Source organism: Gilliamella sp. M0364, from assembly GCF_016100565.1.
In the GTDB taxonomy this organism is placed as follows: domain Bacteria; phylum Pseudomonadota; class Gammaproteobacteria; order Enterobacterales; family Orbaceae; genus Gilliamella; species Gilliamella apis.
The window spans coordinates 1-57,671 of sequence record NZ_JACFSF010000009.1 but is presented as its reverse complement, the minus strand read 5'-3'; the positions used below and the strand labels follow the sequence as shown (position 1 = coordinate 57,671).

Below are 57,671 nucleotides of genomic sequence, written 5' to 3'. Positions count from 1 at the left end.
GTTATCAATGGTTATTATTTTTTACAGTGTGTTATCGGTTAATATAATTAATTGAATTAATTAAGTATTTTAAAGATATAAAATATGTCTGGCAATAGGATTTTGTGATTATTAATTGATTTTATTTAAGTTATATTGAATTTGTCTACAAATACATGTCTAACTTAGGAGAAAATTATGAGTAAGCAAACCTATAATCCCACAACCAAATATCATCATGACAAGTTTCCTAAACAAAAACAAACTCCTCCTGGCTTACAATATGAAATGGATCCAGTGCCTGATTGTGGTGAAAAAAGTTATCAAGGTCATCAACGGTTAGAAGGTCGAAAAATGTTGGTTACTGGTGGTGATTCAGGGATTGGTCGTGCAGCAGCTATTGCTTATGCAAAAGAAGGTGCTGATGTAGCAATTAACTATTTGCCGGCGGAACAAAAAGATGCTGAAGATGTAGCGAAAGTTATCGAATCTGTAGGGCGTAAAGCAGTGTTGATTCCAGGCGATTTAAGTGATGAGGTATTTTGCAAAAAATTAGTTGATGAAGCGCATAAAAAATTAGGTGGGCTTGATAATCTAACCTTAGTGGCTGGTAAACAAACAGCTGTAGAAGATATTATGCAATTGACTACGGAACAAATCATTAAAACCTTTGAAATCAATGTGTTTTCACTATTTTGGGTAACCAAAGCCGCATTGGGTTATTTAAAACCGGGTTCGACGATTATTACCACTTCTTCGGTGCAAGCTTACCAACCAAGTGGTAACTTATTGGATTATGCTTCAACCAAAACGGCGATTATCGCGTTCACTCGTGGCTTAGCTGCGCAATTAGGTAGTAAAGGTATTCGTGTTAATTGTGTAGCACCAGGTCCAGTATGGACACCATTACAAATTTGTGGTGGTCAACCAAGTGAAGTGATTCCAGAGTTCGGTAAACAAACACCATTAAAACGTGCGGGGCAACCGGTAGAACTAGCTGGCGTGTATGTGCATTTAGCATCAGAAGAATCAAGCTATACCACCGCCGAAGTATATGGTGTAACTGGTGGTATGCATATTAATTAATTTATAATAATTACAATATGTTAAAGGGCTATTGTAGCCCTTTTTATATATTGTATAAAAATCATTTTTTCTTTCTTCTTTACTATTAAAGTTGTGTATTTTTTTATAGTTATAATTTACAATTTAATAGTCTTCTTCATCTAATTAAGTGATTAATTAATTTTATAATAAGGAATTTATATGAAAGGTTTAAAATATTCAGCATTGATCTTTATAGCTGCTGCTCTATTTGGTTGTGATGATTCAAAATCTAAACCAGCTGATAATAGTACTAATAGTGAGCCAGCAAAAACTGCACCAGTTTCAAATGATACCCAGGCAACTAAGCCAGATCTAAGTAAAGCTCAGGATAAATATATTAGTGAAGCTAAACGTTTACTACCAGTAAAAGTGAATGAATATTCTAACCTAGTTGATCTTTATAAAGAGAATAATTCAATTAACTATAAATATGTAATGGATGTATCTAAAGATGATTTGGATATTGATCAAAGTAAAAAAGTTACTGCTGATGCATTAAAAACTCTTTATTGTTCAGATAATAGCGAAATGAAAGACTTTAAAAATGCTTTTCCCGAGGGTGCGATTCACAATTATTATATTAAAGATGAAATGGTATTTAGTATACACTTAAAACCAGCTGATTGTGATGCAAAATAGTTAAAAATAATTAGTATTTTTATTAGCAAAACAGGGCTTTAAGCCCTGTTTTTTATGTAATTACTCTAATGCTTTGCCTTTGGTTTCTGGAATTAAGAAGATAAAGGCTATTGCTGATAACAAGTAAGCTCCAGAAAGTAGTGCTAATGCATAACTGATGGAGTAAACAGTCGCTAGATAGGCAATGAGTACTTGCGATACACCCGCAATACCACGACCAACGTTAAATATAATGTTTTCAGCACTTGAACGGGCATCCGTTGTATAATGTTCAGCCAACAAAGCCCCATATCCACCCATCATACCATTAACAAAAAAGCCGATAACTGAACCAAATAGTATTAAAACTAACATATCAGTTTGGTGAAAATAGAACCATATTGAAATAGCTGATATAAGTAAAAATATTATATAAGATGGGCGACGACCAAATTTATCACATAACCAACCGAAAATTAAGATTCCTAATGACATACCAATCGTGGTTGATATGGTCCAAAACATCGTATTTTTGAATGGTAGTTTTAATTCAGTCGCAATCATATTAGGCATCCAAACCATTAATCCATAAAACCCAAAGTTTTGTACTGCACAAGCAATAGTTAAACCAATAGTGGTAGCTGTGATTCTAGGGGTTTTAAATAGTTTTCCGATGGCTATTTTATTTTTATTTTGATCTTTTAAGTTTTGCCAAATTTCAGGCTCTTTTAAACCTTTACGCGTCCATGCAACAAATAGTGCAGGTAATACACCCATGGCAAATGCCCAGCGCCAACCATGCACTTCACCAATAAAATTAACGGTTAGGGCGGCAAGAATTATTCCCACTTGAAAGCCTAATGCCACAATTGAAGTTGCTCTGGAACGTTTGTGTTTAGGCCAACTTTCTGATACTAATGTCATGCCTATACCAAATTCACCTCCCAAACCAAGGCCACTAAGAAAGCGAAAAATTAAAAAGCTTTCATAATTTGGTGAAATAGCACAAAGGCCTGTAAATAATGAGAAGATTAAAATTGTCCATGAAAATACTCTAACACGGCCAAATTTATCAGCAAGTACGCCGAAAAGAATTCCACCTAATACAGCCCCTAATAATGTCGCCGAAGTTAATGTACCTAGATCGGATTTGGTTAGGTTAAAAGTAGTTGCAATTAGGCTAAAACAAACACCTAAAATCATCATATCTAAACCGTCTAATGCATATCCTACTGTTGATGCAAATAAAGTACGTTTTTGATAAGGAGTTGTTTGTGCGCTTTCACTCTCAGCTTGGTTGGTCATGCTTGCATTAATATTCATGTTTACCTCAAGTCAATAAAAAGATAGTGGTTCAATCTAAGCGTTATTTTGTTTAACTCATCATTAAACGAAGGGGCTCAAAAAGCGGGGGCAAGTATATACTTAAAAATGGTAAAAAGCTAAATGAAAATCCAAAAATATCAGCTTTTATTTTATTTATTGTTGTTTTGGCAAAATTATCTGTTTAATATTGAAAAATATCTAATTTTTTAGACAAATTAGTCGATAATTTTGCCATTTTACGGATGTTAGCCGATAGCTTAGTAACCGATATTGTTAAGATGAAAATTTTACTCTTCGGCAAAATACCAATAACCAAGATTAACAAATTTTAACATGACATCTAAGGTTACATCGTCTTGTATTTGCTCATAGCAAAGTACTTCAGTTTCACATAACAAATTAATTGTTGTCATTGGTAGAGGTATTTTTTTTCCGTTGATATAGGCGGTATCACCGATTTTTAGGATACGGATACTAGGAACTCGGTAGAGTTCAGCTCCAGCTTTGAGAATAGCTTCGAATTCATCTAAATCATAAGCTGGTTGAACAGGAATGATATTTAGTTCATGCATAGGCATTGTGATATGTTTACCAAACCAATCATTAAATAAAGCTGGATTATTTATTAAATCAATCATTTGATTTTTAAGCTTTTCAATTTCATATGGTTGGATTAGATACGGATCGCTAGGTAACTTTAAGTCAGGGTCTTGATAGAAGATGCCATTAGGTAAGTTATCAATTACATAATCAGCAAATCCACTTAATAAGTCTTGTGATGTTTGGGTTCTAAATCCTACCGAATAACTAAGTGATTCGCCAATCGATATCCCATTATGTGGAAAACCAATTGGAATATATAAAATATCTCCAGCAGTAATTTCCTCATCAATAATAGGTTGATAATCTTCAACATGTAATAAAGCTTTATGAGCACTAAATTGTTTATAATTAGGATTACGATCACCAACTTGCCAACGACGGCGGCCTTTACCTTGAATGATAAATACATCATAATTATCAATATGAGGGCCAACGCCAGCACCTTGGGTTGCATAAGATATCATTAGGTCTTCAAATTGCCATTGTGGAATGCATTTAAACGGTTCAACTAAAGTAGCTGCTTGCTCATGCCAATGATCGACAGCTTGGACAAGTAGGCTCCAATGATCTTCACCTAAGTCACTAAAGTCAATAAATGGCCCATATTTTGCGTCCCATTTTCCATTTTTGTTAGTAACAATTCGACTTTCAATTTCTTCTTCCATGGCAAGACCAGCTAGTTCTTCAGGGGAGATAGGATCGATAAAATTACTAAAAGCATTACGTAAAATAACTGGTTTTTTTTGCCAATAATTAGTTAAAAAGTCATCCCAATTGATTGTTAATTTGTTACTCATTAATTACTCCTTTTAAATTGAATAATTGACAAAAGTTTGTTGTAGTTTGTTGTGCAATAGTATCAAGAGTTACACCTTTTAGTGCAGCTAAATAATTAGCTACCTCTTTAACATAAGCGGGCTGATTTTCTTTTCCCCGATAGGGAACAGGCGCTAAATAGGGAGAATCAGTCTCAATCAAAATGCGATCTAAAGGCACAAATTTTGCTACTTCTCGCAGAGATTCGGCATTTTTAAAGGTGATAATCCCTGAAAATGAAATATAAAAACCAATATCTAATAAAGCTTTAGCTGTATCAATATCTTCAGTAAAACAATGTAAGACACCCGCGTAAGCTTGCTCTTCTTTTAATATTTTTAGGGTATCTTGTTTAGCGTTACGGGTGTGGACAATTATTGGTTTTTTTAATTGTTTACCTAAGTGAATGTGTTGTATAAAATTGTATTGCTGTAATTCAAGATTATCTTGTTGATAGTAATAATCAAGACCTGTTTCGCCAAGAGCGATAACATTATCTTCTTGTGCAAGACGAGCAAAACGCTCGGTGTCGTAAGGTTCATCATCTAAATTGAGTGGGTGAATACCACATGAAAACGAGCATTGTTTTTTATATGGCATTAGCATTGCTTTCATCGCTTCATAACCCGACAATGTTGTTGCAACACTTAGACAATGTTTGACATCATTATTTAATGCCTCTTGCAAAACGCTATCAAGCGTTTTATTTGTATAGTCCAAACTGTCTAAATGACAGTGCGAATCAATTAGAAACATATTAAACTCTTTTAATTATTTGAATGATGTTCGAAATCTCGAACTGGCTTTATGGTTGACCATGAACGGCAGCTTGGGCACAACCAGTAGAGGGTATTAACGGTAAATCCACATTTTTTGCACCGGTAATTGGGAACTGTTTTTATCTGTTCACCTACCATATTTCGAAGAAGTAATAGACTTTGTTTGGCTTTTCCTTGTTCAGCATCAGCTACATGGTAATCCATTAATCGGTAAAAACCTTTAAGATTTGGGTGTTTTAATAATTCACGATAAAGGTAATATTGAGCCGCATCTAGCCCATTATTTTTTTCAACAATATCGGCAAGCATCAGTTCTGCTACATTACCAGTGTCTTGTTTGACACAAATTTCTAAAAACTGTTTGAATAGTTGTGGCTGATTTATTTGTGTATAACATTCTTTTAATAGTGGTAAGGCTTCGCCAATAAAAGCTTTGTCTTGGTTTATTATTTGTTGAAAAGATTCAATTGCTTGTTCGATTTTGTCTTGAACCATTAATACTCGTCCAAGCATTAATGAAGTACGAGCACAATTAGCATCGGCAGTAGCCGACTTTTTTAATAGGTTGTATGCTTGTTCTAAATCATCATCAGCGATAGCGAGTGCAGCTAGTTCACAGTAAAATTGGGCGATTTCGATCTTATATTTTTCATTGCCAAGTTTTACCAGTCTGGTTGCGATATTAATCGCATTGTTCCATTCGCTTGTAGATTGATAAATGATAAGTAACTGTTGTAGAGCATGTTGCTGGAAGTCTTCTTCATCAATCAATTGTAAAAACATCTCTTCGGCACGGTCATAAAGCCCCGCAACCATATAGTCTCGTCCAAGTTGCTGAATTGCTAATAATCGTTGATCAAATGTTAATGATGAACTTTCCATTAATGCTTGGTGAATACGTATTGCGCGATCAACTTCGCCACGTGAACGGAATAGGTTTCCTAGTGTTAGATGCGCTTCGAGGGTACCATCATCTTCTTTAAGTAGATCAAGGAAAATGTCAACAGCTTTATCTTTTTGATTAGACAAAAGAAAATTTAGACCATCCACGTATTCTCGAGATAATCGATTCGATTGATTTAAATATTTTTGTTTGGCATTTCTGTCACCCATATACCAGCCATAAGCAGCGGCTATTGGCAGTAACAGAAATAACAATTCAAACATAATTACCTTTTTTAATTGGTATTGGTTAAATTCATTTTCTGATGATTAGATATGTCTTCATCATATCTTTTTTGTAATTTATTCAATTTACGTTTCGTCGATGAATGTTGGAATTTAGATTTTAAGAAATATATTCCAGTTAATATCCAGCCAACTAAAAAACCTGAACCAAATAATATTGCCAGTAATACAGATAATCTGACTTCAGTTTTAGCAATTAAATAGTTAAAAGTTACTATTTGATTATTAGCTGAACCTATAGTTATCGAAATGGCGAAAATAAGAATTATCAATAAAATTGATATTACTAATTTCATAATGCTAACCTTATTATTTTTATTAAAAAATTGATATTACCTAATTCTTTTCTTTAAAACTATTCTTTTCTTTTGCTTTATTCCATTACTATATGCCATTTTTTAACATAAAAACAGCAGATAAGTGAAATTAACCAGGCTAGCAATATCCCTAATATTAAATCATAAGCAGAATGCATGCCTAATAATAGTCGACTCGTTTCAATGAGCAATGACCAAATAGTAATGATTGATACAATAAAAAAATGTCGTTTAAAACTTAGCAGCATTATGGCTAATAAAGCCCAAGTGGCTGCAAATAAAGTGTGCCCAGAAGGAAAAGCATAACCTGTTTCACTTTGCCAATGATTAGATAACCATGTAGGAATAATGGTTGAATTGGCTAATAATTTTTCAATATTAGCTTTACGTTCTGCTCTTGTTTGTGAATAAAATTGCTTTTCATCAAGATTAAACTCTTTATCTAACCATATAACATAAGGTCTGGATTCAGCAGTTTGTTGTTTGATGATACTCTTAACAACTTGCCCACCTAACATTGCACTGACTAAAACTAACCATAATAGTAATAATGTTTTTTTATTTTTATTAACAAGTTTTAGGTAAAAGAGTAAAAAAAACAGCCCAGATGTTATTATTGCCCACGGAAAACTAGCTGTTTCAGTTACCCAAAATAAATATTTAGATATATTATTTATTGACATTGGTTGCCACTGCCAATTTACGGTTATAACAGATAACGGTATAATCAGAAATAAGATCAATGGCACTATTGTTTTTTTTATTACTAACCCCATTTAAAACTCAATTAAGCATAAAATTTTATTTATTTTAACATGGAAACACGATTTTCTTTTAAAAAATCTTAATCATGTTGTGATGAAACTTGGAGATAATAATGCAATTAAAACATGTTGCACAAGCTAAACTACCAACCCCGTGGGGATGTTTTACTATTGTTGGTTTTGAAGAAATTGCAACAGGTAAGGATCATGTCGCATTAGTGTTTGGTGACATTAATGATCATTCATCCATATTAACACGTGTTCATTCTGAATGTTTGACGGGCGATGCATTATTTAGTTTACGATGTGATTGTGGTTTTCAATTAGAAGCTGCATTGAAGCAGATAGCTAAAGAGGGTAAAGGTGTCTTGATTTATCATCGTCAAGAAGGGCGTAATATTGGTTTGCTAAATAAAATTAGGGCTTATGCCCTACAAGATCAGGGTTTAGATACTGTTGAGGCCAATGAACAATTAGGCTTTGCTGCTGATGAACGTGATTTCACCTTATGTGCAGATATGCTTAGGTTACTAAATGTGTCTCAAGTTCGATTATTAACTAACAATCCGGAAAAGATAAAAGTTCTTGAACAAGCGGGAATTAACGTTACTGAACGAGTGCCTTTAGAAGTGGGAGAAAATCCAAGCAATGAACATTATTTAGCGACTAAAGCTAATAAATTAGGACATATACTACATTTACACCACTGTAATCATTAACTCTTTAAAAAGAGAATTTTACGAAGTTGCTATATTTTTAATTTAGTTGTTGTAATTATTTAATCGTTTAACCTCAAAATCTATTATCGATTTTGAGGTTAATTTTTATTTAGAAATAAATTAATTTATTAATCTTTGTCGCATCTTAGTACGCCACCATTAGCAATTTGGTCCTTTGATACTTCATGCATAATAATTTGCACCGCCTCTGGTTTACAGTTGAGTGTTTCAACAATTGCATCAGTTACTCGTTTAGCCATTTCACGTTTTTGTTCAATGGTGCGTCCTTCTAAAAAATCAATAACTACATTTGGCATAAATATTTCCTAATTATTAATGGTGGCAAGTTGCGCATCAGTTAATGCAATGTCTTGATTATGACATATTTCAATTCCAGTTTGGATAATTTTTTCAGCAATCACTTTGGCTTCATCTAAAGAGTGCATGGTATAAGTCCCGCATTGATATTCATTCAGCTCCGGGATTTGCGATTGAGATTTTACATTCATAACATCATGCATAGCCTTTAACCATGCATTAACAACTAAAGATTCTTCAGGTTTACCAATTAAACTCATATAAAAACCGGTTCGGCAGCCCATTGGTGAGATGTCAATAATTTCAACTTTATCACTATTTAAATGATCACGCATAAAGCCTGCAAATAAGTGCTCTAAAGTATGAATACCTTTTTCAGGTAGTAGTGCTTTATTAGGTATAGTAAAGCGAAGATCAAATACTGTAATATCGTCACCTTTTGGGGTTGCCATGGTTTTAGCGATTCGCACAAAAGGCGCTTTCATTTTAGTATGATCAACTTTAAAACTGTCTAATAAAGGCATAATTTTCTCCTTGAGTTTGGGATTAAGCCATTTTGCTTGATTAGCTTAATATATTCCACTATTTTATATTCATTGATTTAATAAATTTATCAATTCTTGTTCATCAATCACTTTTATTCCCAGTTCTTGCGCTTTGGCTAATTTTGAACCGGCTGACTCTCCAGCAATTACTAAGTCGGTTTTTTTTGAAACACTACCCGTTACTTTAGCACCAAGTTGTTTTAATTTGGTTTTTGCTTCATCGCGCGTTAATAATGATAGAGTTCCTGTTAACACAATGGTTTTGTTAGAAAACGGAGAATCTGTTGTTAACAGTTCTACTTCTACATCTGGCCAGTGTATACCAATTTCCTCACTAATTAATTGATCAATTACCGTGCGGTTATGAGGTTCTTGAAAGAAGTCGATAATACTTTCTGCAATTACAGCACCAATATCATTTACCGATTGTAATTGTTCCAAAGATGCGTTTTCAATTACTGTTAAATTTCCTAATTGATTAACTAAATTTTCTGCAGTTACTTCACCAACATTAGGAATACCAAGTGCAAAAATAAATCGATTTAAACTCGTATTTTTTGATTTATCTAATGCGTTCATTAAATTATTAGCTAATTTTTCACCAACTTTGTCTAATGAACATAAAATTGGTACTGTGAGTTTATAAAGATCTGCAGGTGTTTTCACATATTCTTTGTCAACCAATTGTTCAATTATTTTATCGCCAAAACCTTCGACATTCATTGCTCGGCGAGAAACAAAATGTTTTAAGGCCTCTTTACGTTGTGCCTGACAAATTAATCCTCCGGCGCAACGAGATATCGCTTCTCCTTCATCACGGACAATGATTGAACCACAAATCGGGCAGTGAGTTGGAAAAATAATTTCTTTAGTATCAACAGGTCTTCGATCTTTAATTACTGCGACAATTTGAGGAATAACATCGCCAGCTCGACGAACGGTGACATAATCACCCTCACGAATACCTAAGCGGATGATTTCATCGCTGTTATGCAGTGTGGCATTACTTACAATTACACCTGCAACTGAAACTGGCTCTAATCTGGCCACAGGCGTTATCGCACCAGTACGCCCAACTTGAAAGTCGACTTTATTTAGCTTTGTTACTTCTTCTTGTGCTGGAAATTTGAATGCGGTAGCCCAACGAGGTGCACGAGCAACGAAACCAAGTTGTTCTTGTTCAGCAATGCTATTTACTTTAATTACAACACCATCAATATCAAAATCTAATGACATTCTTTGCTCGCCAATTTGCTTAAAATAATCTAGTGCTTCTTCTGCACCATGGCGAATTTGAACTTTGTCACTTACTGGTAGACCCCAAGCTTTAAATTGCATTAGTCTTGCATAATGAGTATTCGGTAAGTCAGCTCCTTCATAAATACCAACGCCATAACAGAAAAAAGTAAGCGGTCTTTTGGCTGTGATTTTTGGATCTAACTGTCTTAATGAACCTGCCGCAGCATTCCTTGGATTCGCAAATATTTTTTCGTTGCGTTTTTCCGCCTCTGCATTCAATTTAGTAAAGCCTTTATGTGTCATAAACACTTCACCACGAACTTCTAAACGAGGTGGTACATTTTCACCTTGCAATACGAGAGGAATAGTTTTTATGGTTCGTACATTGGCGGTAATATCTTCGCCAGTTGTGCCATCACCTCGTGTAGCAGCTTGAATAAATTGGCCATTTTCATATATCAGACTTACAGCTAATCCATCAAGTTTTAGCTCGCAACAGTATTCAACGGCTTGATCTTCATCTAGCTCTAAGCGATCTTTTATTCTTTTATTAAAAGCGATAAAACTTGATTCATCAAAAACATTATCCAGAGATAACATAGGCAGTTGATGTTTGATCGAAGAAAATTGTGATAATGGGGCTCCCCCAACACGTTGAGTTGGTGAGTCAGGGGTAATGAGTTCGGGATGAGTGAGCTCTAGATTTTGTAGCTGTTTGATTAATTTATCATATTCCACATCTGGTATTTCAGGTGTATCCAGCACATAATAACAGTATTCATGATGTCTTATCAGGTTACGTAAAGTCGAGATCTGTTTTATTACATTTTGGTGAGATCCAGATTGCGATACTGAATGTTCAGTTATATTTGATTGTGGCATGATTTTAAACTCTTAAATTAACATGAAGGTTTTTAAATTTATTAATAAAATAGTATTTATAGGTATTTTAGAACAATAGATTTTAATAAAAATTGTCAATTAACTAATATAAGCCAGACTATTCCGCTAATTTTTTAGCGGAATAGTAGCAAAAATGAGGAATTTTAAACTGCTAGCTTAAATTTCATTACAAGCTTTCTTTATGCGTTCTTTATAACTATCGATTTTTTGTGGTGTCATCATGTGATGTTCATCATCTAAAACTACACCATTAACATCATCAGCGATACGTTGCGCAGTTTGTAGCATTAATTTGAAATTTTGTTGATTGTTTCCATGAGTTGGCGCAACCATAAAAATCGATACGCCAGGTGTTGTAAATTCGTGCATAGTTTCAGGATCTAGATGTCCTGGACTGATCATATTCGCCAAACTAAATAATATTGGTCCATTACCGGCAGGGTCAACATGGCGATGAAAAATACGCATATCACCAAATTGGAATCCTGATTGCATGATGCTAGCTAATAGCATATCACCTTGTAGTTCCTTGCCATTTAAGCCAGTGACATTTAATACAATAATTTCAGTTTTAGCTTCTTCACTATCGTCTATCGTAATTTTTTCTTGTTTTTCAAGTTTTTCATCCGATTGAGAATGCTCGGTTATGATATCCTCACCAACTTTTTTAGTTGGTTTTTCATTTTCAGTATTTTCTTTAACTGGTTGAGCAGTAAAGCTATTCGATTGAAAATCGCTAGTCGATTCATTAGAAACCTTAATATCGATTTTCGGTTGTTGGTCGTCATCATCTGAAAACAGGTCGACTTGACGAGGCAGTTGTTCTTCTTCTTTTACTAATCCTTCATTAACATGGACATTAGTATCATCCTGTTTTGTTTTGCTTTTTGGCGTTAGTAAAATCACATCATCTTCATCATCATTATAGATGTCTTCATATTGCTGAGTATGTGTTGTGAATTTATCTTTTTTGCCTAACTTAAATAAAGAAGAACGTTCTTTTTTATTGATCCAAAGCCCATGAATTAATAATGCAATAATGACCAAGGATGCAACCACAATTAGAACAGTACGTAAATTATCCATAATACCCACTCAGAATTAAATTAAATATAGATTCAAATTATTCAATAATATAATTGAAAAAAAAGGATTAAAAAATACCATAATGAAATTTTTTTACTTTTAAGTTAAATCCATACTTACTTATTACAGCGCGAAAAACTATTTGTATATATTACTTTATTTCTACAAATAATCATAATTATCAATAGAAATTTTTTATAAATTCGCTTTTAAATCCAATAAGTCAGTTAATTTTTAGAACTCTGTGCTATTAAGGTGTTAAGACTCTTACAATCTATGCATATTTTTTGTAAAATCTCCGATCACTTTTGAATAATATTCATTGTTTTTATTAAAAAAATAATTATTAAGTTACCGAGGTCTTTTTTATATGAGATTTAATAAGCTATTACTTACTCTGCCAGTGGCATTAACTAGTCTATTATTAGCCAGTTGTGATAATAATCAATCACAAGATGGTGCTGGCCAATTACCAAAGGTAACTGTTTTTAAAGTTGAACCTTTAAACTATACCCTAAAAATAAACTTACCTGGACGGGTTGTTGCTTCCCAAATCGCTGAAATCCGACCACAGGTTAGTGGGATTGTACTAAATCGAGAATTTGAAGAAAGTTCAAATGTTAAAGCGGGTCAATCACTTTATCAAATTGATCCTGCTATTTATCAAGCTAATTATGATAGTGCAGTGGCCAGTGTAGCTAGCGCTAAAGCTAACGCTAATATAGCTCAACTAACCTTAAAACGTTACGCAGGACTTTTGAATACCAAATCAATCAGTCAACAAGAATATGATAAAGCTGCTGCTGATGCCAAACAAGCTGAGGCAAGTGTTTTAGTTGCTCAAGCAGCAGAGCACGCTGCCAAAGTTAATTTAGACTACACTAAAGTATACTCACCAATTGATGGTTATATTGGTAAATCAAGTGTGACAGAAGGGGCATTAGTGTCAGCAGGACAAGCTGCTCCATTAGCTTTAGTACAACAACTTGATCCTATCTATGTTGATATGACTGAAGCTGCAACTCGTTATAATAAATATCTTCAAGATGAAAATATTATTTATGAGCCAGCTCAAGGTGACAATGTTGAGTTATTTTTTAATGATGGTTCAAAATACGCTCTATCAGGAAATATTAAATTTTCAGATATGACGGTTAATGAAACGACCGGAACAGTTACCCTGCGATCGCAATTTTCTAATGCTGAAGGAAAAATCTTACCGGGGATGTTTGTAAAACCACAATTGACATTAGGTACAATTAAAAATGCGGTATTGGTTCCGCAACAAGGCATTACTAGTAACCAAAAAGGTCAATATACTGCTAAGATTTTAAAACCAGATAATACTGTTGAATATCGTCAAGACATTAAAATTTATACAGGTATAAGTGGTTATTGGGTTGTTACCAGTGGTATTGATGTTGGTGAACAAGTGATTACTACAGGTTTACTTAATTTAAACGCAGTAGAAAGGGGGCAACCAATGAAGGCTCAAGCGGTAGATAAACCAGCTACGCTTTCTCAAGAGCAATTAGACAATATCATCAAAAGCAGCGTGAAATAAAACAGGGGTAGAGTTAATTATGGCTAAGTTTTTTATTGATAGACCTGTTTTTGCATGGGTAATTGCTATCATGATGATGCTGGGCGGTGCTTTATGTATTAAGCTACTCGCTGTTGAACAGTATCCTGATATCGCACCACCAGCTGTTACGGTTTCTGCTGTTTATCCAGGGGCTGATGCTCAAACTATTGAGAATACAGTTACCCAATTGATTGAGCAAAACTTGACTGGTTTGGATAATTTGATCTATATGAAATCAACCAGTAGTGCCCAAGGGGTTGTACAAACAACTTTGACCTTTGCACCGGGTACTAGCCCTGATTTTGCGCAAGTGCAAGTTTTGAATAAAGTAGAGAGTATAAAATCACGTCTGCCAGAAAGTGTGCAAAAAAATGGGGTGTCGGTTGCTAAAAATAATACCAACTTCCTAAAAGTTATTGGTTTCTATTCTACCAATCCTCAAAAAACGCAAGCAGATATTGCTGACTTTATTTATTCAACGGTACAAGATCAGATACGCCGTGTACAAGGGGTAGGTGATACTCAGTTATTTGGTTCTGAATATGCAATGCGTATTTGGTTAGATCCAAACAAACTTAATTATTTTAATCTATCTATTGAGGAAATTATTGCTGCCATTCAGGCGCAGAATGCGCAGGTTACTGCTGGGCAACTTGGTGCTTTACCAGCAACTGAAGGACAAGAGCTTAATGCAACCATTACAGCTCAATCACGGTTAAAAACACCCGAGCAATTTCAAAATATTTTAGTTCGAGTTAACACAGATGGTTCAAACATCTTATTAAAAGATGTCGCCAAAGTTGAAATTGGCGCGGCTGATTATAACTTTCTTTCACGCTATGACGGTAAACCATCAGCTGGTTTAGGTATTTATTTGGCGACAGGTGCAAACCAACTCGATACATCAGCAAAAGTTGACCAAAAAATACAAGAGTTATCACAGATTTTTCCTGAGGATATCAAATTTGCCTATCCTTATGATACAACTCCATTCGTTAAGTTATCGATTAATAACGTAGTTCATACATTAATTGAAGCAATCATATTGGTTGTTATCGTTATGTATGTCTTTTTACAAAACCTGCGTTCTACACTTATTCCAACTATCACCGTACCAGTTGTGTTGTTAGGTACGTTTGCAGTTTTATATATATGTGGATTTACTATTAATACATTATCCATGTTTGCTATGGTGCTTGCCATTGGTCTTCTGGTCGATGATGCCATCGTGGTAATTGAGAACGTTGAACGTATTATGCATGACGAAGGACTTTCGCCTTATGATGCTACTGTCAAATCGATGGAACAAATTACTTCGGCATTAGTGGGTATCGCCGTGGTACTATCAGCGGTATTTGTACCAATGGCATTTTATGGTGGTGCAGCAGGGGGGATCTATCGTCAATTTTCAATCACAATTGTAACATCGATGGCTTTATCAGTATTGATGGCAATTGTATTAACACCAGCTCTTTGTGCGCAAATTTTAAAAGCGCCATCGAAAAATAAAGTTAAGATAACTACGTTAGGCGAAAAATTAGAAAGCATACCTCCGTTTAGCTGGCTTTCAATCGGAACTAAATGGTTTTTTAATAAGTTTAATAATTTATATAACAAGAGTTTACATGCCTATGAAAAAGGTGTGATTAAATTTATTCGTTATCCGCTAATTTCATTTGTTTGCTATGTCTTGATAGTTGTTGGCTTAGTGTTTGGCTTTAACCGTTTACCAACAGGTTTCTTACCAAATGAAGATCAGGGGGTGTTGATTGTAATGGTTGAGTTACCACCTGGTGCGACATTAGAACAAACCATGGGTGTATTGAACAAAACCTCTCAATTTTATATGAATGAAAAAGCTGATTCAGTTAAGGAAATCTTTACCGTTGCTGGTTTTAGTATGGTTGGTCGTGGACAAAACATGGGACTAGGTTTTATTCGCTTAAAAGATTGGGATGAACGGAAACGCCCGGATCAAAAAGTGGATGCATTAGTTGGTAGTGGTTGGGGATTTGCTTCTACTGTTACTGAAGGTCGTGTCATTATTACTAATGTACCGGCTGTGCCATCACTTGGTATGGCAAATGGTTTTTCTTACATGTTAAAAGATACCGCTGGACTTGGCCATGAGGCACTGATGGGGGCATTTTTCCAATTATTGGGTCAAGCTGCACAGAATCCTAATCTACAACAAGTTCGTCCAGGTAGTATGCTAGATGTTCCACAATATAAGATTAATGTTGATTTTGAAACTGCTCAAGCACTTGGTGTTGCAGTAAGTAGCGTAAATACCGTACTTTCAACAGCATTGGGTTCTGCTTATATTGATGATTTTGTTTATAACAATCGGGTTAAAAAAGTCTATTTACAATCTGATTCAGCTTATCGAATGTTACCTGATGATTTCAGCTTTTGGCATGTTAAAAATCAAAAAGGTGAAATGGTTCCTTATGATGCATTTGCTACTACAAGTAAGAGTTATGGTTCGCCATCTTTAGTTCGTTATGATGGAGTTGCAGCGATGGGCATCAGTGGATCAGCTGCACCAGGTATGAGTTCTGGGCAAGCTATGGCAATAATGGAAAAATTATCTAAAAACTTACCGAAAGGTTTCTCGTATGATTGGACAGATATTTCTTACCAAGAACGTCAAACAGGTTCACAAACGACAATGCTTTATTTTATCTCAATTATTGTAGTGTTCTTATCATTAGCTGCATTATATGAAAGTTGGACTGTACCTATTTCTATCTTATTCGTTATCCCATTAGGTATTATTGGTACTGTATATGCAACTATGTTTAGAGGCCTTGATAATGATATCTACTTTATCGTTGGTCTATTAACAACGATGGGGCTATCGGCTAAGAATGCTATTTTGATCGTAGAATTTGCTAAAGATGCACTAGAAAAAGAAGGTAAGTCATTAATTGATGCAACGTTAGAAGCTTGTCGCTTACGCTTACGCCCAATTTTAATGACTTCATTTGCCTTTATCCTCGGTGTTTATCCACTGGCTACCAGTAGCGGTGCCGGTTCTGTAAGTCAGAATGCGGTAGGTACAGGGGTTATTGGTGGTATGTTAACGGCAACATTCTTAGCGATATTCTATGTTCCGTTATTCTTCTTATTTATAACGAAATTATTCACTAAACATAAGAATAAAGTGGTGTTGCCAGCTAACTATACTGGTAAAACAGAGAAATAGTTAATGAATAATTAATATGAACTTAAAGCACCAATAATATTGGTGCTTTTTTTTATCTAACTTTTAATTGATTGTTTATTTGATATTTTAATTTAACGTTTTTATTCGGTTGAAATAAAAGTTGAGGAAAGGGGTTTTTAGGCTATAAAAGCAGGACATTAATAAATAATAGTTTCAGGTTATCTATGTGATTTGATTAATTGTTGACTCATATGGGCATGGGTAATTGCTATGGCTAGTGCATCTGCCGCATCCGCCTGAGGACTTGCTGGTAATTTCAATAGTAGTTTAACCATATGTTGAACTTGTTTTTTGTCGGCAGCCCCAGTGCCAACCACACTTTGCTTAACCAAGCGAGCAGCATATTCAAAAACAGGTAAATCATGATTGACTGCAGCAACAATTGCAGATCCTCGTGCTTGGCCTAATTTTAAAGCAGAATCGGCATTACGTGCCATAAAGACTTGTTCTATAACAAACATGTCCGGTTGAAATTGAAGAATAATTTCACTTACACCTGCATAGACACGTTTTAATCGTGTGGGTAAATCATCGACAGCAGTGCGAATACAGCCACTGCCAAGATAGGTAAGTTGTCGTCCCGTCTGACGAATTACGCCATAACCCGTCAAACGAGAGCCTGGGTCAATACCCAGAATGATAGTCATTAGAGTGTTGCAGCAACTTCGTCTGACACTTCTCCGTTATGATAAACCTCTTGAACATCATCACAATCTTCAAGCATGTCGATAAGACGTAGTAGTTTTGGTGCAGACTCAATATCAAGATCAACTTTGGTTGCTGGAATCATTGAAACTTCAGCAGATTCAGCTACTAAACCGGCTGCATCAAGTGCATCTTTAACTTCACCGAATGATTCTGGTGTAGTAAATACATCAATTGCACCATCATCATAAGTAACCACATCATCCGCACCAGCTTCAAGCGCAGCATCCATTACTTGATCTTCATCAGTTCCAGCAGGATAAGAGATTACACCTTTTTTAGTAAATAAATAAGACACTGAACCATCAGTACCTAAGTTACCACCAGTTTTAGTAAAAGCGTGACGAACTTCAGATACAGTTCGGTTTCGGTTGTCACTTAAGCATTCAACCATTACTGCAGTACCTGCAGGTCCATAACCTTCATAGATGATAGTTTCCATATTTGTATCATCTTCACCACCGACACCACGAGCAATTGCTCTGTTCATGGTATCTCGAGTCATATTGTTAGATAATGCTTTGTCCATAGCAGCACGTAGACGAGGGTTAGACGCTGGATCGCCACCACCAAGTTTTGCTGCGGTTACAAGTTCGCGAATAATTTTGGTAAATATTTTACCGCGCTTAGCATCTTGAGCTGCTTTGCGATGTTTGGTATTGGCCCATTTACTATGACCTGCCATAAAATTCTCCAGATTAAATAATTTAAAAATCGTGCTATTTTAACAAACTTTTAACTAAAGTTCATTATCAATCTATTTATTGATTTTATACTTGAATATAATCAGAATTTTTCTTATTTACACTTAAAGTATGAAAATGAAATGAACTGATTTTCATCAAAAGGTAAATTTAATTTTTATTTCTTATCAACAAAGAGAAATATAGCATAGGAAAAAAATAACAAACAAAAAGCGCCTTATTGATTAGGCGCTTTTAAATTATCTAACAATATATGTTTAAGTATCGACTAACTCATTCCATATTGTTTTAATTTTTTGCGTAAAGTACCACGATTGATACCAAGCATATTTGCTGCTCGAGTTTGATTGCCACGAGTATATTGCATAACCATATCAAGGAATGGGTGTTCAACTTCAGCTAACACTAATTCGTATAGATCAGTAGGATCTTCACCATTTAATTGTGATAAATAGTTTTTTAAAGCTTGTTTTACCGAATCCCGCAAAGGTTTTTGTGTTATTTGGTCTTGTGAGTTTACAGTTGTAAATTTAAGTGCTGCAGCTGTAACGCGTTGTTCTGACATAGTATATTTAACTCTTTTATTTGTTTCTAATTTGACTAAAAAATGCTTTTAGTGTTTTTACTTGCTCACTTGTATTGCTAAGTACACTAAATAAGCGCCTGAATTGATCACTGCCAGCATAGTTCTTGGTATACCAATTTACATGCTTTCTGGCAATCCGTAATCCTTTGTATTCTCCATAGAATTGATAAAGTTCTTCAAGGTGTGTTAACACTATTTGCTCAACTTCATCAATTGACTTATTTTTCTTTAACTGTCCGTGTGCTAAATAGAATGCAATTTCTTCAAATATCCAAGGTCGCCCTTGTGCCGCTCGGCCGATCATTATACCATCAGCTTGCGTATATTTAAAAACATCTTTTGCTTGTTCTGGGGTACAAATATCACCATTGGCAATTACCGGAATAGTTACCTTTTCTTTAACTGCTTTAATGGATTCATATTCGGCCTTTCCATTGAATAAGCATGCACGACTTCGCCCATGAATAGTAATGGCCTTTATGCCACAATCTTGCGCAATTTGTGCGATTTCAATGCAATTTCTATTATTTTTATCCCATCCAGTCCGAGTTTTTAATGTTACTGGTACATCAACAGCACCAACAACTTTCTGCAAAATAGTTTTTATCAGTTCTGGATACTGCATTAAAGCAGAACCAGCTAATTTTTTATTCACTTTTTTAGCCGGACATCCCATATTGATGTCAATTAACTGAGCGCCATGCTTGACGTTAAATTCAGCAGCTCTTGCCATTTCATCCGGCTCTGAGCCAACGATTTGAACTGCACGTATACCGACATCATCACTTGAAATCATTCTTAATGCTGATTTATCAGTATGCCAAACGTCAGAATTTGCTAAAAACATTTCAGAGACAGTCATCCCTGCACCAAATTTGTGACATAAGTTCCGAAACGGTTTGTCACTTATTCCTGCCATGGGGGCTGCAATCAGATTGTTTTTTAAGTTGACCTTTCCGATACTAAGCGAATTAAGGCCGGCTATATTACGCATTTTTTCTCGAAGTTAAAAGGGGTAATGTTAATTTTTTATAATTTTTTACCAGTTATACGGCACCATTCATCTTGTTCAATAACCGGATCAAGTACAAACTCAGCTTGATATGCATCACATACGCTTTGCGATTGATTAGCTAAGATACCAGATAGTCCAAGTTCTCCTGATGGTTTTACTAATTTACTAATCTGTGGTTTAAGTTCTTTCAATGGTCCAGCCAATATGTTAGCTACTACCACATCCGCTTGTAAATTATCAGGAATATCTTTTGCTAAATAAAGCTCAATCTTTCTACTTACTTTGTTGCGCTCAGCATTGTCTCGACTTGCTTGGATCGCTTGAGGATCAATATCAATGCCTATAACTCTTGCTGCCCCTAATTTTAACGCAGCAATGGCTAAAATACCTGAACCACATCCGTAATCGATCACAATTTTGTTAGTAAGATCGAGACTATCTAGCCAAGTTAAGCATAAAGCTGTCGTAGGGTGAGTCCCTGTACCAAAGGCTAAACCAGGATCTAACATTACATTAACCGCATTGGGATCTGGTATTTCACGCCAGCTAGGGCAGATCCATAATCGTTTACCAAATTGCATTGGATGGAAATTATCCATCCATTCTCGTTCCCAGTCTTTATCTTCCAATTGTTCGATTTTATAAGAGTATTGCTCAAGATTTAAGATTGCTTTTAACTCATCAATATCTGTTTCAGCATCATATAATCCGACAACATCGGTATTTCCCCAAAGTTTTGTTTCGCCAGGTAAAGGTTCAAAAACTGGGTTATCAAAAGTATCTTGAAAAGTGACTGATACAGCACCTGATTCTTCTAATTGTTCGCTAATACTTTCAGCTAAATCACTAGTTGTGTTAATTCTGAGTTGAATCCAAGGCATAATTTTTTCCTATTTGGCCCAAATGATTGGCAATAATAAATATAACTAATCCAATAAGTAATGATGGTACTATTGGATGGAAAGCATAAATTTTAATGTTATAAACAGCAAGTAGTGTGTAGCTTATAGCACCAGAAATCATCGAGCACAATGCCCCTGTTGAATTAGCTTTTTTCCAATATAGTCCGAGTACTAGAGGCCATAAAAATACCGCTTCAAGTCCACCAAAAGCTAACAAATTTAGCCATATAATCATTTCTGGTGGGTTCCATGCAGCGACAATTAATAAACCACCAAAAATAAAGGTTATGATAATTGATATGCGAGTAAGCATTTTATCACTAAATTTAGTATTTGGTCTCATCGTTAAGAATAGGTCTTTAATAATTACTGATGAAACTTGTAATAATTGTGCATTAATGGTGGACATAATTGCTGATAATGGTGCTGCCAAAAAGATTCCTGCCGCTAAAGGTGGTAAAACCTTTATAATTAATGTTGGCACAATTTGGTCTGGAATAGTTAAATCACTTATTATTGCTCTTCCAAGGGCGCCAGATAGATGCATAGTTAACATGATGATTGTCACAACTGCAGTACCAATGATAATGCCTTGATGAACCGCTTTACTATCTTTATAAGCCATGCAACGAACAGCGGTATGTGGTAAACCAACAACCCCAAAGCAGACTAGAACCCAGAACGAAGCCATAAAAGGGAAGTCCATAAAATTGTCAGGGCCTTGAGGTGTTAATAAAGCAGGATCGATCTGATTTAAACGATCCATAATATTTGTAATGCCACCACCAGCATAAATAATGGCAACTAATAGCAAAATAGCGCCAATTATCATTACCAACCCTTGAAATGCATCATTTAATATGCTGGCTCTAAACCCGCCAAAGGCAGTATAAATTACTGTACCGATACCAAAAATAAGTAATCCTATATCATAGGGAATACCTACAGATGATTGTAACAATCGGGCCCCACCAACAAATTGTACGGTCATTGCACCAATAAAAGCCGCAATAAGAGCTATACTGGCAAACCATACAATTAGCTTGCTTTTATAATGAGAATAGAGCATATCACTTAGCGTTATTGCATTGTATTTACGAGCTAAAATTGCGAATTTTTTGCCAAGAATACCAAGTGATAATAATACGGTTGGAACTTGAATCATCGACAACAGAACCCAACCGAGACCATATTTATAAGCAGCCCCTGGTCCACCGATAAAAGAACTGGCACTAATATAAGTTGCAGCTAAAGTCATTGCCAGTAAAAAACCGCCCATAGTCCGATTACCAATAAAATAATCAGTAAATTGGTTCATTTTTTTTCGTTTTGCATATGCATAAATTGATAACGCAAATACAAATATAAGATAAATAACAAGAGGGAGAATAATATCTAATTGCACGGTTTACTGGCCTATTCTAGTGGAATATTTTTAAATTGTTTTTTTACTACAACAAAACATAACAAGATAAAACCTAATGGTACTAATATACAGGATAGTTCAAACCATAATGGTAAACCCAAAAATCCGGTTTGATTTTTGACAGTATATGCAGTAATTACCCATGCAGCGAAGTAAATGATAGTCAGTAGCAATGAAAGTTTTGCTTCTTTATTAGCTTGCTTGTAACGAGTATCCATATTAAATAAATGGTTAAGTGATTTGGGGTGGCTTAGAGTAAAAGAAAGTAGTTAACTTAGCAAGTATGTTGCAATTTATGCAACATAATATTTTAAATATATCAATTTCCGCAATTATGCTTTTACGGTATAGTTCTTACAACTTGATTATAAGTAACTCAACTCATGGAGAGAATAATGTCAAATTATTTTAATACACTAAATTTACGCGAAAAATTAGAACAATTAGGTCAATGTCGTTTTATGGCGCGTGATGAATTTGCATCAGAAGCTAATTTTTTAAAAGGCAAAAAAATTGTCATCGTAGGTTGTGGTGCACAAGGTCTTAACCAAGGGCTAAATATGCGTGATTCTGGTTTAGATATCGCTTATGCACTACGTAAAGAAGCTATTGATGAAAAAAGAGCATCATGGAAAAAAGCTACTGAAAATGGTTTTAAAGTAGGAACTTATGAAGAATTAATTCCAACAGCTGATTTGGTTATCAACCTTACTCCTGATAAACAACATTCTGCTGTAGTACAAGCTGTACAACCATTAATGAAAAAAGATGCGGCATTAGGTTATTCACATGGTTTTAATATCGTTGAAGTTGGTGAAAAAATCCGTCCTGATATTACTGTTGTTATGGTTGCGCCAAAATGCCCAGGAACAGAAGTTCGTGAAGAATATAAACGTGGATTTGGCGTCCCAACCTTGATTGCTGTGCATCCAGAAAATGATCCGAAAGGCGAAGGTCTAGCAATTGCTAAAGCATGGGCGGCTGCAACAGGTGGTCATCGTGCAGGTGTTTTACAATCCTCTTTTGTTGCTGAAGTTAAATCAGATCTAATGGGTGAACAAACTATTTTATGTGGAATGTTACAAACTGGATCATTACTTTGCTTCGATAAATTGGTTGCTGATGGCGTAGATCCTGCATATGCGTGTAAATTATTGCAATTTGGTTGGGAAACGATCACTGAAGCATTAAAACAAGGTGGTATTACCTTAATGATGGATCGTTTATCAAATCCAGCTAAATTACGCGCTAATGCATTAGCTAAAGAATTAAAAGTGATCATGACTGATCTTTATCGTAAACATATGGATGACATCATTTCTGGTGAGTTTTCATCTACTATGATGAAAGATTGGGCTAATGATGATGTTAATTTATTGAAATGGCGTAAAGAAACTGGTGAAACTGCATTTGAAAAAGCGGCAGAATATCAAGGTAAGATTGATGAACAAGCTTATTTCGATCAAGGTGTTGTAATGGTTGCTATGGTTAAAGCTGGTGTTGAACTAGCATTTGAAACTATGCTGGAGTCTGGAATTTTACCTGAATCAGCATATTATGAATCATTACATGAGTTACCACTTATTGCAAATACTATTGCCCGTAAACGACTATATGAAATGAATGTTGTTATTTCAGACACCGCTGAATATGGTAACTATTTATTTGCCAATGCTGCTGTACCATTATTAAAAGAGAAATTTATGCCAATGTTACAAGCAGGTGATTTAGGTAAAGCAATCCCTGAAGGCAGTGTTGATAATGCGCAATTACGTGATGTTAACGAGGCTATTCGTCATCATCCAATCGAAGTTATTGGACGTAAACTTCGTAGCTATATGACTGATATGAAACGTATTAATGTTGCAAGTTAATTTTATCAATCGATTATTAAAAGGTGCTAAATAGCACCTTTTTTTATGCTAAAAATTTGTTAATTACAATTATATGAACTTACTATTTCTATTCAAATTAAATTTGATCCGAAAGGATCATTAAGATCTATATTTGGATCTAACTTAGATCATTTGGATCTTTGATAAATTGCAATAAAATTTTTAAAAATTAAATAATTAAAATTTTTTTATTTTAAATTTTTATTTATTTTTTATATAAATTATGGTATATTTTGTTCAAATTTAGTTCAATTTGAAAGGATAAAATATCAATGAAAATGGCTTTTCGACCAACAGATAGCTGGCGTTGGTATTTTGATAATGAATATGACAGTTTAATGCTCGAAATTTCATCAGAAATGCTATTTCGTTGTAATTATGCTAGCAAAATATTAATCCCAGATGTATTTAATGAGTTTTCTTTTTCAGTTGATGATGCAACGGCTTACTACCAGTTTTATGATAGCTGTCAATCATTGGCGTTAACTGACTCACAAAAAATTGAATTATCCATTAATGCAATTGTTGCCGCAAACTTTTTAAAGCCACAAATGCCTAAAAGCTGGTATTTTTCTCAACAGCCAATGCTTTACCAGCCTAAAGTGGCAGATATTGTTACTGTAAATATGCAAGAAACTGGCCAACAAATATGTTTATTGGTGGTTGAAGCGGGTGAGAACGCCTCACTTTGTATTATTGCTCAACCAACGTTTATAGCGATGAACAAAACCTTTTACTTTTCAGAAGCAATCAAAGTAATGAATGACAGATTAGCTTTAGTTAACACACTAGTAGAAACAGAAAATTCAATAGGTTCTGAGCATGAACAATTAGAATTAAAAGCTATTTCTTAATTAACATAATTTTATTTTAAATGAGTAGCTACCTCTACTCATTTATTCATTTATAACATGGTAATCTTAGTATCAATTTAATATTATTGAAAAAAAGCTTAAATCGCATTTTATAATGATTCAAAGAAAGTACAGTTGTAGAGTGCGAACACAGAAATATAAATAAAAATAAAAATAACTTTCTAAACATCCATAATAACCTTTTATCTATATTATAATTTTAATAAATTTCTCGTTCTGCAAGAAAAGTTATTCTCATTTTGACAGTTCTATAGTGATATCACCTTTTGGTATACAACTACAAGCAAGAATACGTTTATTTTGTTTTACTGCCGATTGAGTTAATGATTCTACATTGCCTTTTTTTAATAATACTGAGCAGCGGCCACAAACTCCGGCTCGACAAGAATTAGGTAGTGAAATATGATGTTGTTCGAGTTGTTCTAAAATTGTTTGCTGATTATTACCAACAATTTTTTTATCTTCGAATGTAATTGTACACGGTTGAGAATCTTTTGTTGCTTGTTTAGGGAAGTTTTTTATGTAATTTTTAGCTGGTTGCCGCTCAAGTATCTCAATTTTATCACCAATAGATACAGTGCCATGATTGCGAGCAATCATATTCATGCCGAAATCGATTTTACCTTCTCGATCCGCTCTAAAGTAACTTAAAGTTCTCAATGGTTCATTATTAGGTAATGCTTTGGCTGAATTGATATTGAATGTGGTTAATACACAACGAGTACAAGGTTTAACGATATCAAAAATTACTTCGCCTATTTTAATCGTTTTCCATCCATCTTCAGCAAACGGAGTAGCTCCATCAATAATAATATTGCCACGAAATTGGCGAATATCTAATTTTTCCGAGCACTGTTGTTGCAGATAATTGAATGAAGATTGATTTAATAATAAATAAGGATAACCATCAGCAAAGCTTACCGGTACATCAGGATAGCGTTTAGTTTTTCTGGTTAGATGTTTACCTATCCAGCGTATTTGTACATCTTTTTCGAGAATATGACTAAAAAATTGATTAACTTTTATTGGTGCAATATGGGAAGTGAAGTGATTTCCCCAGACCTCTGTGGCTTCATTGCTTAATGAAAACTCATCAAAATCAATAATTATTGATTGGTTAGTTGGCAGCGAAACCTCTATCTGATTATTGTGTAATGTGGTTTTTAGTTTCAACAGTTCTGGATATTGTCTAGCCGTAATAAAAGTGCCATCAGGTTCACTTAACATCAAAACGCGGTCATGTTCAAAACCACCATCAATACTATTGGCTACTGTTAATGCAATACCTTGCATTGATTTAATCGGATAGATAAATAGTTGGTTAACTTTGATCATTATGTTTAAAAATTTAAATTTATTATTAAATAAAATTATATAGCCAATTTCTCATAGTAGCAGAATAAATACGGTAAATTATTTTAATTTACTTAATCATCTAATTTTTGATAACTGATATCAACAATAACGTAATACGTTTTACCATTAGGTGTTACAACTGATATTTCATCATCAATTTTATGACCTATTAACGCTCTGGCAACAGGGCTATTGATGGATATCCAATTTTTCTTCGGATCGAATTCATCGGTCCCCACGATTCGATAAATATGTAATTTTCCTGAATCATCTTCTAATTTTACCCAAGCGCCAAAAAAAACTTTACCTTCTTGACGCGGATCAGGATCGACAATTTTTAAGATCTCTAAGCGTTTAGTCAAGAATCGTACACGTCTATCAATTTCTCTTAGTCGTCTTTTTCCATAAATATATTCGGCATTTTCACTACGATCACCGAGTGCTGCTGCATCAGATACTGCTTGGGTTACTCTAGGTCTTTCTTCTTTCCATAAATATTTCAGTTCACGATCGAGTGCCAAGTAGCCTTCTCTTGTTATATAATTAGCTTTTTGCATGATGAATTTAAATTCCGTTAATCGACAAGATATACAGAGATACCATGATAAATAATCAAATAAGCCATATTATAGCGGGTGAATTAACCGTAAAACCAGAACAAGTTTTAGCAGCCATTCAATTATTAGACGATGGAAGCACCGTGCCATTTATTGCTCGCTATCGTAAAGAGGTAACGGGAGGATTAGATGATACCCAGTTACGTACTTTGGATAGTCGTTTAAGTTATTTGCGAGAACTTGAAGATCGTAAACTAACGATTTTAAAATCAATTGAGGAACAAGGTAAATTAACCTCTGAATTAAGCCAAAAAATTACCAATACCCTTAGTAAGACCGAATTAGAAGATCTCTATCTCCCTTATAAGCCAAAACGTCGCACACGCGGACAAATAGCCATAGAAGCGGGTCTTGAGCCACTTGCTGATGATTTATGGCAACGCCCAGATCTCAATCCAGAAGCAGAAGCTGAAAAATATATTGACCCAGAAAAAGGTGTAGCTGATAATAAATCTGCATTAGATGGTGCACGTTATATCTTAATGGAGCGTTTTGCTGAAGATGCGACTTTACTCGCTAAAGTTCGTCATTATCTTTGGAATAATGCCCATCTTGTCTCTCAAGTTATTACCGGTAAAGAAGAAGAGGGCGCTAAATTTAGAGATTATTTTGCTCAAAGTGAACTTATTTCAAAAGTGCCTTCACATCGGGCCTTAGCCATGTTTCGTGGTCGAAATGAAGGATTTTTACAACTTTCTTTAAATGCAGATCCTCAATATGAAGAAGCACCTAAAGAAAGCTATTGTGAGCAGATTATCACCGAACATTTAGGCATTAGATTTAATGATCAATTAGCCGACAAATGGCGAAAAGCTGTGATCAATTGGACATGGCGCATTAAAATCTTAATGCACATGGAAACTGAACTTATGACTACGCTGCGAGAACGAGCCGAAGAAGAAGCTATTAATGTTTTCGCCGCTAATCTACACGATATGTTAATGGCGGCACCGGCGGGCATGAAAGTCACCATGGGGATGGATCCAGGTTTGCGAACTGGTGTTAAAATTGCCGTTGTTGATGCCACCGGAAAATTAGTCGCAACAGAAACTATCTATCCTCATACCGGTCAGGCGGATAAAGCGGCAATGGTTGTTGCTGCGTTATGTATAAAATATCAAGTTGAACTTGTCGCAATCGGTAATGGTACTGCTTCACGAGAGACTGAACGTTTTTATCTTGATGTGCAGAAAAAATATCCAGAAGTAAAAGGTCAGAAAGTGATTGTCAGTGAAGCCGGGGCTTCAGTTTATTCGGCTTCAGAACTTGCGGCACAAGAGTTTCCTGATTTAGATGTATCAATTCGGGGTGCGGTTTCCATTGCGCGACGTTTGCAAGATCCATTAGCTGAATTAGTGAAAATTGATCCAAAATCGATAGGTGTTGGTCAATATCAACATGATGTAAGTCAAACTCAACTTGCGAAAAAACTTGATGCGGTGGTTGAAGATGGGGTTAATGCGGTAGGGGTTAACTTAAATACCGCTTCAATGATGCTACTTGCACGTATTGCCGGCCTTAATAAAGTAATTGCTCAAAATATTGTCGATTGGCGTAACGAAAACGGTAAATTTGCCGATAGAAAACAATTATTAAAAGTGCCACGATTAGGTCCCAAAGCTTTTGAACAATGTGCTGGCTTTTTAAGAATTATGGAAGGTGCAAATCCGCTTGATGCATCAGCCGTTCATCCGGAAGCCTATCCTGTTGTTGAAAGGATTTTAGAAAAAAATCATAAAGCCTTAAAAGACATTTTAGGTGATTCGAATTATCTTAAATCACTAAAAGCTATCGATTATGTGGATGACCATTTTGGTGTACCGACAGTAACGGATATTATTAAAGAATTAGATAAACCAGGGCGCGATCCTCGGCCAGAATTTAAAACCGCACAATTTGCCGATAATATTGAAACAATGGAAGATTTAAAAATTGGCATGATTATGGAAGGAGCGGTAACTAATGTAACTAATTTTGGCGCTTTTGTGGATATCGGTGTGCATCAAGATGGTCTAGTTCATATTTCAGCATTATCAGATCGATTTGTTAATGATCCGCGAAGCATAGTAAAAGCAGGCGATATTGTTAAAGTGAAAGTAATAGAAGTTGATATTGCCCGAAAACGTATTGCTTTATCAATGCGTTTAGATGATACAGCTACGCCGAAACTTGATAGTAGCAGATCGGCTAACAATAAGGTATCTAATAAAAATCAATCTGCTGCCACGCTGACTAACAGTGCTATGGGGAATGCATTTGCTGCGGCATTTAAAAAAGGCAAGTAATTATATATCAAAATAAAAAGAGGGGATTTATCCCCTTTTTGATTATTGAGATATAACTTAATTAGTATCTTTAATTTTAAATTCTTCAATGAATTAGTATTAATAAACGGAAAATAATTTTTTTTACTATTCCCTTATCAAAGTATAATCATATATAATAATGCTACTACTGAATTTGAATTAATTATTAACTGTTTTCAAATTCAGTTTCTTTATTGAGTCTTACCTTTTTAGCTTTTCCAAATTTTGTCTGATGTTCTTATTTTACAAGTTTTAAAATTTAGGATGTTACGATTTAAGTCTTAAACAACAAGCAAATTGTTGTAGTCAAATTATTTTGTTCGAGCCGTGTATTAGATATGGATGAATTTCTGTTAGAAAAATAACGATTTTAATTGTCTTAGCTCTGATATTAACGGGTAACAATTTTTGAACAACTTATAAAAATTGTTAATTCACTAATGCTTCAAATCAATAATCTTATTCGGATAGGCGGAGAAGTTTATGAGTAGAGGAGTAGCGATGAATAATTGTACTGTTGTTTTAAAAAAAATTTCTTTGAAATTATTTTTCAAAAAGAGATTATTTCTATTAATGTTATTGATTTTTTCCAATAATCTATTTGCAATTTTATCATTCTCCGTGACTACGCAAATGTATATTCATGGTAATGCTCCTGAGATTCAAGTGTCAGGTGGTACAAAAGCGCTTAATGGTATTCAACTAAAATTGCAGGTACCAAACAGTGATCCTCTAGTTATTACTCCTGGTTCATCTAATCAAATATCAGTTGCCTTTGATACTTCACCAAGTATGTATTCGTTTGATGTTGATTTTTCGACTATGACTAATGATGATATTATTGATATTGACGGTGATTATTTGGGAAGTAGCAATAATTTTAAAGTGGATAGTGTAACAGCTGAATGGCGTGATAGTAATAATAATATAATTCCTTCTGATTCAACAGCTCCATTAGGTAGTAATATTTGTAATTCAGCTACTTATAAAGGTGATTCAACACTAAAACTTACTTTTAGTATTTCTGCTAAAACTCAGTATGGTAATCCCGCCGAATCTCAGCCTAAAGAAATTTCAAAAACATTTACCGTAAAAGCTAACGATGGTATTTGTTATATTAGACCAGGGGTATTAGCCATAATTGCAAAAGGTGGTTGGAGCGAAACGGATAATTGGTTGTCGTACGGTGCAGATACTATCAATCGTACAGATGCTTACAATCCAGATCAATTTGTTTTACATTCAGGATTTAAAGCTTCAGCTACTGATTCAACAGGTCATCATTTCCCTACTACTGCATTTCCTGAAGCAAGATTTAGAATTGTACCCGTAAATGCAATATCTAATTATACTTATACATTAGTTAAAAATCCTAATGGTGCTTTAATAAGTACTGCAAGGAGTTCAAATCCAAATTCAAAAAGTGAATTTAAATTTACTGACAATGCTCCCGCAAAAGATGATCAATTTATAATATTGGTAAAGAATAATCAGACTAAAGCTCAGTTTTATTATCGTTTTTCATTAAATCATTGGATGTATATATACCAACAACAGTTAAATTGGGTAGATTATAATACCGCTGAAAGGTTGTGCACTGCTAATAACGACCGATTACCATCTAGAGCCGAATTAACCAATTCATTTTTAGCTACTGGTGTAACAAATAATGAAAATTGGTATATACCTCAAAACGGTTATAAAAGAGCTATCGGTGAAGGATTAATATCCGAGTGGGGAAAACTGTATCCATATGCGCCTAATGGTATTGATAATTCAGGAAGAGATATGATGGCAGATATAACGGATTCTTTAAAACACTTTGTTGCTTATGACTTTTATTTCACTTACGAATTGTCGCAATTAAAAGATAACAATGGTTGGACAAGGCGTTATAGTATTGGTTCTGTTGAAGGTAATGTTATTGTAGAGCCAGATTCCGCTTTTACTATGTGTGTTAAGTACTGATAATTTTGCGATATTTTATGTTTCATTACAAAATTGCTAATATTTTGTAATGAAACTTCTTTTGATGCGTTTTAGTTAAATAAATTTATTACTCTAATATATTCTTAATATTATAGCCAAACGAAAAACTTCAATTTTTTGAGCTTGTAGACCTTTTAAGGTAGATAGCTATTGCCACTAGTCGCTTCGTTTATGATCTTGTTTTCAAAATATTACAAATATACACTCGGCAAAATAATATTCTGTAATCCATAATGTTTTAATTTAGCAGCAAAAGATTCGATTTGCTGTTGTGTTGCCGCTGGCCATGTTTTGGCTACGCCATGTACGCCGTGATTGTGGAATGCATTTATTCTGACTTTAATTTGTGGATTGAGTGTTATTAGAAAATTAGCAAGTTGTTTCGCGCTGGTTTGCAAATCAGTATGCTCAGGAATCACTAAAAATCGGACTTCATGCAGTTTTTCTATTTGGGCAAGATATTCAATAGTCTGTTTGACGCGATCATTATCCCGACCAGTAAGTTTTTTATGCACTTGAGTATCCCAAGCTTTCAGATCGATCATCGCACCGTCCATAACCTTTTCAACTTTTTGCCAACCAGTTTTAACTAAGTAACCATTGCTATCAATAAAACAGGTTAGGTGCTTTAAATCTTTTGCTTGTTTTATTGCTTGAAATAATTTTTCAATAAAAGGTAATTGTAATGTTGCTTCGCCACCGCTAATTGTAATGCCATTTAGAAAAGGTAAATACTTGCGAATTTCAAGCAAAATATCTTCAACATTGTAGTTATAGGTCATTGGTGTGGATTGATAACTACAAGTATTAATACAGGTATCACATTGCTGACAATTTGAAGATTGCCAAATCACTTTGTTATTGATAAATGTTAACGCTTGATGTGGACATGTCGTAACGCAATCACCACAATCCTTACACCGTGAAATGGTATAAGGATTGTGGCAATTTAAACATTTGAAATTACAGCCTTGTAAAAAGATGACTAACCGGTTTCCCGGTCCATCAACACAAGAAAAGGGTAACAGTTTATTAACGATTGCCCATGACTTGTTCATGACTGATTACCCGAGGTGTTCGGCATAGGTAGCTGTTATTTTCAGTATCTTCGGCCGCTTCACTACCTAAAAAGGTGGTATTAATTCGCGATCCCTCTTGTTTGTATTTTTTGATATCTGATAATCTCACCATATAGCCAGTTACACGTACCAGATCATTACCACTGATATTAGCGGTAAATTCACGGAAACCAAATTTAAACGCGGCTTTACAAATTTGTACTAAGGCTAGAGGATTGTTTTTTATTGTTTCATCAACCGTTAAAATATCACTAATGCCAGAAGTATAATATTTATGGTGTTTGAATAATGCCATAATATGGGTTACTGGATCGGGTTCATGACCATAAGGAATACGTAAACCTGGCGTAGCGCCTCTATCTGAGCTGATACCTGATTGTGCATGTAACATTGCTTTACCTTGCCATGCATGCTTAATTGTATGGCTGTCAATAAAGTCGGCTAATTGTTGAGAAATAGTGGTGGCCAGTTGATTAGCATCTTCGTCGACACCATAACGGCCGGTTAAGTTGGATTTTTCTTGTAGAATATTGACTGCCTCAGCCATGGCATAAATACCGAACATTGGCGCGAATCGGTTTGCGTCAATTAATCCCTCTTTAACTAAAAAGCTATTTGCGAAGAAATTCGATTTCTCATAAAGAAATTCTGATCTTGCTTTGATTAAATTCAATTGCAATTGGCAATAATAAGGCAAGGTGTTTTGTAAAAAATCGGTAATGTTGTTACTTTTTAATGCGACTTCTTTCAAGTTGATTCTAGATAAAGTGCTACCACCACCGGCAAAAGGTAGTGAGTTATAACAGCTCACCACACCATAACCTTTGTCATCAAAATCTTTTTTAATCATCATATTATTAGCAATATGTGGTTTGGCTGTGTGGCAAATGTTCTCAATTGCGGTGTTAAGTAAAGATTCTGGTGTGATATTTTCGTCATAAATAAAGGTTAAATTAGGTGCAACTTGTTTAAGTTCACGATCGACACGTAATATCACTCGGCAGATCACATTATCGGTTGGCCCAATGTTGGCATGCATAAAGGCATCAGGAAGATTGCGATCTAACATAATCCAAAAACGTTTTAATCGTGGATAAAGTTCTTCTTCTGTCAAATTGCCAACATAAGGAAGTAACACTTGATCTAAACAGCCTAAATAAACCGGCATACCAGTGACCGAAGGTACGTGATGATAAGCAATGGTGAGCATATTTAGTGCATCATCAAAGTTTTTTGCTGGTTCAAGTTCTAAATATTCCGATCCTTGCTTAAGAAATTTTGCATAATCCGGTAATACATAACGAGGTTTATACGGTGCATGTCCTTCGTACATATCACAAATTATCCGTTCATTGAGCGCATTTTGCGTTTCACTATCTAAATCAACATAAGGTAAATTATTTTCTGCGGCTAATGCGAGAAGGTTCGCTTTTTGTTTAGGTGACAAATTGGCATCGGTCACTATATCGTAACAATTCTTTTGAAATTCTGTCATGTTCATAAATACCTCTATATTACCTATATGCTGAGAGCAAAAATTAAATCTTTATGACTAATCATTTAATTATTAGCACTGAGAATTATGATTATCAGTGCTATTAGTTTTTATATTTCTGTTTTAAACCGTAAAATTATTTTTCTAAAATAAAGTTAGACGGTTGATAATCGGCTGCATTAATTGGTGAATGTGCTTCAAAATATTGTTTTACTGCATCGGCATCTCGATAACCTGTATCTACATAAGTTGGCGAGTTGTTGACGATAGGGTAACCATCTCCACCAGCGGCTAAAAAGTCTAATGTTGCAATTCGATATGATTTTTGCAAATCAATTGGTTCATTATTAATTTTGATGTCGCTGATGGTATCGCCAGTTTTAGTTAGGCTAATATTTTTTAAATGAGTATAACCACCTGAACCCTGTTTTTTGCCTAATGCAACTTTAAGATAATCGATTAATTCACTGCCGGTTAATTCAAAGTAAACAACACTATTACCAAAAGGCTCAACTTTCAAAATATCACGATAAGTAATATCGCCTTCTATAAGTGAGTCACGAATCATACCACCAGACATAATACCAATATCGGCATTCGTCTTTTCAATAAAGGCACTAAGTAATAATTGCCCCATATTACTTTGTTGATATCTAACTACGTTACGGTCGCCCTCTAAACGGCCGGTTAACTCACCACTTTTAATGAGTAATTGTTGTTTACCTTGTTCTTGATAAGGTTTTAGTGTTTCCAACAGTTTTTTATCCTGTTCGATTTCACTGGTGTAATATTCAAGACGCTTGGTATCGTTACCGTTATCAACTTCTTTTTTCAAATTAATTGGAATTAACTGATAATTTTTGAGGGTAATTTTACCGTTTAAGAATACGAAGTCAGCACGACCAACATATTTTCCCCATTCATGAGCTTGAACAATCCAGGTACCATTTTGTTGATCTGGAGCGCAAGGTGTTCCTGGGACATATTCGGTAATACGTTTGTTAGGGCTAGCCATACATACTGGGTTTTGCGAGTGGCCACCGACAATCATATCTAGTTCACCAGCTTTTAATCCTCGGGCTAGTTCAACATCACCTGGAGCCATTGAACCATGCTCACCATTTTCATAATGCCCCATATGAGTAACCGCAATAATCATATCTGGACGTTCATTGCTTTTAATTTGGCTAATGACTTTCTCCGCTTCTGGTAGTGTTTTACGAAATTCAACACCATCGGTATTTTTAGGCGAAGCAAGGAAAATAGTGTCATCAGTGGTTAAACCAAATACTGCAACTTTAATACTATTTAAATCAAATATTTTATAGGCATCAAAAACACGATTATCGGTATTTTTGAAGTAAGTATTTGCTGATAAAAATGGGAAATGAGCCCATTTTTGTTGTTCACGAATAATTGCTAACGGATGATCAAATTCGTGGTTACCTACTGCCATTGCATCATAGCCAACCTCATTCATACCGACAAAATCGGGTTTTGCTTGTAATACATCAGATTCAGGAACACCAGTATTAATGTCACCGCCAGAAAGTAAAAGTAATTTTCCGCCTTTTTCTGTTACTTCTTTTCTTATTTGGTCAACAACAGTTTTTTGTGCAGCTAAACCATATTCACCAATATCATTTTGCCAAAAACGGCCATGATGATCGTTAGTATGTAAAATAGTAAAAGAGTAGGACTTGTCTTTTTCCCAAGCAGGTGCTGTAGACTGTTTGGTAGCAACAGCTGCGAATGAATTGACTGAAAACAGACTTAAAATAACCAGTAGTGACAGTTTTTTGCTTAATTTTAAACGATGCATGATGCCTCCTGAATCCGTATTTATAAAAGCTATTCCGTAATTACTTTAAAAATTAATTGTGGCTGTTCAGCGCTATCACTAATAGTAATATTGTCATACAGTTTTTGTTTTATTGTATCAATACGATCACTACTTGCGTGAATAGTTAACAGTGCTTCACCTATTTCAACTTTATCGCCGACTTTTTTATGTAGTACGATACCAACCGCAGGATCGATAACATCTTCTTTAGTTGCTCGACCTGCCCCCAGTTGCATCGCAGCAATACCAATTTGGTCTGCAATAATCCGTGATACATAACCTGCTTTTTGCGCTGGTAAATCAATTTGGTAAGGAGCATTAGCTAATTTTTCCGGATGATCAACCACCGAACTATCACCACCTTGAGCCTCAATTAGCGTTTTAAATTTTTCAATAGCCTTACCATTTTTAATCACTTCTTGTAGTTTTTCTCTTGCTTCATCTAATGTTTTAGCTTTATTGGCTAATACCACCATTTGACTGCCAAGCGTTAAAACGAGTTCAGTTAAATCAGCAGGACCATGGCCATTTAAAGTATCTATGGCTTCTTTAACTTCTAATGCATTACCAATAGCATAGCCTAACGGTTGAGACATATCAGAGATAATCGCCATAGTCCTACGACCAATTTGATTACCAATATTGACCATTTCATGAGCTAATTTTTCTGAGTCTTCCATGCTTTTCATTAAAGCACCGTCACCAGTTTTAACATCTAAAACAATAGCATCTGCACCAGCTGCAAGTTTTTTACTCATAATTGAGCTAGCAATAAGAGGAATAGAGTTTACCGTACCTGTTACGTCACGTAATGAATAAAGTTTTTTATCAGCAGGGGTTAAGTTGCCAGATTGACCAATGACAGCGACACCTTTTTGATTAACTTGATCGATAAATTCTTGTTTATCTAATTCAATTTTAAAACCGGGTACGGTTTCAAATTTATCTGTCGTTCCGCCTGTATGGCCTAATCCACGACCGGACATTTTAGCTACTGGAATATCTAATGCTGCAACTAATGGTGCTAATACTAAGGTAGTTGTATCGCCCACACCACCCGTTGAATGCTTATCGACTTTAATACCTTTAATTGAGGATAGGTCAACGGTATCACCTGAATACATCATCGCACTAGTTAAGTCAGCACACTCTTTTGAAGTCATACCTTGATAATAAATCGCCATTAGTAGGGCACTGACTTGATAATCAGGAATAGAACCATTGGTATAGTTGGTTATAAAAAATTGAATCTCTTCGGTTGTTAGAGCATTGCCATCACGTTTTTTTTCAATAATATCTACAAATCTCATTACACATCTCTCTTAATATCTATAAAGCAAATTAGGATTATATTCTTCTCATCCAAAATTTGGATTGATGATTGTGCTAATCTTGGTTAATTATCATCAATCGCTTTTTTTATTTTTCAATATTGCTAAATTACATAGTTCAATTACATAGTTCAATTACATAGTTCAATTACATAGTTCAATAATAAAACTAATCTAAATCACTCGGTGAAAATGACCAAGGCAACAATTCTCCAACAGTGGTTTCTTGGATTTTACCGTGCATATTAGTTAAAATAACCGGCATATCTTTAGCACAAAACTCACTGATTACTTGACGACAAGCACCACAAGGTGAGATTGGTCCTTCAGTATCACCAATCACAACCAATTTTTTGAATTTTTTCTTTCCTTCTGATACTGCCTTAAAAATCGCTGTTCTTTCAGCACAGTTAGCAAGTCCATAGGAAGCATTTTCAATATTACAACCTAAAATTGCTTCGTCATCTTCGGTAATTAATACCGCACCTACTTGAAATTTAGAATAGGGTACATAAGCTTTAGAACGTGCTGTTTTTGCTAGTTCGATTAATTTTTCAATTTGCATAGTCATAATCCTTGTCGTCATCAAGATGTTATTGGTTTTTAGGCTGTAAATTTGTTGGTGCTTGTAAATTAAGTTGATAGACACCAAAGCCTAAATTATCTTTTTCAACAAACTTAGTTGGATATAATGAATGTGTTTCAATATAAGTTTTAGCTTCATCAGTTGGTGAAGATTCAAAACGAATATCCAAATTAGTTTGGCTGGTAATTGGTGCAATTCGCCAGTTATTATCAACAGTTACATTAACTTGTCCATGCTTTTTAGTGTGATTAGTTATGTAAGCTGAAAGAATAACTCTTAAATCATCAGGTGAATTAAATTTAACATTTTTTCCACCGGTACCAGGAAATGCGCCGGTATAAGCACGATAGTTATTGGTAGCAATTAAAAATGCTTGATTTGGATCAATTGGTTTTTGTTGATAGGTTAAATTTACAATACGTTCTGATTCAGGGTTAATTAATTGACAACTACCATCGTAACGGGCTGGTTTAGTGATATCAATTTCATAACTTACGCCATCAATAGTATCAAAATTATAAGTTCTAAACTTATCCCAATTGATTAAATATTGTGGTGTTGATGAATTAATGTCAATTTGATTATAAACACCTGCTGAACATTCCAACCACTCTTTAACCTCTTTTCCAGTAATTTTTACGGCAGATAAAATATTTGGATAAAGATAGATATCGGCTGCATTCCTAAATGTCAAATCTCCTTTTTTTACCTCAACATAAGCTGTCGGATCATTTTTGCGACCGCCAGCTTTAAATGGTGCAATAGCCGATAAAATTGGTAATCCATCTAGATCAGGATCACCTTGCACAAATTGTTTTACATAATCAATTTGCGCATCGCTAATAATCTGTAAAGCTGAGGTATCTTCGACTAAGGCTAAATAACTATTGATATCGGTTGATACCTTACCAATTGGTTTACCAACAAATTCACGGGTACCTTCATGATCATCTTTTAATACTTTGGTAATATTTTTATTGGCATCAACAAGTGCTTTTTTATTTTTACTATCGAAGATAGGGCGGGCTTCTGATTTACCAGAAACAACTTTCCAGTTAGATTTGTCTCCTTCAATCACTAAATCGACTACACCTAAATGACTACCCCATTGTCCTGGCATAACAGCAGGAATATTGTTAATATTTCCGGTATTAATATCGGTATTAGGTAGTGATTTAAAATCATCACTTGGGAATACGCCATGAGAATGGCCAAACATAATGGCATTAATACCTTCAACTTGACTTAAATAATAAACTGAGTTTTCAGCTAATGCCTTATAAGGTTCCGCAGAAACACCTGAATGAGGAATAGCAACAATGATATCCGCACCTTGCTTTTTCATTTCTGGTACTAATTTTTTGGCTGTTTCAGTGATATCTTTAACAATCACTTTACCTTCCAAATTAAGCTTATCCCATTGCATAATTTGTGGTGGTACAAAACCAATATAACCAATTTTTATAGGGTGTTGCTTGCCATCTCTATCGACCACTTTTTTATCTAAAATGATATATTGTTTAAAGTAAGGTTTATTGGTCTTAGCATCATAAACATTGGCATTCACATAAGGAAAATTTGCTCCTGCTAGGCTTTTTTGTAAAAAATCTAAACCAAAATTAAATTCATGATTACCAATATTACCAACAACATAATCAAGGGTATTCAGAGCTTTGTAAACCGGATGAATATCACCTTTATTCAATCCTTTATTAAGCGCATAATCAGCCATCGGACTACCTTGAATCAGATCACCATTATCAACTAATACGCTATTTTTTACCTCTTTCCTCGCTTGATGAATTAAATTGGCTGTTTTAGCTAAACCAAAGGTATCAATATACTGATCTTTAAAATAATCGTAATTCATCATATTACCGTGCAGATCAGTCGTTTCAATAATTCTTAAATCAACCGTTGCTGCTTGCAGTGTTCCAGAAATTAATAGGGTAAGTAGGCTTAGGGTTAGTCGAGTTTTATTCATATTCATTTCCTATTTTTCTGATACGGTTATCCATTAACATGTTGTAATAATAAATCTTGGTATTTTTTAAATCTGGCAATAATAGCCGGATGATACTGGTTAGTATTAATTGCTTGTTGTAAAGATCGTTTATCATTGTTGTTAAAACAAGATAAAACTTCGTTTAATAAACGTGTTTTTTCGTTAGACTCAACGAATGCGGCATCAATTCCACAAAGGGTAATATCAAATAATTCCAAACGTGAAAAATGAAACGCTTGCTCGGCTAGCTGATACTCTTTTTCGATATCGGTACCAAAAATACCAGCATCGTCGGTATTAAGGGTAATTCTTACCCCTTTATCATAAAGTTGTCGAATTGGGTGATTATGAATATCACCATGTAAATTATTGACTAAAATACGATTACTGGTGAGAGCTATTTCTAACGTGATTTCGTTATCAACTAATTGTTTAATCAAGCTATCATCTTCAATTGCCGCGATACCGTGCCCGATACGATTTGCACCATGTTTTAAAGCTTGAATAATACTTTCAGCCGAATCAATTTCACCTGCATGGTAGGATTTTTTTAAATTTAATTTTTCAGCAAGTTGATGAGCTTTTTCAAAATCATCAAAATGCCCAGCTTTTTCATTGCCGGCAATATTAAATCCAGTAATAAATGGATGCGGATTATTTTCGATAAAATGCAATGTATCGTATACTACTTCGGCGCCAAGATGGCGTACGCCAATAACATGATATCGTACCGTTATATTATGCTCTTTTTGGACATCGATAATCGCTTTATCCATTTGATTTAGTGTTTGTTGAAATCTTGCTTGATCCCAAACAACTTTACCTTGGTTTTCTGTTGCACAAATATGATAAGGTGACAGAAATAATTCGCAATAAATTAACCCTTGTTTAGCATTTCTACTTAAAAAATCGTAGGTAATTAAGTAATAATCGTCAGGATTTTTCACAAAATTAGAAACAGTATCATAGGTTTGGATAAATGAGACAAAGTCAGATTCATCATAATTATATCGACCATTTTTATACTCGATCTCATTATAATCGCCGATTTGATAACACAATGAATCAGGAAAAGGTAGATGATTTTTATCGGCTAGTTTTTTAGCCATAAAGGGAGTAATACTGCCTTCTACATGCTCATGAAGTATAACTTTTGGGATTATTTGCTTATTCATCTAATTCTAATCTGTTCAATTATGCTTATAGGGCACTTGTAATAGTCATATTTCAGCAATTGATTAGAGTAACAAAAGCTGAATTGACACTCTTTTTACAAGCATTTTATTCTACCTTGATAAGACACTTATTTTCCATACATTTTGTGTGACTTATCGAATTTATGTGAGGCTGGTAACATTTTAGCCTAGTTAAGAATTAGGCAACAATTTAACGGTTGCCTAATTATTGATGTTATTAAGTTACTAGCTAATAACCTGATTCAACTATTTATTTTAATATTAATTGAATTTTATGTTAGTTAGTTTCTAACGGTTGCAGTTTTTTGCTCAGTAGTATCATTTTGGAAAATTAAAACAAAAATAATTGCAAGCACTAATGAATAACCTGCAAAGACAAGCCATACATTATGCCAATCAATACCCGCTTCTGAAGTATAGTGGTCAACAACAATACCACTAATCATTGAACCTAAATAAGCACCAATACCGTTAGTCATTGTCATAAATAAACCTTGAGCACTGTTACGGATGTTAGGTGATACTGTTTTTTCAACATACATTGAGCCTGAAATATTATAGAAATCAAAGGCACAACCATAAACAATCATCGATAACAGTAACAGCACAAAGCCGAATGGTGATGGATCGCCGTAAGCAAAAAGACCAAAGCGAGCAACCCATGCCAACATACTTATTAACATCACGTATTTAATACCAAGTTTTTTCATAAAAAATGGTACAAATAAGATAAATACGACTTCTGAAATTTGTGAAATAGATAATAAAACTGATGGGAATTTAACCACTAAACTATCTGCATATTCTGGTACTTTATCGAAGTCATGTAGAAACGGATTACCAAAAGTATTAGTAATTTGTAAAATCCCACCTAATAACACAGCAAATAAAAAGAAGATAGCCAATCTAGGTTGTTTTAATAATATAAATGCATCTAAACCTAATGAACTTATAATAGACTTTTCTTTGCCATCATTTTTTGCAACTTCAATTAAAGGTAAGGTTAATGAATAAAGACTCAATAAAACTGAACTACCAGCTGCAATATAAAGTTGCATATTACTGAGTTCTAACTGCATAAAGCTAACCATCCACATTGCTACGATAAAACCGATAGTGCCGAAGATTCGAATTGCAGGGAACTGTTCGATAACGTCTAGTCCTTGTGATTCTAAGCAAGAGTAAGAAATTGAATTAGAAATTGCAATGGTTGGCATAAATGCAAGACAATGGATAAGCATCACACTCATCATTAAAAATGGCGATGTGATAGATGCAGCGATAAATAAGGTTACTGCACCAATCAAATGGCAAAGCACATATAAGCGGTTAGCAGGTATCCATCTATCAGCTACGATACCAAGCAGACTAGGCATAAATACTGAAGCAATACCCATGGTGCCATATACGGCGCCAACTTCAATACCAGTAAATTTTAATTTAATCATCATATAGGAGCCTAAGGTAATTAGCCAACTCCCCCAGATAAAAAATTGTAAAAATAATATAACTTTCAGTTGTAGCTTGGTATTCATTTTGATTCCTTATTAAATGAGATCTTTCTAACCTATTAGATAAAAATTAATGAATAAAGATAAAATTTTGTTATTACTATTAATAATCTAGTTATAACGCTCAACAACATTTACCGTAAATAATAACGTCAATGTTAAAATTCTTGGTTCCTCTTTTTTGAGTAACCAAAAAAAATGGCAGATATTCTGCCATTATTTATTATGAATTAACTAATACCGACTCTAAAGCGACTGTAATCATCTCTTTAAAACCCAGCTGGCGCTGTTCAGATGACATAGCTTCGCCTTTGCGAATATGATCTGAAACTGTACAGATCGCTAATGCTTTAGCTCCGTATTCTGCGGCTACACCATAAATACCAGCGGCTTCCATTTCGACACCTAGAATATTGTATTTTTCCATAATATCGAAAAGATCAGGCTCGACGCTATAAAATAGATCAGCAGAAAAAAGATTACCCACTTTAACATTCACATTTAATTGTTTCGCTGCATTAACAGCATTACAAATTAAACCGAAATCAGCAATGGCGGCAAAATCATGATCTTTAAAACGTAACCGATTGACTTTAGAATCCGTACAGGCGCCCATACCAATAACCACATCACCAAGATTGACATCAGGGCTGATGGCGCCACATGAACCGATGCGAATGATGTTTTTAACACCATAAAATTTAATCAGTTCAGTTGTGTATATAGAACAAGATGGAATGCCCATACCATGCCCCATAACAGATATTTTCTTTCCTTTATAGTCACCGGTAAAACCTAGCATTCCTCTAACATTGGTAACTTCTTTAGCATTCTCTAAAAAAGTTTCGGCAATAAACTTAGCGCGTAATGGATCGCCGGGCATCAAAACCGTTTGAGCAAAAGCGTCATCGGCGGCGTTAATATGTGGGGTAGGCATTTAAATCTCCTGATTTATTACTAAAAAAACGTTACTACACTAACAAAAAACAGCTTACTATTTGCGAATAAATGATTCACCATAATCCATTGGTGATAAATCAAAATAATCGGCAACACTTTGTCCTATATCAGCAAATGTTTTACGATGACCTAATGACCCAGCAGGAACGCTATCACCGTAAACTAAAACTGGAATATGTTCACGAGTATGATCTGTTCCCGGCCAAGTAGGATCACAACCATGATCGGCACTAATAATTAAAAGATCGCCCGGCTCAATAAGCGCTAACATCTCAGGCAAACGTTTATCAAAATATTCTAACGCTGCTGCGTAACCAGCAACGTCACGTCGATGACCATAAGATGAATCAAAATCAACAAAATTGGTAAACACAATCGCGTTATCTTTCGCTTGTCTGATTTCTTTTAGTGAAGCATCAAATAACGCTTCAATACCTGTTGCTTTAACTTTTTTTGTAATACCCACTTCGGCATAAATATCGGCAATTTTACCAATTGACACCACCGTACCTTGTTTTTCATCAACTAGTTTTTTAATCATTGTTGGTGCTGGTGGTTCGACAGCTAAATCGTGACGATTGCCGGTACGAACAAATTCACCCGGCTTATTACCTAAAAATGGTCGAGCAATAACGCGGCCGATATTATAATCGCCTTTATTAAGCTCATCACGCGCAATTTCACAAACTTCATAAAGCTTATCTAGACCAAAAGTCTCTTCGTGGCAGGCAATTTGAAACACTGAATCAGCAGAGGTATAAAAAATAGGTTTACCGGTAGCCATATGTTCAAGGCCAAGTTCATCAAGAATCACAGTACCTGATGAATGGCAATCACCGAGATAGCCCGGCAAATTAGCACGTTTAACAATCTTATCTAATAATTCTTGAGGAAAGCTGTTAGTAGTATTAGTAAAATAACCCCAGTCAAACAGCACAGGAACGCCAGCGATCTCCCAATGACCAGATGGAGTATCTTTACCAGATGAAATTTCACTGGCATAGCCATAAGCACCAATTACATCACCTTCGGTAGTTATTCCTTTCGGGTATGCACCTGTAGATTCATAAGCGGCCTCGATCAAACCTAATTTCCCTAAATTTGGTAATCTTAATGGTCCTTGTCGACCATGATCTGCTTTACCTAAAGCACAAGCTTCGGCAATATGACCTAAAGTATCCGAACCTTCATCGCCATACTTTTTGGCATCTTCAGCACCGCCGATCCCGAAGGAATCGAGGATCATAATAAAAACTCTTTTCATAATTTCCTCTAAATCTCAACTACCATAAAACAGAGCTACCATCTTGAAGCATAACTTCATTTAAAACCGTGATCGATAACTTATTTCTCGAATTTTATAAAATAATAATAACGTTTACCATAAGGCTGAGTAAAATAGATTATAACTAAATTTATAAAAAAGATCGTTTGGTTAGCTATAATACATGATAAAAAAAAACAAAAAAGGGATTAGCTCATATTCATTGATTATTTGGCTAATCTTTTGACATTTTTATCAATAAATAAAAAGTCAAGATAAGTAAAAAAATAGTTTAATCCATAAAAGATCGTTTTGCATTGTGTTAAGATAGCAAATAAATAAGCTTTAATTGAATAAAGTGTTTTATCAAAAATTGATAACGCATTGATTGATTAATTCTAAATACTGAATGTCTATCAAAAGCGTCAAATAAAATTGGTTTAATCGAATTTAAAAGTATTTTTTATAAAAGGTAGTCATTAATGAACCAAAAAATTCCTAATACATTTGCTCTAGATGTTTATGCCAACCGGGTCGAAACAGTCACAACTGTTGAACAACTAATGCAAGTTTGGAAAAACAATCTCGATAATCAACCTTTTATAATTATTGGACAAGGCAGTAATACATTATTTACTGAAAATTTTGCTGGTACAATCATAGTTAATCGAATTAAAGGATTAACCATAACCGAAACCGCGACTCACTGGCATTTAAAAGTGGGGGCCGGCGAATATTGGCATGATTTAGTTTCTAACACTATTAACCAGAACATCCCTGGCCTTGAAAACTTGGCTTTAATACCCGGTTGTGTTGGTTCTGCACCCATCCAAAATATTGGCGCATATGGGGTTGAATTTCAAAAAGTCGCGGATTATGTTGAATTACTTGAATTTGCAACCGGTAAAATTATTACTGTCACTGATGGTCAATATGGCTATCGTGAAAGCATCTTCAAACAAAAATATGCCAATGATTATGCCGTTGTCTATGTTGGTATCAAATTACCAAAACAGTGGAATCCAGTACTAACTTATGGTGAATTAAGAAATTTTGATGCAAATAGCGTCACCCCTAAAATGATCTTTGATAAAGTGTGTGAAATCCGTCGAAGCAAATTGCCTGATCCTAATGTACTAGGTAATGGTGGAAGCTTCTTTAAAAATCCGATAGTCGATAAAAAACTTGCGGATAAACTACTTGAAAAATATCCAACAATGCCTATATATCCACAAACAGCAGATCAAATAAAATTAGCTGCCGGTTGGTTAATTGATCAGTGTGGTCTAAAAGGATACCAAATTGGTGGTGCAGCAGTCCATCAACAACAAGCTCTGGTATTAGTCAATAAAGATAATGCGACCGCGCAAGATGTTGTCGCATTAGCGCGTTATATCATCAATGCAGTATTGCAAAAGTTTTCGGTGCACCTATCGCCTGAAATTCGATTTATGGGAGCGACAGGTGAAATTGACGTGGATAAATTTTTATAAATACGTCCTAAAAACAACAAAATTACTTACAAACTTATGAAACATTCGTATTCATTTCCTATTTTATTAACGAGTCTACTATTTGTTACCATCGCTTTATCGGCACTCAATACCCAAGTGCCGCTTTGGTTAGTCCGTGAAAATTTTTCGCTTGGACAGATAGGTTTAGTTGGTTCAAGCTATTTTACTGGTAACTTAGTAGGTACCATCATGGCAAATTGGTTTATTAGCCGATTTAATGCCAGATTTACTTACACCTACAGTTGTATCATCTTTGCAATTGCGACTATCGGTTTAAGCTTCTCAATGGATTTTTACAGCTGGGCTATCTGGCGATTTTTCATTGGGATCGCTTGTGCTGTTACTTGGGTGGTGATTGAAAGTTGTATCTTAGTTACCGGTACGGTGCGTACCCGCGGCAAAATGTTGGCGGTCTATCTCACTACCTACTATTTAGGCACCGTATTAGGGCAAGCTTTGCTGCAATATTTTCCGCAAGAGGTTCTCTATTTTGGTTTAGTGATTGCCGTATTAATGGGATTAGCCATCTTATTTATATTGTTAACCCATTACAAATTACCGAAGAAGAAAAAAAGCAGTTTCAACATTATGCCAATGATAATGTATAAACCTTCTCGCGTTGGCTTAATTGGTTGTGCCATTGCCGGTATGTTAATTGGTTCACTCTATTCGTTAATGCCTGCCTACTATTCACATCTGGGCTACAGTGATAACCAAGTCGCCAATTGGATGGTACTACTAATACTTTCTGGTGTGATTGCCCAAATGCCGGCTAACTGGTGTGCAGATAGGTTTGGTCGCCGTATTGTATTGTTAGTTGAATCAATTTTCATGATGATCGCCTGTGGCTTGCTGATATTCAACGTTTACGGTGTATTAGCCATTATTCTACTTGGTGCCACCATTTACACCATTTACCCAATCTCCATGGCGTGGGCTTGCTCATGTGTTCGCAAACAAGAAATTGTATCGATGAACCAAGCCATGCTATTAACCAATACACTCGGAAGTCTAGTTGCTCCGGCAGTGATAGCTTTTATAATGGACACATTAAGCAATACTTACTTATTTATTAGTTTTGCTATAATTTCACTCTATTTTGTTGTTTTATTATTGCTCAAAAAGTGAGGATTGAATGCGCAGTAACCAAAATCCATTGAAATTAATCAATATATTAGCTGATGGACAGTTTCACTCAGGTGAGGAACTTGCCAACCAATTTGGCATTACCCGTGCTGGCATCAACAAATATATCAAAGTACTACGAGATTGGGGCATCACCTTATCATCCGTACAAGGTAAAGGTTACTGTTTAGCATCACCAATTGACTTACTCGATAAAGTCAAAATCGACGAAAATTATGGTGAGGATAGTCATGTAGAGGTGTTGCCGATCATCGACTCGACCAACCAATATCTATTAAATAATATTGAAAAATTACAAACAGGTGACAGTTGTGTAGCCGAGTTTCAATCTAAAGCTCGAGGCAGACGAGGGCGACAATGGTTCGCACCGTTTGGCAGTAATCTTTACTTTTCAATGTATTGGCGACTTGATCAAGGTATTGCAGCTGCTATGGGACTAAGTTTAGTAGTTGGTATTGTGATGGCTGATACGTTAAGGGAAATCTCTGGTCAAGATATTAAAGTTAAATGGCCTAATGATTTGTATCTAGATGATCAAAAACTTGCCGGTATATTAGTTGAACTTGCCGGTAAAACAGGTGACTGTGCTCATGTTGTAATTGGTATTGGGGTCAATTTAATGATGACTAATCCCGATCCTAATATTGTCAATCAAAAATGGGCTAATTTAGGTAAAGTTGACCGCAATTTTCTGGTAGCAAAGGTAGCTAAAAACCTCAAAACAAAACTTCGTGACTTTGAAAAACACGGTCTAACTCCATTCCTTAATGATTGGCAACGACTCGACAATTTTGTTAATCGCCCGGTTAAATTATTAATTGGTGACAATGTGATCCGAGGTATTGCTAAAGGTATCAATGAGCAGGGTGCATTACTTTTAGAACAAAATGGCGAAACCAAGGCGTTTATCGGTGGCGAAATTTCATTAAGGAGTGATGAATAAATAGTCAATAGTCGCTGTCACAAAATTGCCCCATTTAAGCATAAATGGGGCATGATAAAATTATTACCTATTTTTTAATTCTTAATAACCGCAAAGCATTAGCGGTAACGATTGCCGTAGTACCAGAATCAGCTAACACCGCTAACCAAAGCCCTGTCACGCCAAATAAACTAGTGATTAAAAATATCAACTTAATTCCCAAAGCAATGGTAATATTTTGCTTAATATTTCGATTCGCCAAGCGAGTTAAGCGAATCAACATTGGCAAACTTAACAAACTGTTTTTAGTCAGTGCGGCATCCGCCGTTTCGAGTGCAACATCAGTTCCACTGCCCATGGCAATTCCGACTGTGGCAGCTTTCATTGCTGGGGAATCATTAATGCCATCACCGATCATCGCAATCGGAGTATGGCGACCAATCTCTTCGATTTTGGCCAACTTATCTGCCGGCAATAGCTCAGCACGATACTCCATACCTAATTGACCTGCAATTGCTTTTGCGGCGCGTTGATTATCGCCAGTTAACATCAAGGTTTGCAAACCAAGTTGCTTAAGCTCTGTGATAGCCGGCAAAGCATCACCACGCAGTACATCTTGCAAAGCAATAATCCCCAGCAACTGTTGACTGGTGGTAACGACTACAACCGTCTTACCACCATCTTCAAGCTGAGTAATCGTATGAGCATCCTCGGCATTAAGCGTAGTTGACACTGTCTCGATCTTATTTGGTGACACAACAAAATAGGTTTGCTGATTTAATTCACCTTGGATCCCAACACCAGCAATTGTTTTACGATTATTTGCTTCGGCAAACTCGATCGGCTTTTGCTTAACATAATCGACTAACGCTTTAGCTAACGGATGGTGAGAGCCACTTTCAACCGCCGCAACAATCGTTAACAGCTCCTCGTTAGAACAGTGTCGATTAATGACATCAGTCACTTGTGGCTTACCTTCGGTTAATGTTCCTGTCTTATCAAACGCCAACATTTTAATCGAACCAATACGCTCAAGTGCCGCGCCGCCCTTAATTAATACCCCATATTTAGCCGCGCTAGACAAGGCTGAGGTAATCACCGCTGGTGTTGATATCACTAACGCACAAGGACAACCAATTAACAACAGCGTCAACCCTCGATATATCCAAGTATACCAATCAGCGCCGGTCAACAATGGTGGAATTAGGATCACTAAAAACGCAAATAATGTAATCGCCGGCGTATAATAACGGCTAAACTTATCGATAAACCGCTCTATTGGCGCTTTACGATCCTCGGCATCTTCAATCAGCTGTAAAATACGATCGACAGCATTTTGCCCCGATTCTGAAATCACCTTAAGTTGAATGGTATTATCGACTACTAACGACCCGGCTAAAATTTTATCGCCACTTAAATAATTAACCGGAATGGACTCACCGGTTAGCGCACTTTCATCAATGCTGGCTTGTTCGCTAACCAAAATAACATCAGCTGGTAATCGACCACCGGATGAAATTTCGATAATATCATCTGGTTTTAAGGTATGACTAGCAACTGTTTTCCTTTTACCATCAATAATAATCACCGTCTCATCAGGCATTAACTCGGCCAGTGAAGAGATGCCTTTTTTTGCCTTACTGGTTGCAAAGCCTTCCAGCATCTCGCCTATCATAAACAGAAAGATCACCATGGTGGCTTCTTCGGCTGCACCAATAAACAGTGCACCCATTGCCGAAATACTCATTAGTGTTTCAATCGCAAACGGCGTACCACTACGGGTTAAAACAATGGCCTCTTTCAAAATTGGGATAATCCCAACTACAGCTGTCACAATAAATGCATATTCACCTGCGGTTTTATTCACCAACAAAATGAGATAACTAACCACAATCAATGCACCTAAAACCGCTAATGGAATAAATGCCTTTTTATCAAAACTATGTGAATGTTCATGGTGATGAGCAGGGCTCGACTCAAAAATCGGTGTATAGCCTAGTTCTGTAACCTTATCTTCAATCATCTTGATTACTGCATCATCATGCTTAGGAACAAAAACGATTAATTTTTCGGTTGAGAATATGATTTTGGTTTGATTAATATTAGGCAGTGTTTTAACACCGTTTTCGATTTTGCTTGCGCAATGGGCGCAATCCATACCTTGAATTTTCCAAGTTAACTTAACGCCTTGGCTACTCCGCTCTGGGTCTTCGGGGGGATCTTCAATCTCACATTTTTGTGATGAGCTATTATCATGCCCATCACAGCATGCGGTGTGACTAGCTTCATGAGAATGGTGAGAATCATGTGCATGATTATGAGCAATATTATGACAATCGCCATGACAATGATCGTGATTATCATGGTGAGATTGGGTGGATTTGTTATTATATAACATAACGTTACCTCTTTTTGTGGATGATTTTGATTGTACACTCAAAAAAACAAAAAGAAATCTTTTTTAACTAAATAAGTAAAAAATAGTAATGAAAAGAAAATAGTGATCTTAGAATTTATTTACATATCTTAACAATTTTTTTTAAAACTTAAATTGTAAAAAAAAATAAATTATTTATACTAATTATCGCAAAAAAATGTATTTTTTTGTTAATCAACAAGGATGTTTCCTAACCTAAGATTGGAATAATCATAAATTTTTGGCATTATCGAGATTTTTTCTGTTTTAGTTTAATATCAATTCATTTAGTGTTTATCTATCATATTGATTCAAATCAATTCACCAAGTTTATATATTATTTTAGTTTTACTAAACCATGTCACTTATCTATTTGCTTCTTCATTAATAACTAAGATATCAAAACTTTTTTGGCTCAAATTTTTGCATAAGAATGATGTTTAAAAATTTTGAGGAAAGGGGTTTTTGGATAATTAAAAATATTAAATTTTTGTCTTTTTTCGAATTAAAATTAAGAAATCTTCTTAAAAACTCATTTGTTATACTCAATTACTACTAATATTTAATTATCAAATAAAGAGTTCTTTCTATATTAGAAAAGAGATCTAAAACTACGTCACGAGGATTACAAGTTATTGGCAATCTTAACATAAATGTTTATTTAACTTGACGAAGCTTAATAGCACAAAATTCTAATACTATTGATAATTTACTTAAGCAATTTGATTTAGTTAATAAATTTTATCTTCCTTACGAACAATTTGCTTTTTTATTAATTCGGTAATCACCTAAGCAAGGTTTACCTAAAGATAACTAATTTATTACTGTATTAAGTTATTTCTTTAATAATATAGTATAAAAATCAAAGAAAGTTGGTTAAGTAATGAATTGGGAAAATCGATTAAAAGAATAACGTTGAAATAAGATTTTTGTTTCAAACTAGAATGATTAATTTAATGGTGAAAAAATGATTAGCACAAATTTATTTTATTATTAAAATTAACTATTGCTTGAATAATTAGCTAATGATCTAACTAAAGCCTATATTCGCACTACTTTTAGGAATATAATTGTTACACATTATCATATTGTTAAGTTCCTATTATGACTTCATCATCTCTTCGAAAATCGAGCGTAATTTTTGGCGCTTTTTTAGTAACTACATTTATTATTGGTGTCGCTGGTGCATTGCAATCACCTACCTTAAGTCGTTTCTTATCATTTGAAGTGGGTGCTGATCCTCGTTTAGTAGGTTTATTTTTCTCAATTAATGCATTAGCCAGTATTATTGGTAGTTATTTGCTAGCTAAATATTCAGACAACAAAGGTGACAGACGTAAGATTGTTATTTTTTGTTGCTTGATGGGGTTAGCAAATAGTCTGATTTTTGCTTATTCGCGTAACTATTATGTATTAATTACATTAGGCGTATTTTTTGCAGCGTTAGCTTCGGCTGCCATGCCACAAGTTTTTGCTATGGCGCGCGAATATGCTGAAAAAAGTGGCAGAAATGCCGTTGCCTTTAATTCATTGATTAGAGCACAATTATCATTGGCATGGGTTATTGGTCCGCCATTATCATTTGGTTTAGCTATCCATTATGGTTTTACCTCAATGTATTTATGTGCGATGTCGATGTTTATCATATCCATGTTTGTAGTAGCAGTTTTTTTACCACCAGTAGAAAAGAAGTCAATCAGCTCACTTAGTCCTAGTCAGTTAGCTACCGCTAATCAATCAATTTTTACTAATCGTAATGTTATGTGTTTGCTACTTTCTACTATTTTTATGTGGACTGCTAATATGATGTATATTATCGATATGCCAATTTATGTTGAAAAGGTATTGCATCTTTCTGATTCATTACCTGGTGCGTTAATGGGGTTGGCAGCAGGGATTGAGATTCCAGTAATGATAATTGCTGGTTATATGGTACCAGCATTAGGTAAGCGTAATCTGTTTTTTATCGCTATCATTTGCGGAATTTTATTTTATGTTGGTATGATTTTATTTACTGACCCAATCATGTTATATGTATTGCAGCTTTTTAACGCACTATTTATTGGCATTGTTGCCAATATTGGTATTATCTATTTCCAAGATTTGTTACCAACTCGAATGGGGGTTGCTTCAACTTTATTTAATAATGGCATTATTTGTAGTGTTATTTTGGCAGGGATTATTCAAGGTTTTGCATCACAAGCATATGGTCATGAAATAATTTATTGGATTGGTTTAGTGATGGTTACTATTTCTTTTGTCTTTTGTGCATTGGTTAAGAAATAATTTCAAAAGCTTTATATTTTATGTCTCCCTGATTTTTTAGCTAATCAAGGAAGACGCATTAATTCCATCAAACAAAAAGTTAAACGTTAAATGTAGCTTTTATTTGTTGATAAAAGTCGTAATCAGTACGTTCATAATGTAATGGTGTAATCGCGATATAGCCATTATTGGCTGCATCGAGCTCTTTATCATCATCAAGCACATTTTGATTGCGTTGTGCTCTAAACCAAAAATATTCATGGCCTTCAGGATCTTGTGTTTCAGCAACCACAAATTTGCTAACATCAGCAGTCCCTTGTTTGGTGATTTTAATTCCTTTTATATGCTCAGCTCGGCAATTAGGAAAATTAATATTAAAACAAGTATTCTTTGGTGTCGTTAGGGATAGCAATTGTCTTATCACTGACTCAGCAAGATGAGTTGAACAATGCCAATCTGTTGGTATATTGTCCTCACTACTCACTTGACTCAATGCTATTGCTGGTACACCGAGTGTCATAGCCATCATTGCTGCGCCAACCGTTCCTGATAATACAGTTTCAAAGCCTAAATTTGAACCATTGTTAATCCCAGATAGAACCAAATCAGGCAATTGTTTCGCCATTAATGATTTGATGGCAAATAATGAACAGTCAGCTGGTGTACCATAAACTGCATATTCTGTTTGGTTACGCTTTTGTACGCGAAATGGTGATTTCAAACTAACTGAACAAGAAACACCACTTTGATCGACAACTGGTGCGACTATCCAAACTTCGTTGGCGATCTTTTCAGCAATACTTTTTAAAATTCGGATCCCAGGCGCATCAATTCCATCATCATTAACTAATAAAACTCGGTTGACTAATTTTTTCGACATACTTATTTCCTTTTTAATTTCCTTATTGAATAAATGTATTGCACTGATCAATTGCTCCACTATCAAAACCACGTTTAAACCAACTATAACGTTGTTTTGATGAACCATGGGTAAAACTATCAGGAATTATATAACCATTATTTTGCTGTTGTAAGCGATCATCGCCAATTGCTTGTACGGTATTTAAGGTTTGTTCGATATCACCCATCTCTAAAATATTCTGTTTTTGCATAGCATTTCCCCATAATCCAGCATAACAATCGGCTTGTAGTTCAAGTTTGACTGATAGCTGGTTACTGGTTTCGTTAGATTGATTTTGCCTTAATTGTTCAACCCTAGCCAAAATTCCAAGTAAGTTTTGTACATGATGTCCTACTTCGTGGGCAATCACATAGCCTTGAGCAAAATCACCACCGCCACCTAGGCGTTGTTTCATCTCTTGATAAAATGATAGATCAAGGTAAACCGTTTGATCGAGATTACAATAAAATGGCCCCATCATTGCTTGACCTGTGCCACATGCAGTTCGAGTTGCACCACTATAAAGTACTAATTTAGGCGCAATATAGGTTTTACCTAATTGTTGAAACTCTTGACTCCAATAATCTTCAGTACTGGCCAAGATAGTTGAGGTAAATTTAGTTGCATTATTATTTATAGAACTATTATCAACAGGCGATGTTGATGATATGGATGTGGTATCGTCTAAATCAATCAGATTGCTATTCAGTAAGCCAGTTAAATCAACGCCGTAATAACCAGCAACTAACACAATAATAAATAAAACAATTTTACCTTTACCACCAATTGGAATCCTTGTTCCAATATCACTTCCTGATTGTGAGCGGCGATCTTCAATGTTATCACTCTCTCTTTGGTTTCTCCAACGCATAGGGAATACCTCATCAGTTTAAGTAATATCATTTTAAAGGATTATAGATAAGGTTACTAGCTATAGACCTCATTACATGATCAAAAAAAGGAGATGATAAAATGATGTGATAAAAGCGTTTTTTTTGCTGATTTTAGGTATATAATTTTGGTTATACTCTTTGGTGTATTATTCGTATAAACAAAACTAAATTTGCAATTATATGTGATTAAAGTTTTAACTTAATTCTTTATCTAGTCATTTAGATAACTCTAATTATTTGTTAGTGTTACTTTTTATACAGTTTTATAACTTTATGATTTTATCTTTTTACTATATCAATCATTGTGATATGACCTTCTATTAATAATAATTGTACACTTTCAACAGAAAAGTACATCAAGTCTGGTAATGATAATTACTTCTGTTTGGCATAGTAGCTGATTAAAGTTAATTATTTGGATTTAAATCTTAATATTGATTAATTTAAAAGGCGGTATTTAATGGCAAAAGTGAATAAAATTAAGAAAAAACCGTTAGATATTACTGATATTCCCATTATTGATGATAATCAATTAAAAAAAGCGACTTGGGCATCTGCTTTTAGTAATGCTATTGAATGGTATGATTTTGGAGTATACAGCTTTTTGGCTTATATTATCGGACAGATATTTTTTCCTCATATATCTTCTAGTGTGCAAATTATTGCTGCGCTATCAACTTTTTCGATTCCCTTTTTCATTCGTCCATTAGGTGGCATTATGTTTGGCTTAATTGGGGACAATATTGGCCGTCAAAAAGTGTTATCGATTAGTTTAGTAATTATGTCATTAAGCACGTTTTGTATTGGCCTTATCCCCACTTATGAAACGATTGGTGTTACCTCGCCAGTTCTGTTATTAATTGTTAAATTAGCTCAAGGTTTTTCAATCGGAGGCGAATATTCTGGTTCAGCAACGGTAGTTGCTGAATATTCACCTGATCGTAAACGCGGTTTTATTGGTGGCTGGCTTGATTTTGGTTCAATGGTTGGATTTATTTTAGGGGCAGGGCTAGTGGTATTTTTGTCTATGCTACTTAGTCAGTCGGCATTGTACAATTGGGGCTGGCGTATCCCATTTTTAATCGCTTTACCTTTAGGTATTATTAGCTTTATATTGCACCATATTTCAGAAGAAACCCCAACTTTTCAACAACACCTCGATGCCAGACAATCAGAGAACATAGCTGAAACTTCATCAACTACTGCACTAAAGCAAATTATTAGCCAATATTGGCGACATATTTTAATTTGTGCCGGATTGATAATTGTGACTAATGTATCTTTTTACCTATTATTAACTTATATGCCAAGCTATTTAGCACATAACCTCAATTATGATACTGAGCACGGCTTACTAATTATTATTGCTATTATGGTTGGGATGTTAATTATTCAACCCATAGTTGGCTTATTAAGTGACAAAATAGGTCGAAAGCCCTTTATATTGATTGGTAGTATAGGCTTACTGCTTTTGTCTTATCCAGCATTTGTGTTAATTAATAGCCAGCATATTCCTCTCGTCTTTTTAGGGGTGTTTATTTTAGCGTTATTCATAAACTGTTTCACTGGAATTATTACTTCAATATTGCCGGCAATGTTTCCAACTAATATTCGTTATAGTGCCATTGCCAGTATTTTTAATATTGTGATTATCGTTGCTGGGTTAACACCAACACTAGTGGCATGGTTAGTTGAAGCAACCGGCAATTTATTTATGCCAGCTTATTACTTAATGATGATAGGTTTTATTGGTGTTATTACTGGTCTTGCAATGCACGAAACAGCTAAAAAACCATTGCACAATACGACTCCAACTGCGGCTAATCGCCATGAGGCCAAAGCACTCTTATCTGAACATTTTGATTCTATCGAGGGTGAAGTTGAAGATATTGATCAACAAATCGAAGAACTACAAAATAAAAGACAAGAATTGGTTGATCAGCATCCTAAATTGGATTAGAGAATGCTATTTCAAATAGATAATAAAATTATTAATATAGTCGCGAATAACTAAAAAATAGTTTGCTCAAATCGTTTTATTAAATTTTAGATAGTGTTGTTATTGGTGGCAAACTATTTTTAACAGATTAAAACAGCAGATCTTTATCCCAAATATAATGATCTATAGGCAACCATTGCTCTTTTTGTAAATGATACCAAACTGTTAAATTTTCTTTAGTATTAATTTGCCAAGTTATTTCGGTTATTTTAATGTTACCCTGCTGAATTTCGTCTGGTTTGAAAATATTAAGCAGGCCTATCCTAAATTCTGTTATTAGACCTTCATTAGTTCCTAAAATATATGTTTCTTTTTTATAGGAAGGAAATTTCTTTAGCGTATCATCCCTGGATAAATTCTTTATCATGTCATAAGAAGTGTATTGAGACTGAATATTTGTTTTTGTCACTATTGATGCTTCCTTAATAGGATTTATATCAATAGGTTTTTGTTCGGCCATTGCAGAGTTACTACCATAAAATAGAAAAAAAATAATTAATAAATAATATTTATTCATCATATTGATTAATATACAATTTATATTGTATTTCCAATGCTTCTAATATTTGGTCTAAATTTTAAGATATTAAATAGTTTTGTGATATTTTTTTAATTACATATCTTAACAAATTGCAATACCCATAATATTGCTAATAAATAATAATTTCTTTATAATTTTTTAACTGAGGTTATATTTTTTCTATAAAACAAAGGGATATCTCGACAAAGGAATGAAAACATGTTAAAATACAATTGTCTACGGGCCAGCCAGCCAGCCAGCCAGCCAGCCAGCCAGCCAGCCAGCCAGCCAGCCAGCCAGCCAGCCAGCCAGCCAGCCAGCCAGCCAG

At 34.8% G+C, this 57,671-nt stretch carries 46 protein-coding genes and 1 pseudogene; 14 read left to right on the top strand and 33 right to left on the bottom strand.

What is annotated here, in order from left to right:
- The first annotated feature begins 177 nt into the window (after positions 1-177).
- On the top strand, positions 178-1,065 hold the full coding sequence (locus tag H3U96_RS09795; RefSeq protein WP_086321015.1) for an SDR family oxidoreductase: 888 nt from the start codon (positions 178-180) through the stop codon (positions 1,063-1,065).
- 180 nt (positions 1,066-1,245) lie between these two features.
- Positions 1,246-1,725, top strand: a complete 480-nt coding sequence (locus H3U96_RS09790; RefSeq protein ID WP_198196462.1) for a hypothetical protein — start codon at positions 1,246-1,248, stop codon at positions 1,723-1,725.
- A 60-nt stretch (positions 1,726-1,785) separates the two neighbouring features.
- Here the strand turns inward: H3U96_RS09790 and H3U96_RS09785 are convergent, their stop codons facing one another.
- The 6 genes from H3U96_RS09785 to H3U96_RS09760 form a co-directional block, all read right to left on the bottom strand.
- Entirely contained in the window at positions 1,786-3,027 is a 1,242-nt protein-coding gene (locus H3U96_RS09785; protein WP_065614104.1) for an MFS transporter, read from the bottom strand.
- Between the two features lie 290 nt (positions 3,028-3,317).
- Entirely contained in the window at positions 3,318-4,430 is a 1,113-nt protein-coding gene (locus H3U96_RS09780; protein WP_086361133.1) for a cupin domain-containing protein, read from the bottom strand.
- Positions 4,423-5,205, bottom strand: coding sequence for a YchF/TatD family DNA exonuclease (locus H3U96_RS09775; protein ID WP_086361132.1), 783 nt, complete (start codon positions 5,203-5,205; stop codon positions 4,423-4,425). Before H3U96_RS09775 ends, H3U96_RS09780 begins: the two co-directional genes overlap by 8 nt.
- 11 nt (positions 5,206-5,216) lie before the next feature.
- On the bottom strand, positions 5,217-6,395 hold the full coding sequence (lapB, locus tag H3U96_RS09770; protein ID WP_086361131.1) for a lipopolysaccharide assembly protein LapB: 1,179 nt from the start codon (positions 6,393-6,395) through the stop codon (positions 5,217-5,219).
- An 11-nt stretch (positions 6,396-6,406) separates the two neighbouring features.
- Positions 6,407-6,712, bottom strand: coding sequence for a LapA family protein (locus H3U96_RS09765; protein ID WP_034901614.1), 306 nt, complete (start codon positions 6,710-6,712; stop codon positions 6,407-6,409).
- 77 nt (positions 6,713-6,789) lie between these two features.
- Positions 6,790-7,509: a phosphatase PAP2 family protein gene (locus H3U96_RS09760; protein WP_198196460.1), complete on the bottom strand. Its 720-nt coding sequence runs from the start codon at positions 7,507-7,509 to the stop codon at positions 6,790-6,792.
- Positions 7,510-7,610: 101 nt separating this feature from the next.
- Here H3U96_RS09760 and ribA point away from each other — a divergent pair, with 101 nt between their 5' ends.
- On the top strand, positions 7,611-8,216 hold the full coding sequence (ribA, locus tag H3U96_RS09755; RefSeq protein WP_034901611.1) for a GTP cyclohydrolase II: 606 nt from the start codon (positions 7,611-7,613) through the stop codon (positions 8,214-8,216).
- 128 nt (positions 8,217-8,344) lie between these two features.
- On the opposite strand, the gene H3U96_RS09750 is transcribed toward ribA, so the two are convergent.
- The 4 genes from H3U96_RS09750 to zipA all read right to left on the bottom strand — a co-directional run bounded on the left by H3U96_RS09750 (position 8,345) and on the right by zipA (position 12,310).
- On the bottom strand, positions 8,345-8,533 hold the full coding sequence (locus tag H3U96_RS09750; RefSeq protein ID WP_034901609.1) for a 2-hydroxymuconate tautomerase: 189 nt from the start codon (positions 8,531-8,533) through the stop codon (positions 8,345-8,347).
- Positions 8,534-8,542: 9 nt separating this feature from the next.
- Complete coding sequence (gene luxS, locus H3U96_RS09745) at positions 8,543-9,058, bottom strand: S-ribosylhomocysteine lyase (RefSeq protein ID WP_086361277.1); 516 nt, start codon at positions 9,056-9,058, stop codon at positions 8,543-8,545.
- Between the two features lie 69 nt (positions 9,059-9,127).
- The gene (ligA, locus tag H3U96_RS09740; RefSeq protein ID WP_086361276.1) at positions 9,128-11,200 is read right to left on the bottom strand and encodes an NAD-dependent DNA ligase LigA; all 2,073 of its coding nucleotides are present in this window, start codon (positions 11,198-11,200) and stop codon (positions 9,128-9,130) included.
- A gap of 177 nt (positions 11,201-11,377) precedes the next feature.
- Positions 11,378-12,310, bottom strand: a complete 933-nt coding sequence (zipA, locus tag H3U96_RS09735; protein WP_065650995.1) for a cell division protein ZipA — start codon at positions 12,308-12,310, stop codon at positions 11,378-11,380.
- A gap of 367 nt (positions 12,311-12,677) precedes the next feature.
- Here zipA and H3U96_RS09730 point away from each other — a divergent pair, with 367 nt between their 5' ends.
- A complete protein-coding gene (locus H3U96_RS09730; RefSeq protein ID WP_198196458.1) occupies positions 12,678-13,871 on the top strand; it encodes an efflux RND transporter periplasmic adaptor subunit in 1,194 nt (397 codons plus the stop codon).
- Between the two features lie 19 nt (positions 13,872-13,890).
- Positions 13,891-17,100, top strand: a complete 3,210-nt coding sequence (locus H3U96_RS09725; RefSeq protein ID WP_034901597.1) for an efflux RND transporter permease subunit — start codon at positions 13,891-13,893, stop codon at positions 17,098-17,100.
- Between the two features lie 179 nt (positions 17,101-17,279).
- On the opposite strand, the gene ruvC is transcribed toward H3U96_RS09725, so the two are convergent.
- The 7 genes from ruvC to H3U96_RS09690 form a co-directional block, all read right to left on the bottom strand.
- Complete coding sequence (gene ruvC / locus H3U96_RS09720; protein ID WP_198196448.1) at positions 17,280-17,768, bottom strand: crossover junction endodeoxyribonuclease RuvC; 489 nt, start codon at positions 17,766-17,768, stop codon at positions 17,280-17,282.
- On the bottom strand, positions 17,768-18,511 hold the full coding sequence (locus H3U96_RS09715; protein ID WP_034901594.1) for a YebC/PmpR family DNA-binding transcriptional regulator: 744 nt from the start codon (positions 18,509-18,511) through the stop codon (positions 17,768-17,770). Before H3U96_RS09715 ends, ruvC begins: the two co-directional genes overlap by 1 nt.
- 287 nt (positions 18,512-18,798) lie before the next feature.
- Positions 18,799-19,095: a DNA-binding transcriptional regulator Fis gene (gene fis / locus H3U96_RS09710; protein ID WP_034883623.1), complete on the bottom strand. Its 297-nt coding sequence runs from the start codon at positions 19,093-19,095 to the stop codon at positions 18,799-18,801.
- Positions 19,096-19,111: 16 nt separating this feature from the next.
- Entirely contained in the window at positions 19,112-20,110 is a 999-nt protein-coding gene (dusB, locus tag H3U96_RS09705; protein WP_034901591.1) for a tRNA dihydrouridine synthase DusB, read from the bottom strand.
- A 35-nt stretch (positions 20,111-20,145) separates the two neighbouring features.
- A complete protein-coding gene (prmA, locus tag H3U96_RS09700) occupies positions 20,146-21,012 on the bottom strand; it encodes a 50S ribosomal protein L11 methyltransferase (RefSeq protein WP_086361192.1) in 867 nt (288 codons plus the stop codon).
- Positions 20,987-22,438, bottom strand: coding sequence for a sodium/pantothenate symporter (panF, locus tag H3U96_RS09695; protein ID WP_086361193.1), 1,452 nt, complete (start codon positions 22,436-22,438; stop codon positions 20,987-20,989). The genes prmA and panF overlap by 26 nt, the downstream gene beginning before the upstream one ends.
- A gap of 11 nt (positions 22,439-22,449) precedes the next feature.
- The gene (locus H3U96_RS09690) at positions 22,450-22,677 is read right to left on the bottom strand and encodes a YhdT family protein (protein ID WP_086357294.1); all 228 of its coding nucleotides are present in this window, start codon (positions 22,675-22,677) and stop codon (positions 22,450-22,452) included.
- A gap of 177 nt (positions 22,678-22,854) precedes the next feature.
- Here H3U96_RS09690 and ilvC point away from each other — a divergent pair, with 177 nt between their 5' ends.
- Positions 22,855-24,333, top strand: coding sequence for a ketol-acid reductoisomerase (gene ilvC / locus H3U96_RS09685; protein ID WP_065614117.1), 1,479 nt, complete (start codon positions 22,855-22,857; stop codon positions 24,331-24,333).
- A gap of 293 nt (positions 24,334-24,626) precedes the next feature.
- The gene (locus H3U96_RS09680; RefSeq protein WP_081300010.1) at positions 24,627-25,208 is read left to right on the top strand and encodes a cell division protein ZapC; all 582 of its coding nucleotides are present in this window, start codon (positions 24,627-24,629) and stop codon (positions 25,206-25,208) included.
- 255 nt (positions 25,209-25,463) lie between these two features.
- On the opposite strand, the gene H3U96_RS09675 is transcribed toward H3U96_RS09680, so the two are convergent.
- Positions 25,464-26,564 carry a YcbX family protein gene (locus H3U96_RS09675; RefSeq protein WP_198196446.1) on the bottom strand — a complete coding sequence of 367 codons (1,101 nt, stop codon included), beginning with the start codon at positions 26,562-26,564 and terminating at the stop codon, positions 25,464-25,466.
- Positions 26,565-26,656: 92 nt separating this feature from the next.
- The gene (greB, locus tag H3U96_RS09670) at positions 26,657-27,142 is read right to left on the bottom strand and encodes a transcription elongation factor GreB (RefSeq protein ID WP_086361063.1); all 486 of its coding nucleotides are present in this window, start codon (positions 27,140-27,142) and stop codon (positions 26,657-26,659) included.
- Positions 27,143-27,186: 44 nt separating this feature from the next.
- Here greB and H3U96_RS09665 point away from each other — a divergent pair.
- Positions 27,187-29,356: pseudogene (locus tag H3U96_RS09665) on the top strand (Tex family protein); the annotation flags it as partial.
- Between the two features lie 635 nt (positions 29,357-29,991).
- Positions 29,992-31,476: a hypothetical protein gene (locus tag H3U96_RS09660; RefSeq protein WP_198192802.1), complete on the top strand. Its 1,485-nt coding sequence runs from the start codon at positions 29,992-29,994 to the stop codon at positions 31,474-31,476.
- A 212-nt stretch (positions 31,477-31,688) separates the two neighbouring features.
- Here the strand turns inward: H3U96_RS09660 and H3U96_RS09655 are convergent, their stop codons facing one another.
- The 10 genes from H3U96_RS09655 to H3U96_RS09610 form a co-directional block, all read right to left on the bottom strand.
- Positions 31,689-32,555, bottom strand: coding sequence for a YjjW family glycine radical enzyme activase (locus H3U96_RS09655; protein WP_198192804.1), 867 nt, complete (start codon positions 32,553-32,555; stop codon positions 31,689-31,691).
- The gene (locus H3U96_RS09650; RefSeq protein ID WP_198192805.1) at positions 32,530-34,077 is read right to left on the bottom strand and encodes a YjjI family glycine radical enzyme; all 1,548 of its coding nucleotides are present in this window, start codon (positions 34,075-34,077) and stop codon (positions 32,530-32,532) included. Before H3U96_RS09650 ends, H3U96_RS09655 begins: the two co-directional genes overlap by 26 nt.
- Before the next feature lie 130 nt (positions 34,078-34,207).
- Positions 34,208-35,893: a bifunctional UDP-sugar hydrolase/5'-nucleotidase UshA gene (gene ushA, locus H3U96_RS09645; RefSeq protein ID WP_198196442.1), complete on the bottom strand. Its 1,686-nt coding sequence runs from the start codon at positions 35,891-35,893 to the stop codon at positions 34,208-34,210.
- A 29-nt stretch (positions 35,894-35,922) separates the two neighbouring features.
- On the bottom strand, positions 35,923-37,224 hold the full coding sequence (locus H3U96_RS09640; RefSeq protein ID WP_198196440.1) for a pyrimidine-nucleoside phosphorylase: 1,302 nt from the start codon (positions 37,222-37,224) through the stop codon (positions 35,923-35,925).
- A gap of 190 nt (positions 37,225-37,414) precedes the next feature.
- A complete protein-coding gene (locus H3U96_RS09635) occupies positions 37,415-37,810 on the bottom strand; it encodes a cytidine deaminase (RefSeq protein ID WP_220000384.1) in 396 nt (131 codons plus the stop codon).
- A 28-nt stretch (positions 37,811-37,838) separates the two neighbouring features.
- On the bottom strand, positions 37,839-39,815 hold the full coding sequence (locus H3U96_RS09630) for a bifunctional 2',3'-cyclic-nucleotide 2'-phosphodiesterase/3'-nucleotidase (RefSeq protein ID WP_086357289.1): 1,977 nt from the start codon (positions 39,813-39,815) through the stop codon (positions 37,839-37,841).
- Between the two features lie 26 nt (positions 39,816-39,841).
- Complete coding sequence (add, locus tag H3U96_RS09625) at positions 39,842-41,011, bottom strand: adenosine deaminase (RefSeq protein WP_081300009.1); 1,170 nt, start codon at positions 41,009-41,011, stop codon at positions 39,842-39,844.
- A 302-nt stretch (positions 41,012-41,313) separates the two neighbouring features.
- Complete coding sequence (locus H3U96_RS09620; RefSeq protein ID WP_065578321.1) at positions 41,314-42,567, bottom strand: nucleoside permease; 1,254 nt, start codon at positions 42,565-42,567, stop codon at positions 41,314-41,316.
- Positions 42,568-42,766: 199 nt separating this feature from the next.
- On the bottom strand, positions 42,767-43,480 hold the full coding sequence (gene deoD / locus H3U96_RS09615; protein WP_065578322.1) for a purine-nucleoside phosphorylase: 714 nt from the start codon (positions 43,478-43,480) through the stop codon (positions 42,767-42,769).
- A 57-nt stretch (positions 43,481-43,537) separates the two neighbouring features.
- Complete coding sequence (locus H3U96_RS09610) at positions 43,538-44,767, bottom strand: phosphopentomutase (RefSeq protein WP_198196438.1); 1,230 nt, start codon at positions 44,765-44,767, stop codon at positions 43,538-43,540.
- A 482-nt stretch (positions 44,768-45,249) separates the two neighbouring features.
- Here H3U96_RS09610 and murB point away from each other — a divergent pair, with 482 nt between their 5' ends.
- From murB to birA, 3 genes are read left to right on the top strand one after another with little or no spacing between them, the layout of a single operon-like run.
- Positions 45,250-46,260 (top strand): UDP-N-acetylmuramate dehydrogenase, encoded by a 1,011-nt coding sequence (murB, locus tag H3U96_RS09605; protein ID WP_065578324.1) that lies wholly within the window; start codon positions 45,250-45,252, stop codon positions 46,258-46,260.
- Between the two features lie 36 nt (positions 46,261-46,296).
- Complete coding sequence (locus tag H3U96_RS09600) at positions 46,297-47,409, top strand: MFS transporter (protein ID WP_065650915.1); 1,113 nt, start codon at positions 46,297-46,299, stop codon at positions 47,407-47,409.
- A gap of 7 nt (positions 47,410-47,416) precedes the next feature.
- Positions 47,417-48,370 (top strand): bifunctional biotin--[acetyl-CoA-carboxylase] ligase/biotin operon repressor BirA, encoded by a 954-nt coding sequence (birA, locus tag H3U96_RS09595; RefSeq protein ID WP_086361266.1) that lies wholly within the window; start codon positions 47,417-47,419, stop codon positions 48,368-48,370.
- Positions 48,371-48,437: 67 nt separating this feature from the next.
- Here birA and H3U96_RS09590 read toward each other — a convergent pair whose 3' ends face one another.
- A complete protein-coding gene (locus H3U96_RS09590) occupies positions 48,438-50,747 on the bottom strand; it encodes a zinc/cadmium/mercury/lead-transporting ATPase (RefSeq protein ID WP_086361267.1) in 2,310 nt (769 codons plus the stop codon).
- A gap of 1,122 nt (positions 50,748-51,869) precedes the next feature.
- Between H3U96_RS09590 and H3U96_RS09585 the strand changes: the two genes are divergently transcribed.
- A complete protein-coding gene (locus H3U96_RS09585; protein ID WP_065578328.1) occupies positions 51,870-53,051 on the top strand; it encodes a sugar efflux transporter in 1,182 nt (393 codons plus the stop codon).
- Between the two features lie 79 nt (positions 53,052-53,130).
- Here H3U96_RS09585 and surE read toward each other — a convergent pair whose 3' ends face one another.
- Together surE and H3U96_RS09575 are read right to left on the bottom strand one after the other, a co-directional pair.
- A complete protein-coding gene (gene surE / locus H3U96_RS09580; RefSeq protein ID WP_065578329.1) occupies positions 53,131-53,910 on the bottom strand; it encodes a 5'/3'-nucleotidase SurE in 780 nt (259 codons plus the stop codon).
- 22 nt (positions 53,911-53,932) lie between these two features.
- The gene (locus H3U96_RS09575) at positions 53,933-54,802 is read right to left on the bottom strand and encodes a neutral zinc metallopeptidase (protein WP_086361272.1); all 870 of its coding nucleotides are present in this window, start codon (positions 54,800-54,802) and stop codon (positions 53,933-53,935) included.
- Between the two features lie 482 nt (positions 54,803-55,284).
- Here H3U96_RS09575 and proP point away from each other — a divergent pair, with 482 nt between their 5' ends.
- Positions 55,285-56,784, top strand: coding sequence for a glycine betaine/L-proline transporter ProP (proP, locus tag H3U96_RS09570; protein WP_198196436.1), 1,500 nt, complete (start codon positions 55,285-55,287; stop codon positions 56,782-56,784).
- A gap of 127 nt (positions 56,785-56,911) precedes the next feature.
- On the opposite strand, the gene H3U96_RS09565 is transcribed toward proP, so the two are convergent.
- Positions 56,912-57,283: a hypothetical protein gene (locus H3U96_RS09565; RefSeq protein ID WP_133052200.1), complete on the bottom strand. Its 372-nt coding sequence runs from the start codon at positions 57,281-57,283 to the stop codon at positions 56,912-56,914.
- Positions 57,284-57,671 lie beyond the last annotated feature (388 nt).

Excerpts from the sequence above, each read along its gene's own strand:
- H3U96_RS09795 (WP_086321015.1), top strand. The coding sequence starts at position 178 with ATGAGTAAGCAAACCTATAATCCCACAACCAAATATCATCATGACAAG.
- H3U96_RS09790 (WP_198196462.1), top strand. The coding sequence starts at position 1,246 with ATGAAAGGTTTAAAATATTCAGCATTGATCTTTATAGCTGCTGCTCTA.
- H3U96_RS09785 (WP_065614104.1), bottom strand. The coding sequence starts at position 3,027 with ATGAATATTAATGCAAGCATGACCAACCAAGCTGAGAGTGAAAGCGCA.
- H3U96_RS09780 (WP_086361133.1), bottom strand. The coding sequence starts at position 4,430 with ATGAGTAACAAATTAACAATCAATTGGGATGACTTTTTAACTAATTAT.
- H3U96_RS09775 (WP_086361132.1), bottom strand. The coding sequence starts at position 5,205 with ATGTTTCTAATTGATTCGCACTGTCATTTAGACAGTTTGGACTATACA.
- lapB (WP_086361131.1), bottom strand. The coding sequence starts at position 6,395 with ATGTTTGAATTGTTATTTCTGTTACTGCCAATAGCCGCTGCTTATGGC.
- H3U96_RS09765 (WP_034901614.1), bottom strand. The coding sequence starts at position 6,712 with ATGAAATTAGTAATATCAATTTTATTGATAATTCTTATTTTCGCCATT.
- H3U96_RS09760 (WP_198196460.1), bottom strand. The coding sequence starts at position 7,509 with ATGGGGTTAGTAATAAAAAAAACAATAGTGCCATTGATCTTATTTCTG.
- ribA (WP_034901611.1), top strand. The coding sequence starts at position 7,611 with ATGCAATTAAAACATGTTGCACAAGCTAAACTACCAACCCCGTGGGGA.
- H3U96_RS09750 (WP_034901609.1), bottom strand. The coding sequence starts at position 8,533 with ATGCCAAATGTAGTTATTGATTTTTTAGAAGGACGCACCATTGAACAA.
- luxS (WP_086361277.1), bottom strand. The coding sequence starts at position 9,058 with ATGCCTTTATTAGACAGTTTTAAAGTTGATCATACTAAAATGAAAGCG.
- ligA (WP_086361276.1), bottom strand. The coding sequence starts at position 11,200 with ATGCCACAATCAAATATAACTGAACATTCAGTATCGCAATCTGGATCT.
- H3U96_RS09730 (WP_198196458.1), top strand. The coding sequence starts at position 12,678 with ATGAGATTTAATAAGCTATTACTTACTCTGCCAGTGGCATTAACTAGT.
- H3U96_RS09725 (WP_034901597.1), top strand. The coding sequence starts at position 13,891 with ATGGCTAAGTTTTTTATTGATAGACCTGTTTTTGCATGGGTAATTGCT.
- ruvC (WP_198196448.1), bottom strand. The coding sequence starts at position 17,768 with ATGACTATCATTCTGGGTATTGACCCAGGCTCTCGTTTGACGGGTTAT.
- H3U96_RS09715 (WP_034901594.1), bottom strand. The coding sequence starts at position 18,511 with ATGGCAGGTCATAGTAAATGGGCCAATACCAAACATCGCAAAGCAGCT.
- fis (WP_034883623.1), bottom strand. The coding sequence starts at position 19,095 with ATGTCAGAACAACGCGTTACAGCTGCAGCACTTAAATTTACAACTGTA.
- dusB (WP_034901591.1), bottom strand. The coding sequence starts at position 20,110 with ATGCGTAATATAGCCGGCCTTAATTCGCTTAGTATCGGAAAGGTCAAC.
- prmA (WP_086361192.1), bottom strand. The coding sequence starts at position 21,012 with ATGCCTTGGATTCAACTCAGAATTAACACAACTAGTGATTTAGCTGAA.
- H3U96_RS09690 (WP_086357294.1), bottom strand. The coding sequence starts at position 22,677 with ATGGATACTCGTTACAAGCAAGCTAATAAAGAAGCAAAACTTTCATTG.
- ilvC (WP_065614117.1), top strand. The coding sequence starts at position 22,855 with ATGTCAAATTATTTTAATACACTAAATTTACGCGAAAAATTAGAACAA.
- H3U96_RS09680 (WP_081300010.1), top strand. The coding sequence starts at position 24,627 with ATGAAAATGGCTTTTCGACCAACAGATAGCTGGCGTTGGTATTTTGAT.
- H3U96_RS09675 (WP_198196446.1), bottom strand. The coding sequence starts at position 26,564 with ATGATCAAAGTTAACCAACTATTTATCTATCCGATTAAATCAATGCAA.
- greB (WP_086361063.1), bottom strand. The coding sequence starts at position 27,142 with ATGCAAAAAGCTAATTATATAACAAGAGAAGGCTACTTGGCACTCGAT.
- H3U96_RS09660 (WP_198192802.1), top strand. The coding sequence starts at position 29,992 with ATGAGTAGAGGAGTAGCGATGAATAATTGTACTGTTGTTTTAAAAAAA.
- H3U96_RS09655 (WP_198192804.1), bottom strand. The coding sequence starts at position 32,555 with ATGAACAAGTCATGGGCAATCGTTAATAAACTGTTACCCTTTTCTTGT.
- H3U96_RS09650 (WP_198192805.1), bottom strand. The coding sequence starts at position 34,077 with ATGAACATGACAGAATTTCAAAAGAATTGTTACGATATAGTGACCGAT.
- ushA (WP_198196442.1), bottom strand. The coding sequence starts at position 35,893 with ATGCATCGTTTAAAATTAAGCAAAAAACTGTCACTACTGGTTATTTTA.
- H3U96_RS09640 (WP_198196440.1), bottom strand. The coding sequence starts at position 37,224 with ATGAGATTTGTAGATATTATTGAAAAAAAACGTGATGGCAATGCTCTA.
- H3U96_RS09635 (WP_220000384.1), bottom strand. The coding sequence starts at position 37,810 with ATGCAAATTGAAAAATTAATCGAACTAGCAAAAACAGCACGTTCTAAA.
- H3U96_RS09630 (WP_086357289.1), bottom strand. The coding sequence starts at position 39,815 with ATGAATAAAACTCGACTAACCCTAAGCCTACTTACCCTATTAATTTCT.
- add (WP_081300009.1), bottom strand. The coding sequence starts at position 41,011 with ATGAATAAGCAAATAATCCCAAAAGTTATACTTCATGAGCATGTAGAA.
- H3U96_RS09620 (WP_065578321.1), bottom strand. The coding sequence starts at position 42,567 with ATGAATACCAAGCTACAACTGAAAGTTATATTATTTTTACAATTTTTT.
- deoD (WP_065578322.1), bottom strand. The coding sequence starts at position 43,480 with ATGCCTACCCCACATATTAACGCCGCCGATGACGCTTTTGCTCAAACG.
- H3U96_RS09610 (WP_198196438.1), bottom strand. The coding sequence starts at position 44,767 with ATGAAAAGAGTTTTTATTATGATCCTCGATTCCTTCGGGATCGGCGGT.
- murB (WP_065578324.1), top strand. The coding sequence starts at position 45,250 with ATGAACCAAAAAATTCCTAATACATTTGCTCTAGATGTTTATGCCAAC.
- H3U96_RS09600 (WP_065650915.1), top strand. The coding sequence starts at position 46,297 with ATGAAACATTCGTATTCATTTCCTATTTTATTAACGAGTCTACTATTT.
- birA (WP_086361266.1), top strand. The coding sequence starts at position 47,417 with ATGCGCAGTAACCAAAATCCATTGAAATTAATCAATATATTAGCTGAT.
- H3U96_RS09590 (WP_086361267.1), bottom strand. The coding sequence starts at position 50,747 with ATGTTATATAATAACAAATCCACCCAATCTCACCATGATAATCACGAT.
- H3U96_RS09585 (WP_065578328.1), top strand. The coding sequence starts at position 51,870 with ATGACTTCATCATCTCTTCGAAAATCGAGCGTAATTTTTGGCGCTTTT.
- surE (WP_065578329.1), bottom strand. The coding sequence starts at position 53,910 with ATGTCGAAAAAATTAGTCAACCGAGTTTTATTAGTTAATGATGATGGA.
- H3U96_RS09575 (WP_086361272.1), bottom strand. The coding sequence starts at position 54,802 with ATGCGTTGGAGAAACCAAAGAGAGAGTGATAACATTGAAGATCGCCGC.
- proP (WP_198196436.1), top strand. The coding sequence starts at position 55,285 with ATGGCAAAAGTGAATAAAATTAAGAAAAAACCGTTAGATATTACTGAT.
- H3U96_RS09565 (WP_133052200.1), bottom strand. The coding sequence starts at position 57,283 with ATGGCCGAACAAAAACCTATTGATATAAATCCTATTAAGGAAGCATCA.